The organism is Blautia ammoniilytica, from assembly GCF_025566965.1.
Classification (GTDB): Bacteria; Bacillota; Clostridia; order Lachnospirales; family Lachnospiraceae; genus Blautia_A; species Blautia_A ammoniilytica.
Genome location: NZ_JAOQJL010000010.1, coordinates 1 through 57,671, shown reverse-complemented (window position 1 = coordinate 57,671; position 57,671 = coordinate 1). Strand labels below are relative to the sequence as shown.

Annotated in this window: 48 protein-coding genes (1 of these 48 running past the window's edge); 44 read left to right on the top strand and 4 right to left on the bottom strand. The window is 44.9% G+C overall.

The window, feature by feature from the left end:
* From OCV61_RS06695 to OCV61_RS06635, 13 genes are all read left to right on the top strand, one after another.
* On the top strand, positions 1-434 hold the 3' portion of the coding sequence (locus OCV61_RS06695; RefSeq protein WP_244093023.1) for an ATP synthase subunit I. It extends 112 nt beyond the left edge of the window; the window shows 434 of its 546 coding nt (coding positions 113-546); its start codon lies off the left edge, out of view; it ends in the stop codon at positions 432-434.
* A 92-nt stretch (positions 435-526) separates the two neighbouring features.
* A complete protein-coding gene (locus OCV61_RS06690) occupies positions 527-1,288 on the top strand; it encodes a F0F1 ATP synthase subunit A (RefSeq protein ID WP_158421172.1) in 762 nt (253 codons plus the stop codon).
* Between the two features lie 82 nt (positions 1,289-1,370).
* Complete coding sequence (atpE, locus tag OCV61_RS06685; protein ID WP_158421171.1) at positions 1,371-1,652, top strand: ATP synthase F0 subunit C; 282 nt, start codon at positions 1,371-1,373, stop codon at positions 1,650-1,652.
* Between the two features lie 36 nt (positions 1,653-1,688).
* The gene (gene atpF, locus OCV61_RS06680; protein ID WP_158421170.1) at positions 1,689-2,192 is read left to right on the top strand and encodes a F0F1 ATP synthase subunit B; all 504 of its coding nucleotides are present in this window, start codon (positions 1,689-1,691) and stop codon (positions 2,190-2,192) included.
* A complete protein-coding gene (gene atpH, locus OCV61_RS06675) occupies positions 2,189-2,728 on the top strand; it encodes an ATP synthase F1 subunit delta (protein ID WP_158421169.1) in 540 nt (179 codons plus the stop codon). The genes atpF and atpH overlap by 4 nt, the downstream gene beginning before the upstream one ends.
* Before the next feature lie 49 nt (positions 2,729-2,777).
* Positions 2,778-4,313 (top strand): F0F1 ATP synthase subunit alpha, encoded by a 1,536-nt coding sequence (gene atpA / locus OCV61_RS06670; RefSeq protein WP_158421168.1) that lies wholly within the window; start codon positions 2,778-2,780, stop codon positions 4,311-4,313.
* Positions 4,314-4,328: 15 nt separating this feature from the next.
* A complete protein-coding gene (gene atpG, locus OCV61_RS06665) occupies positions 4,329-5,186 on the top strand; it encodes an ATP synthase F1 subunit gamma (RefSeq protein ID WP_158421167.1) in 858 nt (285 codons plus the stop codon).
* A gap of 18 nt (positions 5,187-5,204) precedes the next feature.
* Entirely contained in the window at positions 5,205-6,605 is a 1,401-nt protein-coding gene (atpD, locus tag OCV61_RS06660; RefSeq protein ID WP_158421166.1) for a F0F1 ATP synthase subunit beta, read from the top strand.
* Between the two features lie 12 nt (positions 6,606-6,617).
* Positions 6,618-7,019: an ATP synthase F1 subunit epsilon gene (gene atpC / locus OCV61_RS06655; protein WP_158421165.1), complete on the top strand. Its 402-nt coding sequence runs from the start codon at positions 6,618-6,620 to the stop codon at positions 7,017-7,019.
* Positions 7,020-7,107: 88 nt separating this feature from the next.
* The gene (gene iorA, locus OCV61_RS06650) at positions 7,108-8,886 is read left to right on the top strand and encodes an indolepyruvate ferredoxin oxidoreductase subunit alpha (RefSeq protein ID WP_158421164.1); all 1,779 of its coding nucleotides are present in this window, start codon (positions 7,108-7,110) and stop codon (positions 8,884-8,886) included.
* A 2-nt stretch (positions 8,887-8,888) separates the two neighbouring features.
* Positions 8,889-9,464, top strand: a complete 576-nt coding sequence (locus OCV61_RS06645; protein WP_158421163.1) for an indolepyruvate oxidoreductase subunit beta — start codon at positions 8,889-8,891, stop codon at positions 9,462-9,464.
* Positions 9,465-9,466: 2 nt separating this feature from the next.
* Positions 9,467-10,657 (top strand): pyridoxal phosphate-dependent aminotransferase, encoded by a 1,191-nt coding sequence (locus OCV61_RS06640; RefSeq protein WP_158421162.1) that lies wholly within the window; start codon positions 9,467-9,469, stop codon positions 10,655-10,657.
* Positions 10,650-12,047 carry an MATE family efflux transporter gene (locus OCV61_RS06635; RefSeq protein WP_262582718.1) on the top strand — a complete coding sequence of 466 codons (1,398 nt, stop codon included), beginning with the start codon at positions 10,650-10,652 and terminating at the stop codon, positions 12,045-12,047. The genes OCV61_RS06640 and OCV61_RS06635 overlap by 8 nt, the downstream gene beginning before the upstream one ends.
* A 118-nt stretch (positions 12,048-12,165) precedes the next feature.
* On the opposite strand, the gene typA is transcribed toward OCV61_RS06635, so the two are convergent.
* The gene (typA, locus tag OCV61_RS06630; RefSeq protein WP_158421161.1) at positions 12,166-13,998 is read right to left on the bottom strand and encodes a translational GTPase TypA; all 1,833 of its coding nucleotides are present in this window, start codon (positions 13,996-13,998) and stop codon (positions 12,166-12,168) included.
* 225 nt (positions 13,999-14,223) lie between these two features.
* On the opposite strand from typA, the gene OCV61_RS06625 reads away from it, so the two are divergent.
* The 15 genes from OCV61_RS06625 (at position 14,224) to hpf (ending at position 29,191) form a co-directional block, all read left to right on the top strand.
* Positions 14,224-14,850, top strand: coding sequence for a single-stranded DNA-binding protein (locus tag OCV61_RS06625; RefSeq protein WP_158421160.1), 627 nt, complete (start codon positions 14,224-14,226; stop codon positions 14,848-14,850).
* A 188-nt stretch (positions 14,851-15,038) separates the two neighbouring features.
* The gene (locus tag OCV61_RS06620; RefSeq protein ID WP_158421159.1) at positions 15,039-15,530 is read left to right on the top strand and encodes a cob(I)yrinic acid a,c-diamide adenosyltransferase; all 492 of its coding nucleotides are present in this window, start codon (positions 15,039-15,041) and stop codon (positions 15,528-15,530) included.
* A gap of 159 nt (positions 15,531-15,689) precedes the next feature.
* On the top strand, positions 15,690-16,583 hold the full coding sequence (gene dapA / locus OCV61_RS06615; protein WP_158421158.1) for a 4-hydroxy-tetrahydrodipicolinate synthase: 894 nt from the start codon (positions 15,690-15,692) through the stop codon (positions 16,581-16,583).
* Between the two features lie 18 nt (positions 16,584-16,601).
* The gene (gene dapB / locus OCV61_RS06610; protein ID WP_158421157.1) at positions 16,602-17,357 is read left to right on the top strand and encodes a 4-hydroxy-tetrahydrodipicolinate reductase; all 756 of its coding nucleotides are present in this window, start codon (positions 16,602-16,604) and stop codon (positions 17,355-17,357) included.
* Positions 17,358-17,660: 303 nt separating this feature from the next.
* Positions 17,661-18,656 (top strand): BMP family ABC transporter substrate-binding protein, encoded by a 996-nt coding sequence (locus tag OCV61_RS06605; RefSeq protein ID WP_158421156.1) that lies wholly within the window; start codon positions 17,661-17,663, stop codon positions 18,654-18,656.
* A gap of 242 nt (positions 18,657-18,898) precedes the next feature.
* Positions 18,899-20,425: an ABC transporter ATP-binding protein gene (locus OCV61_RS06600; RefSeq protein WP_158421155.1), complete on the top strand. Its 1,527-nt coding sequence runs from the start codon at positions 18,899-18,901 to the stop codon at positions 20,423-20,425.
* On the top strand, positions 20,422-21,492 hold the full coding sequence (locus tag OCV61_RS06595; protein WP_158421154.1) for an ABC transporter permease: 1,071 nt from the start codon (positions 20,422-20,424) through the stop codon (positions 21,490-21,492). Before OCV61_RS06600 ends, OCV61_RS06595 begins: the two co-directional genes overlap by 4 nt.
* Position 21,493: 1 nt before the next feature.
* On the top strand, positions 21,494-22,414 hold the full coding sequence (locus OCV61_RS06590) for an ABC transporter permease (protein WP_158421153.1): 921 nt from the start codon (positions 21,494-21,496) through the stop codon (positions 22,412-22,414).
* Positions 22,415-24,028: an N-acyl-D-amino-acid deacylase family protein gene (locus tag OCV61_RS06585; protein WP_158421152.1), complete on the top strand. Its 1,614-nt coding sequence runs from the start codon at positions 22,415-22,417 to the stop codon at positions 24,026-24,028.
* Positions 24,029-24,193: 165 nt separating this feature from the next.
* Positions 24,194-24,673: a hypothetical protein gene (locus tag OCV61_RS06580; RefSeq protein WP_158421151.1), complete on the top strand. Its 480-nt coding sequence runs from the start codon at positions 24,194-24,196 to the stop codon at positions 24,671-24,673.
* 410 nt (positions 24,674-25,083) lie between these two features.
* Complete coding sequence (locus OCV61_RS06575) at positions 25,084-25,299, top strand: helix-turn-helix domain-containing protein (protein ID WP_158421150.1); 216 nt, start codon at positions 25,084-25,086, stop codon at positions 25,297-25,299.
* A 1-nt stretch (position 25,300) separates the two neighbouring features.
* Entirely contained in the window at positions 25,301-25,759 is a 459-nt protein-coding gene (locus OCV61_RS06570) for a DEAD/DEAH box helicase family protein (protein ID WP_262582717.1), read from the top strand.
* A gap of 292 nt (positions 25,760-26,051) precedes the next feature.
* Positions 26,052-27,569: an RNA-binding domain-containing protein gene (locus OCV61_RS06565; RefSeq protein ID WP_158421149.1), complete on the top strand. Its 1,518-nt coding sequence runs from the start codon at positions 26,052-26,054 to the stop codon at positions 27,567-27,569.
* 215 nt (positions 27,570-27,784) lie between these two features.
* Positions 27,785-28,546, top strand: coding sequence for a phosphoribosylformimino-5-aminoimidazole carboxamide ribotide isomerase (gene hisA, locus OCV61_RS06560; protein ID WP_158421148.1), 762 nt, complete (start codon positions 27,785-27,787; stop codon positions 28,544-28,546).
* Between the two features lie 117 nt (positions 28,547-28,663).
* Positions 28,664-29,191: a ribosome hibernation-promoting factor, HPF/YfiA family gene (gene hpf, locus OCV61_RS06555; protein WP_158421147.1), complete on the top strand. Its 528-nt coding sequence runs from the start codon at positions 28,664-28,666 to the stop codon at positions 29,189-29,191.
* A gap of 78 nt (positions 29,192-29,269) precedes the next feature.
* Here hpf and OCV61_RS06550 read toward each other — a convergent pair whose 3' ends face one another.
* Positions 29,270-29,686: a PIN domain-containing protein gene (locus OCV61_RS06550; protein ID WP_158421146.1), complete on the bottom strand. Its 417-nt coding sequence runs from the start codon at positions 29,684-29,686 to the stop codon at positions 29,270-29,272.
* Positions 29,683-29,898 (bottom strand): type II toxin-antitoxin system Phd/YefM family antitoxin, encoded by a 216-nt coding sequence (locus OCV61_RS06545; protein ID WP_158421145.1) that lies wholly within the window; start codon positions 29,896-29,898, stop codon positions 29,683-29,685. Before OCV61_RS06545 ends, OCV61_RS06550 begins: the two co-directional genes overlap by 4 nt.
* A 416-nt stretch (positions 29,899-30,314) precedes the next feature.
* Between OCV61_RS06545 and secA the strand changes: the two genes are divergently transcribed.
* Complete coding sequence (secA, locus tag OCV61_RS06540; protein WP_158421144.1) at positions 30,315-32,891, top strand: preprotein translocase subunit SecA; 2,577 nt, start codon at positions 30,315-30,317, stop codon at positions 32,889-32,891.
* A 60-nt stretch (positions 32,892-32,951) separates the two neighbouring features.
* Here secA and OCV61_RS06535 read toward each other — a convergent pair whose 3' ends face one another.
* The gene (locus OCV61_RS06535) at positions 32,952-33,779 is read right to left on the bottom strand and encodes an AraC family transcriptional regulator (RefSeq protein ID WP_158421143.1); all 828 of its coding nucleotides are present in this window, start codon (positions 33,777-33,779) and stop codon (positions 32,952-32,954) included.
* 265 nt (positions 33,780-34,044) lie between these two features.
* Here OCV61_RS06535 and dapF point away from each other — a divergent pair, with 265 nt between their 5' ends.
* The 15 genes from dapF (at position 34,045) to OCV61_RS06460 (ending at position 57,469) form a co-directional block, all read left to right on the top strand.
* Positions 34,045-34,893 (top strand): diaminopimelate epimerase, encoded by an 849-nt coding sequence (dapF, locus tag OCV61_RS06530; protein WP_158421142.1) that lies wholly within the window; start codon positions 34,045-34,047, stop codon positions 34,891-34,893.
* 173 nt (positions 34,894-35,066) lie between these two features.
* Positions 35,067-36,290, top strand: coding sequence for a tRNA 2-thiouridine(34) synthase MnmA (mnmA, locus tag OCV61_RS06525; RefSeq protein ID WP_158421141.1), 1,224 nt, complete (start codon positions 35,067-35,069; stop codon positions 36,288-36,290).
* A 180-nt stretch (positions 36,291-36,470) separates the two neighbouring features.
* A protein-coding gene (prfB, locus tag OCV61_RS06520; protein ID WP_158421140.1) for a peptide chain release factor 2 occupies positions 36,471-37,581 on the top strand; the annotation gives its coding sequence in 2 pieces (ribosomal slippage) (positions 36,471-36,545 and positions 36,547-37,581; 1,110 coding nt in all).
* A 101-nt stretch (positions 37,582-37,682) separates the two neighbouring features.
* Entirely contained in the window at positions 37,683-38,135 is a 453-nt protein-coding gene (locus OCV61_RS06515; RefSeq protein ID WP_158421139.1) for an ACT domain-containing protein, read from the top strand.
* A gap of 4 nt (positions 38,136-38,139) precedes the next feature.
* Positions 38,140-39,354 (top strand): homoserine dehydrogenase, encoded by a 1,215-nt coding sequence (locus OCV61_RS06510; RefSeq protein WP_158421138.1) that lies wholly within the window; start codon positions 38,140-38,142, stop codon positions 39,352-39,354.
* 16 nt (positions 39,355-39,370) lie between these two features.
* The gene (locus OCV61_RS06505; protein ID WP_158421137.1) at positions 39,371-40,579 is read left to right on the top strand and encodes an aspartate kinase; all 1,209 of its coding nucleotides are present in this window, start codon (positions 39,371-39,373) and stop codon (positions 40,577-40,579) included.
* A 21-nt stretch (positions 40,580-40,600) separates the two neighbouring features.
* On the top strand, positions 40,601-41,863 hold the full coding sequence (locus OCV61_RS06500; protein ID WP_158421136.1) for a hypothetical protein: 1,263 nt from the start codon (positions 40,601-40,603) through the stop codon (positions 41,861-41,863).
* 42 nt (positions 41,864-41,905) lie between these two features.
* Positions 41,906-42,793 (top strand): DegV family protein, encoded by an 888-nt coding sequence (locus OCV61_RS06495; protein WP_158421135.1) that lies wholly within the window; start codon positions 41,906-41,908, stop codon positions 42,791-42,793.
* A gap of 36 nt (positions 42,794-42,829) precedes the next feature.
* Entirely contained in the window at positions 42,830-43,621 is a 792-nt protein-coding gene (locus OCV61_RS06490; RefSeq protein ID WP_158421134.1) for a DUF975 family protein, read from the top strand.
* A gap of 59 nt (positions 43,622-43,680) precedes the next feature.
* Positions 43,681-45,840: a Tex family protein gene (locus OCV61_RS06485; RefSeq protein ID WP_158421133.1), complete on the top strand. Its 2,160-nt coding sequence runs from the start codon at positions 43,681-43,683 to the stop codon at positions 45,838-45,840.
* A 40-nt stretch (positions 45,841-45,880) separates the two neighbouring features.
* Positions 45,881-46,735, top strand: a complete 855-nt coding sequence (locus OCV61_RS06480; protein WP_158421132.1) for a mechanosensitive ion channel family protein — start codon at positions 45,881-45,883, stop codon at positions 46,733-46,735.
* 165 nt (positions 46,736-46,900) lie between these two features.
* Entirely contained in the window at positions 46,901-47,758 is an 858-nt protein-coding gene (locus OCV61_RS06475; protein ID WP_158421131.1) for a class C sortase, read from the top strand.
* Positions 47,755-48,846 carry a SpaA isopeptide-forming pilin-related protein gene (locus tag OCV61_RS06470; protein WP_158421130.1) on the top strand — a complete coding sequence of 364 codons (1,092 nt, stop codon included), beginning with the start codon at positions 47,755-47,757 and terminating at the stop codon, positions 48,844-48,846. The genes OCV61_RS06475 and OCV61_RS06470 overlap by 4 nt, the downstream gene beginning before the upstream one ends.
* 231 nt (positions 48,847-49,077) lie before the next feature.
* Positions 49,078-50,604, top strand: a complete 1,527-nt coding sequence (locus OCV61_RS06465; protein WP_158421129.1) for a response regulator transcription factor — start codon at positions 49,078-49,080, stop codon at positions 50,602-50,604.
* A gap of 280 nt (positions 50,605-50,884) precedes the next feature.
* A complete protein-coding gene (locus tag OCV61_RS06460; protein WP_158421128.1) occupies positions 50,885-57,469 on the top strand; it encodes a fibro-slime domain-containing protein in 6,585 nt (2,194 codons plus the stop codon).
* Positions 57,470-57,671 lie beyond the last annotated feature (202 nt).

Below are 57,671 nucleotides of genomic sequence, written 5' to 3'. Positions count from 1 at the left end.
TGAGCAATGAAAGAGTAAAGATCCAGCCAGCAGTAAAAAAAGAGACTGAAAAAGTAGCAGCAGGTACCGCCATAGGAGTGATCCTGATGTGGGTGGTATTCGGGATCCTTCACGTGGCGATGCCTGAGAAGGTACCCTTTGATTATACTGTGATCCTGGGTGGATTATGCGGTGGTATTGTGGCAGTACTGAACTTTTTTACCATGGGGATTACCGTTCAGAGAATCGTGTCCCTGGAGAATCAGGACGCTGCCCAGAGAGTGATGCGTTCCAGCTACTCCAAGAGAATGTTTTTGCAGCTGGTATGGTGTATTGTAGCCATTACAACACCATATTTTCAGTTTGCAGCAGGACTTCTTCCTCTGCTTTTTCCAGGAGCAGCCATTAAGATCGCAGGCATTTTTGGAAAAAAGAAAGACAGCTCCGGTTTATGATATGTATGGATTGTTTCGTGCTATGCATGCTTAAAAAGAGCACATGCTTAAAAAGAGCACATTCTTAAAAAGACAGGAGGTGAGAGACGAAGATGGACATAGATATAACTGGCGGAAGGATATTTTACACCTTTCCCATTGATTTCCCTGTTCTTGGGAAATTCCAGATCACAGAAACACTGCTGGTAAGCTGGCTGGTGATGATCCTGATCACAGGTCTTTGCATCTGGCTCACCCATGACCTGAAAGTGGAGAAGATCTCCAAGCGTCAGGCGGTTGCAGAACTTCTGGTGGAGACTGCCAACAAGTTTGTAATCGGAAATATGGGAGAAAAGTTTAAGAAGATGATTCCTTTTGTAGCAGCGTTGTTTGTTACAAGTGTAGTGTTCAACCTGATCAGTCTGGTTGGCCTTAGAAGTCCGACTGCAGATCTTTCCACAGAAGCAGCCTGGGCAGTGGTTGTTTTTATCATGATCACATCCCAGAAGATCAAGACTAATGGTGTGGGCGGATATCTGAAAGGCTTTACAACACCGATCCCGGTGATGACACCTTTCAATGTATTATCGGAACTTGCAACACCTATCAGTATGGCCTGCCGTCATTTTGGCAACATTCTTTCAGGTGTGGTTATTAACGGACTTTTGTATGCAGCACTGGCAGTGGCAAGCTCCCGGTTGTTTGGATTGATCCCAGGGATCGTGGGACAGGTTTTATCAAAGATTCCTATTCTTGATGTAGGTGTGCCGGCGATCCTGTCTGTATATTTTGACTGGTTTTCCGGCTTTATGCAGGCATTTATCTTCTGTATGCTGACTGTTATGTATATTGCCAATGCAGCAGAAGAAGGTTAGAAATCAAACGGACATGCCGCATGCCAGCGGCATTGCCATAAATGAAGTCAACACAGGAAATAATAAAACTCAGGAGGATTGAATTATGGATTTTCAGATTTTAGCAAAAGGTATTGCGTTAGCAGGTTGTGCAATCGGTGCAGGTCTTGCGCTTATCGCAGGTATTGGACCTGGTATTGGAGAAGGTAATGCAGTTGCGAAGGCATTGGAGGCTATTGGTCGTCAGCCGGAGTGTAAAGGTGATGTTACAGGTACTATGCTTCTTGGATGTGCTATTGCAGAGACTACAGGTATTTACGGTTTCGTTACAGGATTGCTCCTGATCTTCGTTGCACCTGGAACCTTCATGAAATTCCTTGCATAAGGTACGAAAAAGCAACACCGGACAGGAGGTTATAAAATGCAGGTACAGGAACTTGTAGGAATTGTGCCTTGGACATTTGTGGCCCAGATCTGCAATCTTTTTATCCAAATGTATCTGATCAAGCGTTTTCTGTTCAAGCCAATCAATGAGATGCTTGAAAAAAGAAGAGCCATGGCAGATGCCCAGATTACCGATGCCCAGAAGGTCAAGGAAGAGGCAGATGCAATGAAGCAGGAATACGAGCAGAATATGCTGGATGCAAAGGACAAGGCAAATCAGATCGTAACAAGTGCACAGAAAACAGCTGCCATCCAGAGCGAGGAGATCCTGAAGGAGGCTGCAGACCAGGCAGCCGCCATTAAGGCAAAAGCTGAGAAGGACATTGCTCAGGAGAAACGGAAGGCAGTGAATGAAGTAAAGAATGAGATCGGCGGTATTGCTATGGAGATCGCCGGGAAAGTGATCCAGCGTGAGATCAGTGAAGAGGATCACGCAAAGCTTATTGATGAGTTTATATCGAATGTAGGAGAGGCATCATGACACAGACTGCCAGATTATATGGCAGCAGTTTGTATGAACTTGCTGCCGAAGAACAGCTTACAGACGTTTTGATGGAGCAGATGGAGGAAGTGCGTCAGCTTTTCAGAGAGAATCCGGAGTATGTGAAGCTGCTGGGAGAGCCTTCCATTCCAGGAGAAAAAAGAGAAGAGCTTCTTGAGCAGGCTTTCGGAGGCCAGGCGCAAAGGTATCTGGTGAATTTCCTGAAGCTGCTCTGCCAGCGCGATCTTATGCGGGAGTATTCCGGCTGCTGTCAGGAGTTCAGAAGGCGCTATAATGAGGATCACAATATAGCAGAAGCCCTTGTTACCAGTGCTGTGGTTCTTGATGAGACACAGATGGCAGCCCTGAAGACAAAGCTTGAGAAGATCAGCGGCAAGCAGGTGCTTCTCACCCAGAAAACAGATCCGAAAGTGGTAGCAGGTCTTCGTGTGGAGCTGGAAGGCAGACAGCTGGACGGAACGGTTCAGGGACGTTTGTCAGAAATGTCAAAGAAATTGAATGAAGTCATAGTCTAAATAAAATCATAGTTTAAATGAAGTCATAGTTTAAAGGATGGAAGGAAACATGCAGCTTAAACCTGAAGAAATAACCAAGGTCATCCGAAGCCAGATTAAATACTATGAAAATGCTATTCAGCAGAATGAAACAGGAACTGTCCTTATGGTAGGTGATGGGATCGCCAGAGCCAGCGGACTGGTGAACTGTATGGCAGGAGAGCTTCTTGAATTTGAGGACGGAAGCTATGGAATGGCACAGAATCTGGAAGAAAACAGCGTATCCATCGTATTGTTCGGCGATGATACAGGGATCGGAGAAGGCCAGACAGTAAAGCGTACAGGTAAGGTAGTGTCAGTACCGGCTGGAGATGCATTGATCGGACGAGTGGTCAATGCACTTGGTCAGCCCATTGACGGTGCCGGTCCTATAAAAGCAGAGGAGTACAGGGCGATCGAAAGTCCTGCACCAGGTATCTGCGAGAGAAAAAGTGTAAATCAGCCTCTTCAGACAGGGATCAAGGCCATTGATTCCATGGTGCCTATCGGAAGAGGACAAAGAGAGCTGATCATTGGTGACAGACAGACAGGCAAGACCACCATTGCCGCAGATACGATCATCAACCAGAAAGGTGAGGATGTGATCTGTATCTATGTTGCCATCGGACAGAAAAGATCTACGGTGGCTTCCCTTGTGGAAACATTGTCAAAGAATGGAGCCATGGATTACACCATTGTTGTTGCGGCTACTGCTTCAGAGGCAAGTCCTCTTCAGTATATCGCACCTTATTCCGGATGTGCCATGGGTGAGTATTTTATGTACAAAGGCAAGGATGTGCTGATCATTTATGATGACCTGAGCAAGCATGCAGTGGCATACCGTGCACTTTCCCTGCTGATCCGCAGACCACCAGGCCGTGAGGCATATCCTGGAGATGTATTCTACCTTCACTCCAGACTGCTGGAGCGTGCAGCGAAGCTGGATGATGCCCATGGAGGCGGTTCCATGACTGCACTTCCTATTATTGAGACACAGGCCGGGGATGTATCTGCATATATCCCTACCAATGTTATTTCCATTACAGATGGACAGATTTATCTGGAAACAGAGTTGTTCCATTCCGGTATCATGCCTGCAGTCAATCCGGGTATTTCTGTATCCAGGGTTGGGGGCAACGCACAGATCAAAGCCATGAAGAAGGTTGCCGGTACTCTGAAGCTTGTTTATTCCCAATACAGGGAACTGCAAAGCTTTGCACAGTTTGGGTCTGACCTGGATGCTGATACAAAAGCCCGTCTGGATCAGGGAGCACGTATTGTGGAGGTGCTGAAGCAGGGACGTAATGCACCGGTTCCTGTTGAGAAGCAGGTGGCTGTTCTTTATGCTGTAACAAAGGGTATTTTGTCCCGGGTTGCAGTGGAAGATGTAAAAGAATACGAGGCAGGACTTTTTACCAGTCTTGACAATGATGCAGAGGGAGTTGCAGTGATGCAAAAGATCCGTTCTTCCGGAAAGCTGGAGGGCGAGACGGAAGAGGAACTGAAAAAGGTTCTGGAACAGTATACAGAAAGCTTTCTGGATACAAAGCCGACAACTGGTAAATGATTAGGAGGATTTTAGATGGCTGCAAATATGAAAGCGGTAAAGCTGCGTATCAAAAGTGTGGAAAGCACCATGCAGATTACCAAGGCTATGGAGCTTGTAGCATCCTCCAAACTGCGTAAGGCAAAAGAACGTGCGGAAGTAAGCAGACCATATTTCCAGGCTCTTCATAAGACCCTGGAAGAGATCGCCAGAGGTAATACTGATTTTACATCCGTATATGCAGCCGGTTCCAAAAGCGGCAAATACTGTTATGTGGTAATTGCCGGAGACAGGGGACTGGCCGGCGGATATAATACAAATCTGTTTAAATGCCTGGAAGAAAAAAGCCATGGAAAGGAATATACAGTCCTTCCCATAGGGAAAAAGGCTGTTGAGCATTTCCAGAGAAAAGGGATCCCCTGTGTGACAGATGCATTTGGGGAGATCGCAGATATTTCAGTGGCAGACTGTTACGAGATTGCCAATATTCTCTGTGAAGAATTCAAAAAGGAAAGCTTTGGACATATAGATCTTTGCTATACCAGATTTATTTCCATGCTGGCCCAGAAACCGGATGCCATCCCGGCCATTCCTTTGACAGATCTTGTAGGAGACAGTGGGGAAAGAGAGCCTGTCCGCAATCTGATTCTGTATGAGCCGGATGCAGCACAGGTATTTGATGCCATTGTGCCTGAATATCTGGCAGGCCTGATCTACGGGGCTGTGTGTGATAGTCTGGCCAGTGAACTGGCTGCCAGACGAAATGCCATGGAATCAGCCACCAGTAATGCCCAGGACATGATCGAAAGCCTAAATCTGCATTACAACAGAGCCCGTCAGGCAAGCATTACCCAGGAGATCACAGAGATCGTAGGCGGTGCGGAAGGCGTATAATTTGGAGGTAAATATAGGATGAATGATAAACACATTGGCGAGGTAGTGCAGGTGATCGGGCCGGTACTGGACATACGTTTTGCTCATGACCAGTTGCCGGCACTGCTGAATGCCATTGAGATTGATAATCATGGAGTGAAGCTGACTGCGGAAGTGGCACAGCAGATCGGTGATGATACCGTGCGCTGCATTGCCATGAATTCCACAGATGGAATGGTAAGAGGGACAAAAGCTGTGGATACTGGCAGTCCCATTAAAGTTCCGGTTGGCGAAGAATGTCTGGGCAGGGTATTTAACCTGCTTGGTGATCCGGTAGACAATCTGCCGGCACCGGAAACAAAAGAAAAATGGGCGATCCATCGTCCTGCGCCTGCTTATGAAGAGCAGGTACCGGCAACAGAGATCCTGGAGACAGGTATCAAGGTAGTTGACCTGATCTGCCCTTATGCAAAGGGTGGTAAGATCGGTCTGTTTGGAGGCGCAGGTGTGGGGAAGACTGTGCTGATCATGGAATTGATCCATAATGTTGCTACTGCTCATGGCGGACTGTCTGTGTTTACAGGCGTAGGAGAGCGTACCCGTGAGGGGAATGACCTTTATAATGAGATGAAGGAAAGCGGCGTTATTGACAAGACTGCCCTGGTGTATGGGCAGATGAATGAACCGCCGGGAGCACGTATGAGAGTAGGTCTTTCCGGACTTACCATGGCAGAATACTTCCGTGATGTTAAGAATCAGGATGTGCTTCTGTTTATTGACAATATTTTCAGATTTACACAGGCAGGCTCCGAGGTATCTGCGCTTCTGGGACGTATGCCTTCTGCAGTAGGATACCAGCCTACACTGGCAACTGAGATGGGTACTCTTCAGGAACGTATCACATCTACAAGAAAGGGCTCTATCACATCTGTACAGGCAGTTTATGTACCGGCAGATGACCTGACAGACCCGGCTCCTGCTACCACATTTACCCATCTGGATGCAACTACCGTACTTTCCAGGGATATTGCCAGTCAGGGTATTTATCCTGCAGTGGATCCACTGGATTCCACCAGCCGTATCCTTTCCCCTGAGGTAGTAGGCAGCGAGCATTATGAGATCGCACGTGCAGTGCAAAGAGTGCTGCAAAGATATAAAGAACTGCAGGATATCATTGCCATCATGGGCATGGATGAACTGTCAGAGGAGGATAAGCTGACTGTAAGCCGTGCACGTAAGGTGCAGAGATTCCTGTCCCAAAGCTTTTCAGTGGCAGAGCAGTTTACAGGTATGAAGGGACAGTATGTTCCGCTGAAAGAAACATTACGAGGCTTTAAGATGATTCTTGACGGGGAATGTGACCAGATCCCTGAAAGCTGTTTCCTGTTTGCCGGAACCATTGATGATGTAATGGAAAAGGCAAAGAGCCAGAATCAGTAAAGGAGGCTGCCTATGAGTACATTTCCTTTAAGGATCGGTACACCGGACGGACTTCTGTTTGAAGGAGAGGCAGAACGTGTGATCTGCCGCAGTATTACCGGAGATCTTGCCATTCTTGCCAGACACTGTAATTTCTGCACTGCCCTTGGCATGGGAGAAGCCAGTGTGGTGATGGCAGATGGCAGCAGAAGGACTGCCGCATGTATCGGCGGTATGATCTCTGTGATGAACGGCAGCTGCAGTCTTCTGGCAACCACCTGGGAATGGAAGGAGGACATAGACGTCCACCGAGCAGATGTTGCGAAGCAAAAAGCAGAAGAAAAGCTTGCCGAAAACGGTTTGACTGATCAGGAATACAAACTTGCACAAGCAAAACTTCACCGTGCACTGGTACGGCTGAGTGTAAAAAAGTGATAGGGAAACCTGTCACTTTTTTGCGTTGACACGATAAGGTGTCAAGGTATACAATCATGTATTAAGAGAACCATTTAGGAGGTAGCAAATGAAGAAATTAATGACCGGCGATGAGGCCATTGCCAGGGGAGCATATGAGGCAGGTGTTTCTTATGCATCTGCATATCCGGGAACACCAAGTACAGAGATCCTGGAGAACCTGTCTACATACAAAGAGATTTATGCAGAGTGGGCACCCAATGAAAAGGTAGCCATGGAATCTGCTATTGGAGCATCTGTTGCAGGACTGAGAAGTATTGTATCTATGAAGCATGTGGGCATGAATGTGGCAGCAGACCCTATGTTTACCTGGGCTTACATGGGGGTAAACGGCGGCAATGTGATCGTAACTGCAGATGAGCCTGGGATGTTTTCTTCCCAGAATGAGCAGGATAACCGCAATTATGCCAAAGCAGCCAAGATTGCCATGATGGAGCCTTCCGACAGCCAGGAATGTATTGATATGGTGAAAGCAGCCTATGACCTGGGCGAAGAATTTGATACCCCATTTATCATCCGTATGACTACCCGTGTCTGTCATTCCAAATCTATTGTTGAGCTGACAGACAGGGCAGAGCAGCAGCCTAAGACATGGGAGAAGAATCCAGCCAAATACGTTTGCCTTCCAGCTATTGCAAGGAAGCTGCGTGTAAATCTGGAAAAAAGAATGGAGAAGCTTGCTGCTTACAGTGAGACAACACCATTTAACCGGATGGAGATGGGGGATACCCGTGTAGGTGTGATCGCTTCCGGTATCTGCTATTACTATGCAAAGGAAGTATTCGGAGAGGAAGCCTCTTATCTGAAACTTGGCTTTACCAATCCTCTGCCTGCAGGTCTGATCAAAGATTTCTGTTCTAAGGTAGATAAGGTTTATATTCTGGAAGAGAATGATCCCTATATTGAAGAATTCGTAAAGCAGCAGGGCTGTGCCTGCATCGGTAAAGAGCTTTTTCCATCATATGGAGAGCTGACACCAGATGTGATCCGTGCCTGCATTACAGGAAAAGAAAATCAGGTAATGGATTTTGACCACAGCAAGCTGATCGGCAGGGCGCCTTCTTTCTGTGCAGGCTGTCCTCACAGAGGTCTTTTCTACCGGCTTGGAAAGCATAAGGACATTATGATCAGCGGCGATATCGGATGCTATACACTGGCAGCTGCAAAGCCCTATAGTGCAATGGATTCCACAGTATGTATGGGAGCCAGCATCAGCCTTGGACATGGGGCACAAAGAGCCTTCAATATGGAAGGCGTGAACAGAAGAGTCGTTACCGTACTTGGTGATTCCACATTTTTCCATACAGGTATCAATTCACTGATCAACACAGTGTACAATAAGAGCAATACAGTGAATATCATCCTGGACAACAGGATCACAGGAATGACAGGACATCAGAATAATCCGGGAACCGGTTATACAGCCAAAGGTGAGGAGACTACTCTGATCCGTATTGAGAATCTGGTGCGTGCTATCGGCATGAAGCATGTATATGTGATCAATCCTAACAATCTTCAGGAGGTAGATGATACACTGGATAAATGCCTGGCACTGGATGAGCCGTCCGTGATCATTACCCGCTGGCCATGTGCATTAAAGAAATTTTCCAAAGAGGATAAAGCAGAATTTGACAGTCTGTTTGTTACAAAGAACAAAGTGGATGAAGAGAAGTGCGTAGGCTGCCGTCTTTGCCTGAAGGCAGGCTGCCCGGCTATGTCCTATGACAGAAAATCAAAGAAAGTCCATATCAATAAAGCACAGTGTGTAGGCTGTGATGTTTGTACCCAGGTATGCCCTAAGGCTGCCATTGTAAAGGAGGAGGCGTGACCATGACAAAAAGCATTTTATTAGTAGGTGTAGGTGGTCAGGGAACTATCCTTGCCAGCAAGATTCTCACAACAGGTCTGATGGAGGCCGGATATGATGTAAAAATGAGCGAGATCCACGGCATGTCCCAGAGAGGTGGAAGCGTTTCTTCGCAGGTACGTTATGGAGAAAAGGTAATGTCTCCGGTTATCGAAAAAGGAAAGGCTGATATTATCGTTTCCTTCGAGAAGATGGAAGCACTGCGTGCGCTAGATTATCTGAAACCAGATGGAGTACTTGTAGTAAATAACGAAGAGATTCCATCCATGTCTGTGATCACAGGAGAAGAGGAATATCCGGAGGATGTACTGGAAGAAATCCAGAAGCATGTAAAGGCAAAGGTGATCGATGCTACCCGCCTTGCAGGAGAGCTTGGTAATGAAAAGGCTGCCAATATGATCCTTCTGGGAACCATCATCCGTGCAATGGGGCTGGAGCATATCCACTGGGAGCAGATCCTGGAGGCCAATATTAAGCCGCAGTTCCTGGAATTAAATAAAAAAGCATTGAAAAAAGGAATTTCACTGATAGGAGATTAACCATGATTGCAGAAAAAATGAAACCTTACGTTAAAAACAATTCTGCCATCCGTATGATGTTTGAAGAAGGAAACCGTTTGAGAGGGATTTACGGTGCAGAGAATGTTTTTGATTTCAGCCTTGGCAATCCAAGCGTACCGGCACCGGACTGTGTACGCCAGGCCATCATTGAACTGGTAAATGATACAGAGCCTACTGTACTTCACGGCTATATGAGCAATGCAGGCTTTGAGGATGTGCGTCAGGCAATTGCAGATTCCCTGAACCGCCGTTTTGGTACAGCTTTTGCCGCAAAGAATCTGATCATGACAGTTGGCGCTGCCAGCGGTCTGAATGTAGCCCTTAAGACTATTCTGAACCCTGGAGAAGAAGTGATCGTATTTGCACCGTATTTCCTGGAATATGGTGCATATGTAAAGAACTACGACGGAAAGCTGGTGGAAATCTCACCGGATACTGCTACCTTCCAGCCTAATCTTCAGGAATTTGAAGAGAAGATCACTCCCAACACCAGGGCGGTGATCGTAAATACTCCACATAATCCTACGGGTGTTGTTTATTCTGAGGAGACCATCAAGAAGCTGGCTGCCATCATGGAAGCAAAGCAGAAGGAATATGGGACAGTGATCTATCTTATTTCTGATGAGCCATACAGAGAACTGGCTTATGATGGAGTACAGGTTCCGTATCTGACCAAATACTATGATAATACTATTGTAGGATATTCCTACAGCAAGTCACTTTCCCTTCCAGGAGAGCGTATTGGCTATCTGGTGATTCCGGATGAAGCGGACGGAAGCCAGGAGATGATCACTGCAGCAGCCATTGCCAACCGTACCATCGGCAGTGTGAATGCACCATCCCTGATCCAGAAGGTGATCGCCAAATGTGTGGATGCAGAGGTAGATGTGGCTGCTTATGACAAGAACAGACTGGCTCTTTATAATGGGCTGAAGGATCTGGGCTTTGAGTGCATCAAACCTGAAGGTGCTTTTTATCTCTTTGTAAAGTCACCGGTTGCAGATGAGAAGGAGTTTTGTGAAGCCGGTAAGAAATACAATATCCTGATGGTTCCAGGCAGCTCTTTTGCCTGCCCAGGATATGTACGTCTGGCATACTGTGTATCTTATGATACCATTATCAATTCCCTGCCTCAGTTTGCAAAGCTGGCGAAGGAGTTTGAAATTGCCTGATACCATGATCACCAAAAAGAAAAAGAAGGCACATATAAACGATCTTGGTAAAGATCCTGTGCCTGAACTGGTGCTGCGCCTGGCTCTTCCCACTATGCTTGCCCAGCTGGTAAGCGTGCTTTATTCCGTTGTAGACCGTATGTACATTGGAATGGGTGTGGGCAGCCTGGCCCTGGCCGGAGCAGGTGTGTGCGCTCCGATCGTTACATTATTGTCCTCCTTTGGCACCCTTGTGGGCCTGGGAGGATCTCCTTTAATGGCTATGCGTATGGGAGAGGGGAATACAAAAGAAGCAAAAAAGATCATGAATAATGGATTCATGATGCTTACTGCACTGTCAGCAATTCTTACCATCGTCTTTCTTCTATCAAAGGAAAAGCTGATCCTTTGGTTTGGAGCCAGCAATGCCACTTTTCAATATGCGGATACCTACCTGACCATTTACACGGCGGGTACTTTTTTTGCCCTGATGGCCTGTGGCATGAACAGCTATCTGATCGGACAGGGGTTCTCCGGCCTTGGGATGGGAACAGTGATCCTTGGTGCAATTCTGAATATTGCCCTGGATCCGGTGTTCATCTTTGTATTCCACATGGGTGTGGCAGGGGCTGCGACTGCTACCGTGATCTCCCAGATGGCATCCTGCGTGGCTGTACTTCTTTTCCTGCACAGCAAAAAGATGCCGGTACGTCTTGGCTGGGGAGGATTTTCCTGGAAAACCGTGAAAAGGATCCTTGCTTTCGGGATGTCCCCATTTTTGATCATTGCTTTTGACAGCGTGATCCTGATCGTATTAAATACAGTGCTTCAGCGTTATGGAGGGGGAAAAGAAGGGGATATTCTTGTAACCTGTGCCACCATCGTACAAAGCTATATGCTTCTGATCACCATGCCTCTGGGCGGAATTACTCTTGGGTGCCAGCCTGTGATCAGCTATAATTACGGAAGCGGGGATGGAGAGCGGGTAAAGAAGGCAATGAAGTGTATTGTTGGGCTGTGTCTGCTTTTTTGCGGACTGATGACGATTGTAACCTTTACTGTATCCCCGCTATATGTTTCACTTTTTACCAGAGATGAAATGCTCCTGAACAGATCTGTACGATACATCCGGATTTTTACAGCCATGATCATACCGTTGGCTGTACAGTATCCTTTGGTAGATGAATCTACAGCTTTGGGGCAGGTGCGGCTTGCACTGTTCTGCTCTATGTTCCGTAAAACTTTATTCTTAGGTGTGCTTCTGATCTTTCCGGCGGTGATCGCTGCAGATGCAGCTTTCCTTTCAGAGCCGCTGGCAGATGTGATCAGTGCCACAGTGACTACCTGTCTGTTTCTTCATTTCTTTCCAAGGATCCTTGCGCGGCGAAGAGAAGAACTGGAAAAAGAATAAGTAAAAAATACCCTGTACCTTCCGTGAAAGATCATGCGGAAAGCACAGGGTATTTTATATTCAAGAATGCCTCGGCATTCTTGTTGCGAGGTGCGCGGCAGGCCTTGGGGATGTAAAATCAGTTTTTCTTAAAGGCAGCTCTTTTACGATCCCTTGCATCAAGGATCCTTTTGCGGATACGAAGGCTTTTTGGTGTTACCTCCAGAAGCTCATCCGTATCAATAAATTCAATTGCCTGCTCCAGACTGAGTATCTTAGGTGGAGTCAGCTTTAATGCTTCGTCAGCGGAAGAGGAACGTGTGTTGGTAAGATGCTTTGTCTTACATACATTCAGTTCAATATCCTCTGCCTTACCATTTTGTCCGATGACCATACCGCTGTAAACCTTCTGGCCAGGTCCGATAAATAAGGTACCACGCTCCTGGGCAGCGAAAAGACCGTAAGTCACAGATTCTCCAGCTTCAAATGCGATCAGGGAACCCTGTTTTCTGTATGGGAAATCTCCCTTGTAAGGCGCATAACCATCAAACTCCGTATTGATCACACCGGTTCCCTTGGTAGATGTGAGGAAATCACCACGGAAGCCGATCATACCTCTGGAAGGGATATGGAACTCAAGACGGACAGAGCCATCACTGGCAGTACTCATGCCCTGCAGTTCTCCTTTACGCTCGCTTAACTTCTGGATCACAGTTCCGGAAAACTCCTCAGGAACATCTACATATGCGATCTCCATTGGCTCCAATTTCTTGCCGCGCTCATCATAGTGATACAGAACCTCCGGCTTGCTCACTGCAAACTCAAAACCTTCACGACGCATATTCTCGATCAGTACAGAAAGGTGAAGCTCACCACGGCCGGAAACCTTGAAACACTCTGTGGTTTCAGTATCCTCTACACGCAGGCTCACATCTGTATTCAGCTCTTTGTAAAGGCGGTCACGAAGATGTCTGGAAGTAATATATTTTCCTTCCTGTCCGGCTAAAGGACTGTCATTTACCAGGAAATTCATGGCAATGGTAGGCTCAGAAATCTTCTGGAAGGGGATTGCTTCCGGATTCTCACCACCGCACAGGGTATCACCGATATGAATCTGTGCAATACCGGAGATAGCAACAATAGAACCAATGGAAGCTTCTTTTACTTCCACCTTATTCAGACCGTCAAATTCATACAGCTTGCTGATTTTTACCTTCTGGCGCTTGTCAGGATCATGGTGGTTCAAAAGAGTAAGCTCCTGATTTACGGCGATGGAGCCATTTTCAACCTTACCTACGCCGATACGGCCTACATATTCATTGTAGTCAATAGTGCTGATCAGTACCTGGGTGTCTGCATCCGGATCACCTTCCGGTGCAGGGATGTATTTCAGAATAGCTTCAAATAAAGGCTCCATGTTTTCCGGTGTGTCCTTCAGATCCAAAACTGCATGACCTGTCTTGGCTGAAGCATAAAGGAACGGGCAGTCCAACTGCTCATCAGAAGCACCCAGATCCATGAGCAGTTCCAGTACCTCATCAACAACTTCATCCGGTCTTGCTTCTGGTCTGTCGATCTTGTTGATGCAGACGATCACGTGCAGATCCAGTTCCAGAGCTTTTCTTAAAACAAATTTGGTCTGGGGCATAGCACCCTCAAAGGCATCAACCAGGAGGATGACGCCGTCTACCATCTTAAGCACACGTTCTACTTCACCTCCGAAATCAGCATGTCCAGGTGTGTCAATGATATTAATCTTAACACCTTTGTAATGAACAGCAGTATTCTTAGAGAGGATAGTGATACCACGTTCTCTTTCAATATCATTGGAGTCCATGACACGCTCCTGAACTTCCTGATTTGCACGGAAAACGCCGCTTTGTTTCAAAAGCTGGTCCACAAGTGTGGTTTTCCCATGGTCAACGTGGGCAATAATGGCTACATTGCGTACATCTTCGCGTTTGGTCTTCATAAAATCGAATTCCTTTCTTTCTATTCTTTCTATATTAATGTGTTTCATTCTCATAAGTTGTCCGATTTTTCAGTTTACCACATTTTTCGCAGATTACAAGGTGTTGGAATGATTTTTTTGATTTTCCTGATTTTTTGGTTCTAAAAAAGATCTTATCTACATACATAATATAGACCCGCCCAAGAGGGCAGCAACACGCAAAGTGAAGGGAAGGAGAGCTACATTATGGCAGATAAAATTATTGAAAACAATCAGGTGTGGATCATTGGGAAGATCGCAACAGGTTTTACCTTCAGTCACCAGGTTTTCGGAGAAGGTTTTTATACCATGGAGCTGCTAGTGAAAAGATTGAGTAATTCAGAGGACAGGATTCCGGTAATGATTTCGGAAAGACTGGTGGATGTAACCCAGGACTATGTGGGGGAATACATAGAGATCCATGGACAGTTCCGGTCCTATAACCGACACGAAGAAAAACATAATCGGCTGGTATTGTCTGTTTTTGTAAGAGAACTGAGATTTGTGGAGGAAGATGATGAGGCTGATCCGGTCAATCAGATATTTCTGGACGGCTATATCTGTAAGCCGCCTGTTTATAGAAAAACCCCTCTTGGAAGGGAAATTGCAGATATTTTACTGGCTGTAAACAGACCTTATGGTAAATCAGATTATATCCCCTGTATTTGCTGGGGAAGAAATGCAAGATACGCTTCTGCCTTTGAAGTGGGCGGTCATGTACTGATCTGGGGCAGGATACAGAGCAGGGAATATATGAAGCGCATCGGGGAAAACGAAACAGAAAAGCGGACTGCCTATGAAATATCTGTAAGCAAGCTAGAGTACATAGAATGATATGCTGCCTAAGTAAAATGATCATCGGTCATGCTGGGCTTGCAATTCTGGCGAAACTGAGGTAATATAAGGATATTATTTGAAAATGGCGTAGTTTGCGCCTGTATTTTACAGCAGCAAAATGTCACTGACCGGCAGCTTTTTCTGACAGGGAAATCCAGCTGGACGCAGCGTCGAGAGGAAATATTATGGAAAGAGAATTAACAGAGGTTTACTGTGGAAGTGGCCGGGGAAAGACTACTCTGGCAATGGGACAGAGCCTGCGGGCATCCACTCAGGGCAAAAGTGTGATCATCATACAGTTCCTGAAGGGAAATGAACGCCGGGAACTGGATTTTCTGGAAGAACTGGATGAACTGGATATTAAGATTTTTCGCTTCGAGAAAATGGAAACCTGCTATGAGGAGCTGACAGAACAGGAGAAGTCAGAGGAGAAACGCAATATTCTGAATGGACTGAATTTCTCCAGGAAGGTAGTTGCCACCCAGGAATGTGATTTCCTTGTACTGGATGAGATCCTGGGGCTTCTGGACAATGGAATCGCTACATTGGATATGATCACAGACATTCTCAAACTGAAGAATGAATCTATGCATGTAGTGCTGACCGGAAGGATGATGCCGGATTCATTAAGACCCTATGTGGACAGTGTAACCACTCTGACAACAGAAATGATCTGACGGAGGGAAGAGCTGCATGAATGCAGGATTCCCTGATTTACGCGAGCAACGAGCCAAAGTCCGTGCTTGCACGAGACCTTGGCGACTGCCGCGATAACTTGAGAAACTCGCGGAGCGTGTTTCTCATAGTTTATACAAAGAAGATAAGGAGGAAGATTAATGGCAATTTTTAAGGGTGCTGGTGTTGCAATTGTAACTCCAATGTATGAGGATGGAAAGGTAAACTATGATAAGCTGGAAGAACTTTTAGAACAGCAGATCGCAGGCGGCACAGATGCAGTGATCATCTGTGGGACAACAGGTGAGTCTTCCACCATGACACATGGAGAGCACTTAAAGACCATCAAGTTTGCTATCGACAAAGTGGCAGGACGTATTCCGGTGATCGCAGGTACTGGTTCCAACTGTACAGAGACTGCCATTATGCTGTCCAAGGAGGCTGCTTCCTATGGAGCTGACGGACTTCTGCTTGTAACACCTTATTACAATAAGGCTACACAGAAAGGGCTGATCAGGCATTATACAGCCATTGCCAATGAAGTGCCGGATACACCGATCATTCTTTATAATGTACCAAGCCGTACAGGATGTAATCTTGCACCGGCTACTGTTGTTTCTCTTGCAAAGAATGTTAAGAATATTGTTGGTATCAAGGCTGCCAGCGGAGATCTGTCCCAGATTGCCAAGATGATGTCAATGGCAGATGGATGTATTGACCTTTATTCAGGCAATGATGACCAGGTACTTCCGATCCTTTCACTTGGCGGAGTGGGTGTGATCTCTGTGTTATCCAATGTAGCACCAAGGCAGACTCATGATATGGTTGCTAAGTTCCTTGAAGGAGATGTAAAAGGAGCTGCTAAGATCCAGTTGGATGCTATACCGCTGATCAATGCGCTGTTCTGTGAGGTGAATCCTATCCCTGTCAAGACAGCACTGAATCTTATGGGCATGCAGGTAGGACCTACTCGTATGCCATTATGCGAAATGGAGCCTGAAAATGAGGCACGTCTTGCAAAAGCAATGAAGGATTTTGGGATTAAGCTTGCATAAGACAGAAAGGGATTACAGATGGTAAAGATTATTATGCATGGCTGCAATGGACATATGGGACAGGTAATTTCCTCTTTAGTAGAGAAGGATCCTAATGCACAGATCGTTGCAGGCATTGATATTGCAGATAATGGGAATAACAGTTATCCGGTTTTTACAGATATGGAAGCATGTGATACACCGGCGGATGTATTGATCGATTTCTCCTCTCCAAAGGCAGCAGATCAGCTGATGGACTACTGTGTACGCCGCAGTCTGCCACTGGTACTTTGCACCACAGGCCTTAGTGAAGCACAGCTTGCAAAGGTGGAAGAAACATCGGGCAGGATCCCGGTTCTTCGTTCTGCCAACATGTCTCTTGGGATCAATACCCTGCTGAAGCTGATCCAGGATGCAGCTAAGATCCTTGCAACTGCAGGTTTTGATATGGAGATCGTAGAGAGGCATCACAATCTGAAGCTTGATGCGCCCAGTGGTACTGCTCTTGCTCTTGCGGACAGTCTGAATGAGGCCATGGACGGAGAGTATCATTATGTATACGACCGCAGCCAGCGCAGAGAGTTAAGGGATCCAAAGGAGATCGGCATCTCCGCTGTACGCGGCGGTACCATTGTAGGAGATCATGAAGTGATCTTTGCAGGACCGGACGAAGTGATCGAGTTTAAGCACACTGCATATTCCAAGGCTGTATTCGGTAAGGGTGCTGTAGAAGCAGCCAAATTCCTTGCAAGCAAGCCGGCTGGGAAGTATGATATGAGTGATGTGATCGGATAATTCAAAATAGGATTTACAATCCTAAACAAACCTGCTATAATGTGCAGGAAGATAGCAAAGGAGCGAGTCCACAGAGGGCTTGTTCCTTTTTTTTCTTTAGAAGACGCTTTTTATTTGAGAAAATTATACGATTTAACAACAAAAGACATGTAGAAATCAAACATGCCTGGTAAAATGCTGAAAAAAATTGTATAAACCAAAAAAAAATTATTTATTTTACATAAATAACATTGTATTCACAGTTTGAATGTGCTATACTGAAGCTAACAAATGAACAACAGTCAGAAAAAGGAGGAATTTAACATGAAGAAGTCATTCGTTGCAGCATTATTATGTGGAGCACTGACAGTTGCTGCTGTGCCGGCAGTACCGGTTATGGCTGATGAGCCGGATTACGCATCTATGAAGATCGTACTGATCCTTCCGGGAAGCATTGATGACCAGAGCTGGAATGCCAGCAATAATGCAGGAGCAAAGGCCTGCGATGAACAGCTGGGCACATCCATCGAAGTTGTAGAGTCTGTTCCGGTAGAAGAGTTTGAATCCACCTTTACTGAGTATGGTGAGAAAGGATACGATCTGATCCTGTCTGCAGGAAGCCAGTTTGACGAGGCTTGTGCAGCAGTTGCACCACAGTATCCGGACTCCATATATACAGTGATCAACGGCCAGATCAGTGATACAGACAATATGGTTCCTGTATTCCCCAAGGAGTATGAGGGATCTTATCTTGCAGGTATTATGGCAGGCTACGCTACAGAGAACGGAAACTTTGCAGTCATGGGCGGCGAGTCCAATGCTCCTATGGTGAAGCTGATGGATACTTATGATGCAGCAGCCAAGTCTGTATGTGAGGAGAGAGGCCTTGATTTTACCACTGCACGTTCTTTCGTAAACAGCTGGACAGATGTTTCCGCAACAAAGGACATGGCAGCACAGATGATGGACAATGGCGCTGACACCGTATTCTGCTATTCTAATGAGGGTGCTTCCGGTGCTGTTCAGGCAGCAGAAGAAAAAGTAGGCAAGTTTGTTGCTTTTGCAGCAGATAAGAATGATGAGAGCAGCTGCGTATACGGTTCTGTTCCGATGAACTGGGCAAATGTATATCCGTGGATCATCCAGGGTGTTGCAAAGGGTGAACTGAAGGGTGCACAGGAAGTTGGCGTTGCTGAAGGCGTATTTGAAGCGAAATATTCAGATGCATGCTCTGATAAGTGCAAAGCTGCTGTTGATCAGGCAATCAAAGATATCACAGACGGAAAGATCGATTTCACACAGTATTTTTCCGAGAAATAAGTAAAAGATCGTAATGATTCAGCAGGTAGTATCCTGCGGGAACAGTTACAAAAGATCTTCCGAAGGGGCTGTTGCGTGGGATTGTGCAGCAGTCCCTTTTGGTACATCAGCTGGGAGTCAATCCCCCAGCTGATATAGCCTCCGGCAGGATTGCAGAGGTGCGCAGGAGAAGTATGTCATGCAATTGCATGACGCGCACCTCGCAGCAAGAATGCCGAGGCATTCTTGAACAGGAGGCAGATATGAGTGAAGCGGTTATTGAGTTAAAACACATAACGAAACGGTTTGCCAAGGTACTGGCAAATGATGACGTTTCCATTACAGTCCATAAAGGAGAAGTGGTGGCTCTTCTTGGGGAGAACGGGGCAGGTAAAAGTACGATCATGAAAATCCTCTACGGCCTTTATCATGCTACCTCCGGTGAGATATGGATCGATGGAAAGGAACGCAAAATAGCATCCCCCAAAGAAGCAATGGCACTGGGGATCTCCATGATCCAGCAGCATTTTTCACTGGTGCCGGCACATACGGTAACAGAAAATATCATTCTTGGCAATTGCAAAGGCAGGGTGGATATCAAGGCCAAAGAAAAGGAGATAGAGGCACTGGCAAAGCAGTACGGGTTTGATGTGCCTGCCGGAGAATATATCAAGAATCTTTCAGTAGGCACCCAGCAGAAGGTAGAGATCCTGAAAGCTCTTTATCTGAATGCAAGGATCCTGATCATGGATGAGCCTACTGCAGTTCTTACTCCACAGGAGATTGATACATTGATGACCTTTGTGAAAAATTATGTGTCAAAAGGCAATTCTGTTGTCTTTATCACACATAAGATGAAAGAAGTCATGCAGGTGTCAGACACCATTGTGGTTATGCGAAACGGTAAGATCTGCGGAACCGTAAAAAGAGAAGATACCAATGAAAAAGAACTGGCACATATGATGATCGGTCATGATCTGGAAACCTTGCAGGCACCGGGAGGAGATGATCTGGAAAAGAAAAAGAAACGGCTGATCGTGGAAGATCTGACCATTCAGAAAAAGGATAGTGCACCAGTGCTGGATCATATTAACCTTACAGTCCATGAAGGAGAGATTCTTGGGATTGCCGGTGTTTCCGATAATGGGCAGCAGGAGCTGTGTGAAGCACTTTATGGCGCAGAGACCCCTACCCAAGGTAAGATCCTTCTGGACGGCAGGGACATTACAGCCACCAGCGTTAAGGACAGGATCACCATGGGGATGGGATATACAGCATCAGACCGTTACCGTTACGGTATGGTGGCGGAGATGTCCCTGGCAGAGAATATGCTTCTGAAAGCCAGTTATCTGAAAAACTGGGTAAGCCATGGGATCATTAACTGGAAAAAACTGCGCCAGTATACAGAACGTCAGATCAAAGAATACAAGATTAAGGCTCCTGACTGCAATGTAACTGTAGGCAGTCTTTCCGGCGGTAATCAGCAGAAGGTAGTTGTGGCCAGAGAAGCAGATATGGGGAAAAGCCTGGTGATCTTTGACCAGCCAACCAGAGGCCTTGATCTGGGCGCCATCAATTATGTACATAAAACTATTCTGGGAGAGAAAAACAGCGGCAAGTCCGTGATCCTTGTTTCTACAGAACTGTCTGAGATATTTGCACTGTCTGACAGGATCGCAGTTATGTATAAGGGCAGGATCATGGGCATTTACAAAAATGGTGAGCTTACCACAGAGAAGATCGGTCTTCTGATGGCAGGTTATCAGCCGGATAAGGAGGAAGAGGCATGAAACAGAACGGAAAAATAAAGGATTTCCTTTTATGGACGGTGCTGGCCATTGTACTTGGACTGATCGTCAGCTTTGCATTCCTTCCCCTTTTAGGCGTGGATCCTGTGGATTCCCTGAAGATAATGCTTACAGAAACCTTTTCAGATAAGTTTACCATGGGAAATATCCTGATCAAGACTACACCGCTGATCCTTACCAGCCTTGCTTTTGCATTCACCTACAAAGCCAATCTTTATAATATTGGTGCACAGGGGCAGTTTTATGTGGGATGTATTTGTGCAGTGGCAACTACCCTGGCACTGCAGACAAAGCTTCCGGGAGTAGTGGTACTGCTTCTGGCATTTGCGGCAAGTATTCTGGGCGGTGGACTGACTGGGCTTCTCATTGGATTTCTGAAAGCAAAATTTAATGCCAATGAATTTCTGGTAAGTATGATGTCCACGTATGTGGTACAGTACGTGATGCAGCTTCTTCTCCGTACTGCCCTGCAGGAGCCGAAGCATGAATATCTGAAGACTGCATATATTGACAATTCTGCATGGCTTCCTAAGATCATTCCTGGAACTTCAGTTTCACTTGGGATTGTGATCGCTCTTGCAGCAGCCATTTTCATCTGGTTTATCCTGTATCATACATCTCTTGGATACAGAGTTCGTGTAACAGGACTGAATCAGGATGCAGCCAGGATGTCGGGTATCAGTCCTAAGAAAATGTGTATGACCGCATTTTTTATCAGTGGTGCCATTGCAGGGCTTGCAGGCTTTACAGAGATCAACGGAATGCAGCATATGCTTCTTACAGGATTTGAGTCAGATATTGGATCTTATGGTATTGGTATCGCCATTATGGCAAGTGCAAACCCCATCGGTGTTATTTTTGCGGCGCTTCTTTTCGGAACTCTTCAGGTAGGCGGTACAGCACTGGGGCATTCCACAGATGCTCCGGCCAGCGTTATTGACGTTATGCTTGGCTTTGTTATGTTGTTTGTGCTGATGTCCTTCTTTGTAAGAAGAAAGCTGGAGATCCGGAAACTGAAACATCAGAAGCTGCAGAAAGGAGAGGCATGATATGCAGGTATTTATTAATTTGATCACCAGAGCATTTTTCATGAGTACACCTTTGATCCTTGGAGCACTGGGAGAAGTTCTGGCAGAGCGTACAGGTATGATGGTTACTGCTGTTGAAGGTATTTTCCTTATTGGTGCATGGGGCGGCTTTATTGGCGCTTATCTTAGCGGAAGCATGCTGGCAGGCTTTCTTCTTGCTATGATTTGTGGTCTTCTTGTGGCGGCTTTATATGGAGTGACTACTGTGTATATGCATCAGCATCAGATCGTTATGGGAACAGCCATCGCCATTTTGATCACCGGGTTCTGTACCTTCTTCTATCGTGTGATTTTTGGCATTCAGACAGTACCTCTTAAGGTAACACCTTTATCAGTGATCAGGATTCCTCTTTTGTCCAGGATTCCTGTGATTGGACAGGTACTGTTTTCACAGAATATTGTTACATATATTACCTATCTTCTGGTTCCTATCGTATTTTTTGTGATCTATAGAACCTCTCTTGGACTTTCCATGAGATCCTGCGGTGAGAATCCAGAGGCTGCAGATGCTGCCGGTATTAATGTTACAAGGACCAGATTCCTGGCCGTGCTTGTAGCCGGATGCATGGGCGGTGTGGCAGGTGCTTACTATTCTCTTTGTAATGTGGGAATGTATACATCAGAGATCATTGGAGGAAGAGGCTGGATCGCATTTGGTATCTGTTTTCTTGGTAACTGGAATCCGGTTGGGGCTTTGATCTTTGGCATTGTTTTTGGTATTTCCGACGCTTTGGGAACTTATGTAAAAGCTCTTGGCAATGCAGCCATTCCCAGTGAGCTGTTCAGCGCACTTCCATACATCCTTGTGATCGTACTTACAGTATGCAGGAAACAGTTTAACGTGCCGGCAAAGCTTGGTGCTAATTATGTAAAAGAGGACTAAATGACAGAATATATTATCAAAAACGGTTTTATTGTAAATGGTAAAATGGAAAAGCCTTTCCTGGGAACCGTTGTGGTAAAAGATGGAATCATCCTGGAGATTGCTCCTTTTGTGGAGATCCCTTCAGATTTTCCAAAAGACCAGATTCTGGATGCTGCCGGGGGCTATATTACCCCCGGCTTTATTGATATCCACAGACACGGTGACTGGGAAGCCCTTGTAAACGGGGATGACAGGCTTTTGAACAGGCAGGGACTGACTACAGTTGTAAATGGAAACTGCGGCCTTTCTGTAGCACCTGCAGGACAAAGATATGCAAAAGATATCAGCAGCTTTTTAAGCAGTGTTACCGGAGAGCCAACCGCAGATGTGAAGAGCATGCCGGATATGGCTTCTTATATGAAAGCCCTTAAAAAGACAAAAAGAAGTGTGAATACCGGGATGTTATCTGGCAACGGGACCATCCGGGCTGGAGTGAAGGGCTATGCCCCAGGCCGGCTTACAAATGAGGAACTTCATCAGGTGTGGGCAGTGCTGGAAGAATGCCTGGCTGCAGGCGTACTGGGGGTAAGCATGGGACTTGCCTATGCTCCGGAGTTTGAATACGATCAAAAGGGAGCCGTGCAGGCGCTTTCACCCTTAAAAGGAACACAGATCCCTATTGTTACCCATATCAGAAATGAGGGAGATGGCATCCTTCCGGCTTTGGAAGAGGTGATCTGTATTGCAGAAGAACTTCAGATCCCTCTTCATGTAAGCCATATGAAATGTATTGGTAAGAAGAACTGGGGAGAGACTCCGGTAAAGATCCTGAAGCTTCTGGATCAGGCAGAGCGAAGGGGTGTGAAAGTGGATTTTGACCTGTACCCTTATCTTACAGGTTCTACCCAGCTGGTTCACCTTCTGCCTCCCCAAAGCCAGAAAGGCGGAACTGAGGCGATCATCCGCAGGCTGTCAGATCCGGATTACCGAAAAGAACTGACCCATGTGCTGAAGACTCCTTCTATGGAGTTTGAAAATATTGTGGAGCTGGCTGGCTTTGAAAGGATTTATGCAAGCAGCCTTCATACACCGGAATATGCACCTTATGCCGGTCAGTCTATTGCCAGGATCGGGCAGCAGCTGGGGAAGGATCCTTACGATACCTTGTATGATATCCTGATTGCAGAAAAATGTGAGGTAACTATGCTGGATACCATTGCTTCTGAAGAGGATATGCTTTTATTTTTAAAGGACAGGCGTGCCAATCTGATCTCTGATGCCATTTATCCGGCAGGAGGGAAAAGGCATCCAAGAGTATGTGCTGCATTTCCAAAGCTGCTGACGGATTATGTGCGTGATAAAAAGATATTTACCATTGAGGAAGCAATCTATAAGATGACAGCCAGACCTGCGCAGGTTTATCACATGGACCGTGGGACCCTTCAGGTGGGAATGCCGGCAGATTTATGTGTGTTCCACCTGGAAAATCTGGATACTGCAGCAGATTTTGACAATCCGGACCGGCTGTGCACAGGCTTTGATTATGTGCTTACAGGCGGACAGATCGTTGTCAGGAAGGATCAGTGGAACAATCCTGGCAGCGGAGAAGTGATCGTAAGAGCTGCAAGATAGTATCCGGAATAGTACCTGATTTCATATTCCTTATTTTTCCAGTATAGGATTTGTAAAAATATACAAAATAACATTACAGTAACGATTCAGCAGGCAGTATCCCGCCAGGGCACTGAAGAGTTACACAGTACAAGTTAAATCCCAAGGAAAAAGGAGATCAGTGGAATGAAAAAAGCTAAAATGATTCTGATGAGTATACTGCTTGTTTTTACATTTTCTATGCTGGCAGGATGTGGCACAAAGAACGGACGTAAGGCAGCAGATGAGACGAAAAAGAGTACGGATGACAAAGCTGCCGAAGATAATGCCACAGAGGATAATGCCGCAGATAAAAAAGATAAGGATAAAAAAACGGAAGATGATGGAAATAGGGACAAAATAGATGACGCAAAGGATAACAAAGAGGAGAATGTGAGGGAGAATAAAGAAGACAATGCACCAGATAATGCACCGGATGATGTAACGGATAATGGACCGGATCAGACAACAGAGGGTCAGCAGGATGGAAATATTGATCAGAATAACAATGGGGACGGCACGGTATCCGGTGAACTTGGGAATGCAGTAAAGGACATCGGAAATGGTGTTGGAGATGCTGTGGAGGATACCGGGGATGCGGTTGGGAATGCAGTGGAAGGCCGGTAGGAGGATTATGTAAAGAGATTCCTGGCACGGCCGGTTGGTATGAAGAACTGTATAGGCGGCAAAAATTATCCTGTTTCTATAGCTGCGAAAGCCTTGCAATGCTATAGAAACAGGATATTTTTTGCCCTTTTGCAGGGTTCACATGCAGGCCGTGCCAGCTACAGAACATGCAGAAGTGAGCGTAGAGTAACAGAAAAAGAATATTAAAGAGCGATTGGAAGAGAACAGGCAGGAAGTGAAAAAACAAGAAAAACAACAGAAAGTTAAAAAATCAATCCAGAGGCATGGAACTATAAGAAAAACAGATGTAGGTGTCGATGAAAATCGCAAGTTCTTGCGAAAAATATGATGTGATGATATACTTGTTATTAACAGCGTATAAAGCATTAAACAGATGTCAGGAGGCAATCATGGCTGTATCATATGAGCGTTTATGGAAATTGTTAATTGACAGGAAAATAAGTAAAGCAAACTTAAGAAAAGCCTCAGGAATCGCACCTAATACAATGACAAAGCTTCGTCGAAATGAAGAAGTAACACTTACTGTTTTAGGTAAAATATGCAACGTTCTGGAGGTCGATTATGGCGATATCATAGAGTATGTAGATAAGGGAGATGAAGAATGATATGACACCGGAAGAAAAAGCGCGTTGCGTAATCGATAATAATCTCCGCCAGTCAGGACGTTATGCAAAGAGTTCTTTCAAATATTTTCTACCTTTAGATGTAAAGGGATTTCGAAAATGTCAGATTAATGCAATCAATAATCTGGAAAAATCGTTTGCAGATAATCGTCCGAAGGCATTAGTACAGATGGCAACAGGAGCGGGAAAGACATTCACAGCAATTACGGCGTCATATCGTTTGCTCAAATATGGGAACATGAAACGCATCTTATTTTTAGTAGATACGAAAGGGCTAGGTGAGCAGGCAGAAAGAGAGTTTCTTGCGTATACACCGAACGATGATCCACGCTCATTTTCACAGATATATGGAGTACGTAGATTAAAATCCTCTTATATACCGAATGAGGAAGCAATTGTGGATGATAGATGCAGATCTTGCAGATTTTGTAAAATGCTATAATCCAGATTTCAGAAAAAAAGGATTTATTTTACCAATCCGATAGAATGGAAAAAATCATCTACAGGGGATAAAAGCGAAAATTATTTGGAAGATTGGTATACTGACAGGAATAATATCTTAAAGGCATATTAGCTTATAAAACAGCATTGTATGGAAGTGCAAAAACAGTATTGCATAACACAATATATCATGACAGTATATAGTCATTTGTCCAAGTTGAAGAAATTGATTTTGATAAAGTGTGCGCGCCTCAGGCCAGTGTTTAAAAAAGATATAGGAAGGAAGTGACCATATGGCAATACCAACAAGTATTAAAACTCTCTTGTCCGGAGATGTAGTTGAATGGGCGAGAATTGAATTTAAGGAAACCTGGGATGCAGCGGCATCTTTGAAATCTATATGTGCATTTGCAAATGATCTTGACAACTGGGGCGGTGGATATATTGTTATCGGTGTACAGGAAAATAATGGCAGGCCTGTTTTTCCATTAAAGGGAGTTCCGACAGAAAAGCTGGATTCTTATCAGAAAAATATATTTGCAAAATGCAAACTCCTTAGACCGGCTTATACACCGATTATTGGTGTTGAAACATATCAAGACAAGCATTTTATTGTTATATGGTGTCCTGGTGGAGATAACAGACCGTATTCATCACCAAAGACAATGGAAAAAGATAACAAAGAGAGAATACATTATATTCGTAAAGCTTCCAATACTGTAGAACCTTCAGATGATGAAGAAAAAGATTTATTCAATCTGGCAAATAGAGTTCCATTTGATGATAGAGTGAATCATCAGGCAGAATTAGAAGATTTGAATATTACGTTAATTCAGAATTATCTTAAAGAGATAGGTAGTTCGCTGTATGAAAAATCAAAATTGGGAGATTTCACTGAATTATGTAGGGACATGAATATTATCAGTACACTTCCAGAGTATATAAAACCAAAAAACGTAGGATTAATGTTCTTTTGCATGGAACCAGATAAATTTTTTCCGTGTACACAGATTGATATTGTACAATTCCCGGATGGGTTAGGCGGAGACAATATTATCGAAAATACTTTTAAAGGACCGATTCATCAACAACTAAGAGAGGCATTACAGTTTATAAAGAATTCCATCGTAACGAAAAAAATTGTAAAGAGTGCGGATAAGGCAGAGGCAGATTGGGTGTATAATTATCCGTATGCTGCTTTAGAAGAGGCTCTTGCCAATGCTGTTTATCATCGAGGCTACGATATCAGAGAGCCGATAGAGGTAAGAATTGAAAAGGATATGATTGAAATCGTAAGTTTTCCGGGACCAGATCGTTCAGTGACGCAAGAAGGACTAAAACGATATAAGGTTTCTAATCGGAGATATAGAAATCGTCGTATTGGAGATATCCTTAAGGAGTTGCATTTGACAGAGGGTAGGAATACTGGATTTGGCAAGATACTGAGAGCCCTTGAAGCAAATGGGTCTCCGAAACCAGAGTTTGAAACAGATGAGGATCATAGCTATTTTATTTCAAGATTATTTGTTCACGAAGCATTTTTGAAAGATGAAGACTCAGAACGTAATCAGAAGGGAGCCGAAAAGGAGCCGAAAAGGAGCCAAAAAAAGGAGCCGAAAAAAGGAGCCGAAAGAAAGCTGGATATATTGCAGAAGTTGGAAGAAAATCCAGAGATAACTCAGGTTAAACTTATGGAAGAGTTTGATTTATCGAGAAAGCAGATTCAGAAGATTATAAAGGATTTGAGAGAGGAAGGACTAGTCGAAAGACAGGGATCTAATAGGAGTGGAAAATGGATTGTAAAGAAATAATAGGTAACCTGCGGATATTTTTCTCTACGGCTGGCAGCTTGTGGATGGGCAGGGAGTTGTGTATAATGGGAAAGTGATGGATGCAGGAAAATCAGATAAGGGTTATGGGAAATATATGAGATTCAGGAGAAACAGATAAGGGTTATGGGAAATATATGAGATTCAGGAGAAACAGATAAGGGTTATGGGAAATATATGGGATTCAGGAGGAATATATGAGATTCAGACCTTGTATTGATATACATAATGGGAAAGTTAAGCAGATCGTAGGGGGAAGCCTTCGGGATGTGCAGGATCAGGCGGAAGAGAACTTTGTTTCTGGACAGGATGCTGCTTTTTACGCAGAATTGTACAAAGAAAAAGGACTGAAGGGAGGCCATGTGATACTTCTGAATAGTGGGGATTCTCCGTATTTTCCAGCTACAAAGGAGCAGGCACTGCTTGCACTTAAGGCATATCCGGGAGGACTGCAGATCGGTGGCGGCGTGAACCCTGATAATGCCCAGGAATATCTGCAGGCCGGGGCCAGCCATGTGATCGTAACTTCGTATGTTTTTAAGGATGGAAAGATTTCCTGGGAAAACCTGGAAAAAATTGAAAAAGCTGCAGGCAGGGAGCATTTGGTCATTGATCTTAGCTGCCGGAAAAAGGCAGATGCATATTATGTGGTAACAGATCGGTGGCAGAAGTTTACCCAGGTTCCTGTGACGCTGGAACTGATGGAGCGGCTTGGATCTTATTGTGACGAATTTCTTGTACATGCAGTGGATGTGGAAGGCAAGGCAAGTGGGATCGAAACAGAACTTGCTGCTCTTTTGGGAGAATTTCACATGAGACCGGTTACTTATGCAGGAGGGATCGGTTCCCAACAGGATCTGGATTTATTGGATAAGGCCGGGAAAGGAAATCTGGATTTTACCATTGGCAGTGCATTGGATCTTTTTGGAGGAAGCATTCCTTTTGAAAGATTACTGTGAACGGAATGGACAAGTAACGTAAAACTTGTAAAAAATTCTGAAATTTTAAGAAAAAGATGTTAAAAATGAAAACAATGTGCTATAATATACCCATCAAACAGCAAAGGGGATGGAAGTATGAAATTCATCATCAGCGGTAAAAATATCACAATCACAGAAGGGCTTAGGACTGCAGTTGAGGATAAGCTTGGAAAACTGGAAAGGTATTTCACTCCTGACACCGAAGTTGTCGTAACTTTAAGTGTTGAAAAAGAAAGACAGAAGATCGAAGTCACGATTCCTGTAAAGGGAAGCATCATTCGTTCCGAGCAGGTCAGCAATGATATGTATGTATCCATTGACCTTGTGGAAGAAGTGATCGAGCGTCAGCTTCGGAAATACAAGAATAAAATAGCAGACAAGAAACAGGCAGCAGACAGCTTCCAGAAAGCATACCTTGATAAAGAGTATGAAGAGGATGAGGAAGTTAAGATCATTCGTACCAAGAAGTTTGATATCAAGCCTATGTATCCTGAGGATGCATGTGTGCAGATGGAGCTTCTGGGACATAATTTCTTTGTATTCTGTAATGCAGAGACCGATCAGGTAAATGTAGTCTACAAGCGTAAAGGCAACACTTATGGCCTGATTGAACCAGAGGATTAAACCATAATAGATTCTGAAAAAGCACCCGGGTGAGTTTTCCTTCCCCGGGTGCTTAATTGTTCTTATTCTCTGCCATTGCTATTGGCTTGTTATACTACAAAATTCTTCTGGAGAATATACAGTAAACTTTGCCTTTTTATAGTCTTTAAGATTTCGAGTCACAATACAATCCATTTTTTCTCTGATTCCAGTTTCTATCATTACAGCATCTTCATAATCAGAAATTGTTGATGATAATGCCAAACAGATATCATTAGATGTTGTATCTAAAATTTCGACGATAGAAAAAAGTTTTTCTAATGTTTCTCTTGTTACTGAATCACTATGAGTTATACGATGAATTAAGTAATAAATATCGGTAACAGATTTTGCAGTAATATATCCATTAATCTCCCCAGACCCAGCGAGCATAAAGACTTTTAAAGCACTTTCGGCAAAAGGCTGCCGTTGTTCACGGAAATCCACAACTACACAAGTATCAATTAGGACTTTCATAAATTTTTGAGCCTTTCTTTTTGGGCATCTTCTAAAGTGACTGTATTGGGAATGCTGCCATAAAGCTCTTTCACAATATCTAATTTGTTTTTATATGGAGACGTAATTTTTGCAATGATTTTGCCGTTTTTGGAGATATAAATATCTTCGGTTGCAGCTTGATCAAGGTATTTCCCTAAATTCGATTTAAGTTCAGTAGCTGTAATTGACATATGCAAGCCTCCTTTTCATTTTCTGTGTCAATCATAGCATATTCGCATGATTCAATCAATGTTATCGTACGATTTTATCAATGTTTTTGCCAATACTGCTTTGTACGATACGGCTATATGCTTTTGACTGCTCTGCCGGACGCAAGAACTGTTTTATATTGCTGTAGTTTACAAAAAAATGAGCCATCTGATTGCAAAAAAATAGTATGGCTGTAATTAATGAATTGTTAATGAATAATTTATGTAGCTGTAGTTTATGAAAAATTTATTGTTTTCTGTACAGGAAAGTGTTAAAATAGATAAGTGTATCATTCGCCTGTTTATAGAAATAGGGACAGGATACATATGAAAGGCAATAACAAAACGAAAATAATAATCAGGAGCATCTATTTGCACCTGTCAAGAGGAGTAGATTCATGAGCATGTTTTCAAAAATATTCGGGACGCACAGCCAGCGAGAGGTAAAACGTATTCTTCCACTGGTGGACAAGATCGACAGCCTGCGCCCGGAGATGCAGAAATTAACAGATGAAGAACTGCGTGACAAAACAAGAGAATATAAGAAACGCCTGGAAGAGGGAGCCACACTGGATGATCTTCTGCCGGAGGCTTTTGCCACTGTACGTGAAGCTGCCAAGCGTGTACTGGGTATGGAGCATTACAGGGTACAGCTGATCGGTGGTATTATCCTGCATCAGGGACGTATTGCTGAGATGAAGACAGGTGAAGGTAAGACATTGGTATCCACACTGCCGGCATATCTGAATGCCCTGGAAGGCAAGGGCGTGCACATCGTTACAGTCAATGACTATCTGGCAAAGCGTGATGCTGAGTGGATGGGCAAAGTACATGAGTTCCTGGGGCTGACCGTAGGTGTTGTACTGAATGACATGAAGCCGGAAGAGCGCCGTGCTGCATATGGCTCTGACATCACTTATGTAACCAATAATGAACTTGGATTTGATTATCTTCGTGACAACATGGTTATCTATAAAGAGCAGCTTGTGCAGAGAGATCTTCATTACTGTATTATTGATGAGGTGGACTCTGTATTGATCGATGAGGCACGTACACCTTTGATCATTTCCGGCCAGAGCGGTAAGTCTACCAAGCTTTACGAGGTCTGTGATATTCTGGCACAGCAGCTGGAGCGTGGTGAAGCCAGCCATGAGATGACCAAGATGGCAGCCATCATGGGCGAGGAAGTTATCGAGACAGGTGACTTTGTAGTAAATGAGAAGGATAAGATCGTCAACCTGACAGAACAGGGTGTTAAGAAGGTTGAGAAGTTCTTTAATATTGAGAACCTTGCTGATCCGGAGAATCTGGAGATCCAGCACAACATTATCCTTGCACTTCGTGCCCACAATCTGATGCACAGGGATCAGGACTATGTGGTTAAGGATGATGAGGTTCTGATCGTTGATGAGTTTACCGGACGTATCATGCCGGGACGCCGTTATTCCGATGGTCTGCATCAGGCGATCGAGGCTAAGGAGCATGTAAAGGTTAAGAGAGAGAGCAAGACACTTGCTACTATCACATTCCAGAACTTCTTTAATAAATATGATAAGAAGGGCGGTATGACCGGTACAGCCCTTACCGAAGAAAAAGAGTTCCGTGATATTTACGCAATGGACGTTGTAGAGATCCCTACTAACCGTCCGGTACAGCGTAAGGATCTGGATGATGCTGTGTACATGACCAAGAAAGAGAAGTTTAACGCAGTTGTGGAAGCAGTCAAAGAAGCACATGCAAAGCAGCAGCCGGTACTGGTTGGTACGATCACTATTGAGACTTCCGAGCTGATCAGCCGTATGCTCCGCAGGGAAGGCATCCAGCACAATGTTCTGAATGCCAAGTTCCATGAGCTGGAGGCTGAGATCGTAGCACAGGCCGGACAGGCAGGTGCAGTTACCATTGCTACCAACATGGCAGGTCGTGGTACAGATATTAAGCTTGATGATGTGGCAAGAGAGGCCGGCGGACTGAAGATCATCGGTACAGAGCGACATGAGTCCAGACGTATCGATAATCAGCTTCGTGGACGTTCCGGACGTCAGGGAGATCCGGGAGAATCCCGTTTCTACATTTCCCTGGAAGATGACCTGATGCGTCTCTTCGGTTCCGAACGTTTGATGAAAGTATTCACATCTCTTGGTGTGGCTGAGAATGAACAGATCGAACACAAGATGCTTTCCAATGCCATTGAGAAGGCACAGGAGAAGATCGAGTTCAATAACTTTGGTATCCGTAAGAATCTTCTTGATTATGATGCTGTTAATAATGAACAGCGTGAGATCATTTACAAAGAGCGCCGTCAGGTTCTGGATGGTGAGAATATGCGTGATGCCATCTATAAGATGATCACAGACATTGTAGACAATACAGTGGATATGTGCTTTACAGATGATGTGGACTCAGAAGAGTGGGATCTGGAAGAGTTTAATTCTGTTCTTCTTCAGATCATTCCTATTGAGCCTCTTACCAAAGAGGTGATCAAAGGCAAGAGAAAGAATGAGATCAAGCACTTTGTAAAGGAAGAAGCTGTAAAGCTTTATGAAGAAAAAGAGGCTGAGTTCCCGGAGCCGGAGCAGCTGCGTGAGCTGGAGCGAGTGATCCTTCTTAAGAGCATTGACAGCAAATGGATGGATCACATTGATGATATGGAGATCCTTCGCCAGGGTATCGGACTGACAGCCTATGGCCAGAGAGATCCGGTTGTTGAGTACAAGATGGCTGCGTTTGACATGTTCAATAACATGATCACATCCATTCAGGAAGATACTGTACGGATGCTGTATCATGTACATGTAGAGCAGAAGATCGAGCGTGAGCAGGTTGCAAAGGTAACTGGCACCAACAAAGACGATACCAGTGTGAGAAAGCCTGTACAGCGTAAGGAGATCAAGGTATATCCTAACGATCCGTGTCCATGTGGAAGCGGAAAGAAATACAAACAGTGCTGTGGAAGAAAAGCAGCCAACGTGTAATCATGATTGTGGTGTTTTGACACCAAAATCATAATATGTGATGCAAATGCCCCTCAGGCTCTAAAGAGCTGAGGGGCATTTATTAAACATTTTTTTATAGGCTCTGGAGAAGGTGGTGTAATCGGAAAAACCGCTTTGTGCGGCTGCTTTGATCACAGGCATGCCTTCACTGATCAGATCACGGGCCAGAAGAAGACGTTTGCTGTTAATATAACTGTGCAGAGTATAGCCTGTTTCAGATTTGAATTTTCGCATCATATGGTATTTGCTAAGGTAGTACTTTTCTGCAAGCACATCCACTGAAAGATCAGCAGTCAGATTGTGGTTGATATATTGAAGCAGCTCCTGGATCTGCTGGTCGCAGGTATAGGATTTTTGATCAAAAATATATTGCTTTTCCAGAAAGATCCGGTTCAGGTACACCATAAACTGGGAAAAAAGAGCATCGCTTAATATGTCATTGCCGAATTGAGTACTTTTCATGGAGGCCTCCAGTTCAAAAAGAATTTCTTTCAGCTTTTCCTGCATCCTGCTTTTTAAACGAATCAGGTTAAAACTTCGGTCACTGGCCTTCTGGAAACATTGGGTCAGTGATTCTTTTTCCAGGTCATCCCTGATCCACAGCACAAAACGTTCATATGGAAGAGAAGGCAGGATTTCCGGCTTGTGGATCGCATGCTGATTAACCAGAAGGATATCCCAGGGCTTCAGATGATAGGCTTTTCCCTCAATATGATAGGTAACTTTTCCGGATAAAAGAATCACTACTTTGTGGAAGTCATGATAATGAAAGGGAAAGATCCGGTCTTGCTGGTCCCGGATATGGAAAAGCCGGAATGACTGGTCCAGATATCCTGTTTTTTCTGTTGGCTCCTGGTCATAAAACATAAATACACCTCCGTATGTCAAGCCTATTTGGTATCCTAAAGACATTTGCTCACAACATTATCCTCACAACATTATTTTATACATTGAAAGCATTTTTTGCAATATGTATGGCATTATATTCTATATACAATGCGAAAATAAACAAATATACTATAGGTACCAGGATTGCAGAGGTGCGCAGTAGAAGTATGTCATGCAATTGCATGACGCGCACCTCGCAGCAAGAATGCCGAGGCATTCTTGAATGGGGAAAAGGAGCAGGCTTATGACAGACAGTATTGTTATGACAAAATATCAGGGACTTGGTAACGATTATCTTGTTTTGGACGCAAAAAAGAATAAAGTGCAGCTTCAGGGAAAAAAGATCGCTGTCTTATGTCAGAGAGGCTTTGGCCTGGGGGCAGACGGGATCCTGTACGGTCCTGTAGAAATTAACGGGAAAATGGGTGTGAGGATCTTTAACTCAGACGGCAGTGAATCTGCCATCAGCGGTAATGGCGTAAGGATCTTTGCAAAATATCTGATGGATCAGGGCTATGTGCATGGAAATAAATTTTCCATAGAAACAGAGGCCGGAACAATGGAAGTAGAGTGCCTGAATGCCAGGGCAACAGAATTTCGGGTAAAAATGGGGAAAGCTTCTTTCATATCCAGGGAAATCCCTGTAACCGGAGAAATCCGGGAAGTGATCAATGAGCCCTTTGTATTTCATGGTCAGGAATACAAGGCTACCTGCCTGACCGTGGGGAATCCTCATTGTATCATCTTTACAGATCAGATCAGCCGGGAAAAGGTGGAAAAGCTGGGACCCTATGTGGAAAATGCAGATGAATTTCCGGAAAGGATCAATCTGCAGATCTGCAGGCAGATCGACAAAGGAAATCTGGAAATAGAGATCTGGGAGAGAGGCTGTGGATATACAAAGGCTTCCGGTACTGGCAGCTGTGCAGCAGCTATGGCAGCTTACCGTTTGGGGATGATGGAACGTCGGATCAATGTGAACCAGCCAGGAGGAATGATCCAGATCGATATCGGAAAGGATGACACCATCTACATGACCGGAACGGTAGGGTATATTGCAGACATCCGCGTGGCAGAAAGCTTTTTCTCCTGAACTTCCTTTGAACTACCTCCTTTACGGGACGTTGACAAAATCAGCGTTATGACGTATTCTTTTCAGAAAGAATGATCAATTACGTTGCAGTGATATTCAGCAAGGATGATCATGCGGCAGTGAGTGGTTACTGCCGGCATCCGAATAGATAAGGATCCATAAAGGAGGAGTAAATGTCATCTACAGACACAGGTAAGGCCAGTGAATGGCAGACAGAAGAAATACAAAAAGAGATTCATAATACAGATTATCATAAGCTTTATAATACAGGCAGCAACGAAGAAGAACAGAATCCAGACGAAGATCATAAGGGGGTGCCCGCCGGGCATGCCCTTATTGCAATGAGCGGAGGTGTGGACAGCTCAGTGGCAGCCATGCTGATGTGCAAGGCAGGCTATGAGTGCATTGGCGTAACCATGAAATTATACGATAATGAAGACGTGGGACTGTCCAAGAATCACACCTGCTGTACACTGGATGATGTGGAAGATGCCAGAATAGTAGCACATCAGCTGGGAATGCGTTTTTACGTAATGAATTTTAAAGAAGACTTTTCCCATCAGGTGATCGACCGCTTTGTGGATGCCTATGAGCGTGGGGATACGCCTAACCCATGTATTGACTGCAACCGGTACATGAAGTTTGCAAAGCTTTATGACCGGGCAAAGGCAGTGGGCTTTGGTACCATTGTGACCGGACATTATGCACGGGTGGAATATGATGAGGAAAAAGGCCGGTGGCTTTTGAAAAAAGCAAGGAATCTGGCAAAGGACCAGTCCTATGTGCTTTATTTTATGACCCAGGATCAGCTGGCCCATACTAGGTTCCCACTGGGAGAATATGCAGACAAAGAGAAAGTCCGGGAACTGGCAGAAGAATATCATTTTGTAAATGCCAGAAAGCATGACAGCCAGGATATCTGCTTTGTGCCAGATGGGAATTACGGAGATTTTATTGAAAGACGCACAGGGAAAAAGTATGAAAGCGGAGACTTTGTAGACCAGCAGGGACATGTGCTGGGACAGCATAAAGGTCTTCTCCGTTATACCATCGGCCAGAGAAAGGGCTTAGGGCTTGCTCTTCCGGCTCCCTTATATGTGCGCAGGAAAGATATGGCCAAAAATCAGGTGATACTGTCCCCGGAAAAGGATCTTTATACAAAAGAGCTTTTGGCTAAGGACTTTAACTGGATCTCCTGCGAGCCGCCAAAGGAACCAATCAAGGTAACAGCCAAGACACGTTACCGTGCAAAGGAAGCACCGGCTATGGCCCAGGCACTGCCGGACGGCACGGTAAAGGTAGTATTTGAAGAGCCGGTACGTGCAGTGACAGGAGGTCAGGCAGTTGTACTTTATGACGAAGATGTTGTAGTAGGCGGTGGCACGATCCTTGGATAGAACCTGTAAAATAATTATAAAATTTGCCAAATGATATTTTACTTTATCTGTCTATGCGAACTACAAAATGCAATTCCAATGCAGTTGTTTTTTTGCCGGGGATATGCTAAAGTATAAGACAGCCTGGAAACAAAGGCAGTAAGCCTGTTTCCACACAAATATAAGAAAGAAGGTGAAGCTGTGGTTGAATTAGACCAGTTCAAGAGCATTCTTGCAACGTATACAGAACCATTAGTGGAAGTGAGGGATTCACTTTGACCTGGCTAACAAAGAGCAGAAGGTCGAAGAATTAGAAAGGGAGATGGAAGCTCCCGACTTCTGGGATGACGCAGAGAAGTCCCAGCAGAAAATGAAAGAATTAAAAAGCATGAAGGATGACATGGAGACATATCAGCACCTGGTATCCCAGATGGAAGATATGGAGACCATGATCGAGATGGGTTATGAGGAGAATGATCCGGCGATCATTCCGGAGATTCAGGAGATGCTGGATGAGTTCCGCACAGATTTTGACAATATCCGTATCAAAACACTGCTTTCCGGCGAATATGACAGCGAGAATGCCATTATCAAGCTGAATGCAGGAGCCGGTGGCACAGAAGCCTGTGACTGGTGCAGCATGCTGTACCGTATGTATACCCGATGGGCAGACAGGAAAGGATTTTCTGTGGAAGTACTGGATTATCTTGACGGAGATGAAGCCGGTATCAAGTCTGTTACTTTCCAGGTCAATGGGGAGAATGCATACGGACTTCTGAAATCCGAAAAGGGCGTGCACCGTCTGGTACGTATTTCTCCGTTTAATGCTGCAGGCAAACGACAGACATCCTTTGTATCCTGTGATGTTATGCCGGATATAGAGAAGGATCTGGATGTGGAGATCAACGATGAGGATATCCGTATTGATACCTACCGAAGCAGCGGCGCCGGTGGACAGCATATCAACAAGACTTCCTCTGCGATCCGTATCACCCACTTCCCTACCGGGATCGTGGTACAGTGCCAGAACGAGCGTTCCCAGCACATGAATAAAGACAAGGCTATGCAGATGCTGAAGGCCAAGCTTTATCTGCTGAAGCAGCAGGAAGCAGAAGCCAAGCTTTCCGGTATCCGTGGAGAAGTAACCGATATTGGATGGGGCAATCAGATCCGTTCCTATGTTATGCAGCCATATACCATGGTCAAGGATCACCGTACCAACGAAGAAACCGGTAATGTGGATGCAGTGATGGATGGCGGCATTGATATTTTCATCAATGCATACCTGAAATGGATCGCCCTTTCAAAATAACCTGAAAATACAAGAACCCTCTTGCGGCAGCCCCTGAGGCTGTGGTAATATATCCATTGTTAGAAAACAAATGTTTTTGTAATACGGACAGAGGGACATGCATGGATAGAACAAACGAGAAAAAGAAATATTATGTAGTGACAGAGCGGGCTGTTCCGGAGGTGCTTCAGAAAGTTGTGGAAGCAAAGAAACTTCTGGATTCAGGCCGCGTACTCACTGTACAGGAAGCTGCAGAGCAGACAGGGATCAGCCGCAGCTCTTTTTACAAATATAAAGATGATATTTTTCCTTTCCATGAACAGGCCAAAGGAAAGACAATTACCTTTATCATACAGATGGATGATGAACCTGGGATATTGTCAAATGTACTGAAGTCCGTTGCAGAGTTTCATGGGAACATACTGACCATTCATCAGAGTATTCCCATCAGTGGCGTGGCTACGTTGACCCTAAGCGTAGATATCCTTCCGGGGGCCGGTGATGCTGAGGCCATGGTAGAGAATATTGAACAGACGGAAGGGATTCATTATCTTAAAATATTAGGCAGGGAGTAAACAAATGATCAACATAGCAGTTTTAGGATACGGCACTGTAGGCAGCGGAGTAGTAGAGGTGATCAATACCAACCAGGACAGTATCAACAGGCGTGCAGGAGATGCGATCCGGATCAAATACGTGTTGGATCTTCGTGATTTTCCGGGGGATCCGGTACAGAAAGTGCTTGTACACGATTATGAGACCATTGTAAATGATCCGGAAGTAGACATTGTAGTAGAAGTGATGGGTGGCCTGGAGCCGGCACATACCTTTGTGAAAAGAGCATTAGAGGCAGGGAAAAGCGTGGCTACCTCCAATAAAGCATTGGTAGCAAAGTTTGGTCCTGAGCTGATGGACATCGCCAGGAATAAGAACATTAATTTCCTGTTTGAGGCAAGCTGCGGAGGCGGTATTCCCATTATCCGCGCACTGAACCAGTCTCTTACAGCAGACCAGATCGACGAAGTGACAGGTATCCTGAATGGCACCACCAATTATATGCTGACCAAGATGGATATGGAAGGCAGCCGTTTTGAAAGTGTTCTGAAGGAAGCTCAGGAAAAAGGATATGCAGAGGCTGATCCTACCGCAGACGTGGAAGGATATGACGCATGCAGGAAGATCGCGATCCTGTCTTCCCTTGCATACGGGAAGTTTCTGAATTATGAAAAAATCCATACAGAAGGGATCACCAGGATCACTCCGGAAGATATGGAGTATGCCAGGGTTATGGGTATGTCCATTAAGCTTCTGGCTACAAGCAGGAAGCTGTCAGAGGATTCCTATTATGCAGTGGTTGCCCCCTTCCTTGTTGGTAAAAATAATCCGCTGTACAGTGTAAATGATGTGTACAACGGTATTTTTGTCCATGGAAATGTACTGGGAGATGCCATGTTCTACGGCAGCGGGGCAGGCAAGCTGCCTACCGCCAGTGCAGTAGTGGCAGATGTGGTGGATGAAGCCAAGCATCTTCATGAGAACATGCCAAATGAATGGAACGATCAGCCACTTCCCCTTGCAGATCCTGATCAGGTATCCGGACGGTTCTTTGTACGTGTGCAGACAACCGATCTTTCGCTGATCCGGAGTGTATTTGGGACTATAGAGCAGATACAGGTACCAAAGGCAGAAGGAGAGACAGGCTTTGTCACTGCACAGATGACACTTGGACAGTACAAAGCAAAAGCAGCAGAGATCAAAGCGGAGATCCTTTCCATGATCCGCATCAAGGACTGAGTGACCGGAGGCATATATGTTAATAGTTAAAAAGTTTGGCGGTACATCTGTGGCAAATAAAGAACGGATCTTTCATGTGGCAGACCGGTGTATAGCAGAATACCAGAAAGGCAACGATGTAGTGGTTGTGCTTTCTGCAATGGGAAAATATACAGATGAGCTGATCAAAATGGCAAAGGACATCAATGAAAAGCCACCGAAAAGAGAATTGGATATGCTGCTGACCATTGGAGAGCAGATGTCTGTGGCGCTGATGGCCATGGCCATGAACCAGAGAAGGGTGCCGGCAGTATCCCTGAATGCATTTCAGGTGACTATGCATACCACCAGTGATCACGGCAATGCAAGACTGAAAAGGATCGATACCGAGCGGATCCGCAGGGAGCTGGAAAACCGCAGGATCGTCATCGTCACCGGATTTCAGGGCGTGAACAAATATGATGATTATACTACCCTTGGCAGAGGCGGCTCTGACACTACAGCAGTTGCACTGGCAGCAGCTCTTCATGCAGATGCCTGCGAGATCTATACAGATGTGGACGGAGTTTATACAGCAGACCCAAGGAAGGTGCCTGGAGCCCGCAAGCTGAAAGAGATCACCTATGATGAGATGCTGGATCTGGCTACCTTAGGAGCAGGTGTACTTCACAACCGTTCTGTGGAAATGGCCAAGAAATACGGCGTGCCCCTTGTGGTGCGCTCCAGCCTGAACGACAGTGAGGGTACAGTAGTAAAGGAGGTAACAACCGTGGAGAGAATGCTGATCAGTGGTGTAGCCCTGGATACAGATGCAGTAAGGATCGCAGTGATCGGGATCAAGGATATGCCGGGTATGGCATTTAAGGTTTTTGATACACTTGCCAAAAAGAAGATCAATGTGGATGTGATCCTGCAGTCCATCGGACGGGCAGGCACCAAAGATATTTCCTTTACAGTAAATAAGGATGATCTTGAGGATGCAGTTGCCACTCTGGAAGAGAACCAGGCAAGACTGGGCTATAAAGAACTGCATTCAGAGAGAAACATTGCCAAGCTTTCCATTGTAGGGGCCGGCATGATGAGTAATCCGGGTGTGGCTGCTAAGATGTTTGAAAGTCTTTACAACGAAGGCGTTAATATCAATATGATCTCTACATCAGAGATCAGGGTAACGGTCCTGATCAATGAAAAGGATGGGATCCGTGCAATGAATGCAGTACACGATGCGTTTGGGCTTACCGACTAAAAGCCTGGAAGGGAGAAAACGATGAAAAGAAAAATGATGATTGCATTATTGATGGCAGCCAGCTTATGTACAGTATCTGTAGTATCTGTTCCTGTTATTGCACAGGAGACCGCAGGAACACAGGAAGCAGCGCAGACAGAGGAAACTGCTGAAGCACAGGAGACTGCAGTGACAGAAAACACAGAAGAAGCACAGCCTGCAGACCCGCATGCTTCCACTACTTTATCGGACAACATTTATGATTTCCAGCTGAAAATGGGAGAAGATATCTGCCAGTTCCCTATGACCTATGAGGCTTTTACAGCTCTTGGCTGGCAGCTTTCCGGCGTGGAAGAGGACGAAAGCGTACCCTCTAATTCCTACTATATGATTGATTTTGAAAAAGAAGGACTGCGGATCGGAGCAGAGGCTATCAACCTGGGGATCAACCAGGCACCTGTAAGCCAGTGCCTGATCGGTTCTGTAACTGTGGATGCAAGCAGCAGCTACGGAGTGGATCTTTCCAAAATGCCGGTAGAGCTTGCAGGCGGGATCCAGATGGGTACCTCCACAGTGGATGATATTAAGGCAGCTTATGGAGATCCTTCTGATGTATATGAAGGAGATTATTATACACAGATGACATACTCCAAGGATACTTATGAACGTGTGGAGCTGTATGTATATAAGGACGACAACACACTGAAAAAAGTAGACGTGCGTAATTTCTCAGAGCCGGAAGATTTTGAAAAGGGAGAAGTAGATACCTCCACACCGGATGTTGTATCTGATTATCAGGCACCACAGGAGCTAGGCAGTGATATGCTGGATCCGGTAGTTGAGTACTGTGGTGATCTTTATCAGCTTCCTGCACCTGTAAGCGCATTTGAGGCAAATGGCTGGGTGATCCAGGATGCAGCTGAGGACGCATATGTAGAAGGCGGCGGTCTGGAATTTATTGATATGATGAAGAACAACCAGAGCGTAAGTTTTTCTATCTATAACAAAACATCCAATGCAGTTACATTGTCCAATTGCTTTGTAACAGAACTGGAGGTTGGCAATTATGACAGCGACAGTCTGAGTCTGAAGCTTTCCGGTGGATTTACTTTAGGCGCATCCAAAAGCGATCTGATGGCAGCAGCACAGGAAAAAGGCTATCTTTACGATGAAGAGAATGGTTATCTGACCATTTATGAGAGCGAGGATACCAAGATCGACACAAGAGCACAGTTCTGGTTCAATGAGGATGAGGATCCGGACACAGCTGCTGCAGTTACCTATAAGAATTATAACCTTCAGTAACACAAAAGGCAGCATGCCTGTGTCACTGAACCGGAGGAAAAGATGAGTGATTATATTCTGAGCTGCTGTTCAACAGCAGACCTTACCAAGGAACATTTTGAAAAACGTGGAATATCTTACATCTGTTTTCACTATCAGATGGATGGAAAACAGTATACAGATGATTTGGGACAGAGTATGCCTTTTGAGAAGTTTTATCAGGCAATGGCAGATGGGGCAGAAACAAAAACTTCCCAGGTAAATGCAGAAGAGTATCAGGCATATTTTGAAACATTCCTGAAGCAGGGAAAGGATGTGCTTCATGTGTGCCTGTCCTCCGGGATTTCCGGAGCGATCAATTCTGCTATGATCGCCAAAGAAGAACTGTCTCAGAAGTACCCTCAAAGGCAGGTCCTGATAGTAGATTCTCTTGGAGCATCTTCCGGATACGGGCTTTTGATGGACCAGCTGGCAGATCTTCGGGATCAGGGACAAAGCCTTCAGCAGGTTTATGACTGGGCCGAGCAGCATAAGCTGGAACTGAATCACTGGTTTTTCTCCACAGATCTTACCTTTTATATCAAGGGCGGCAGGATTTCCAAAACTGCCGGCTTTATTGGCGGCGTGCTGAATATCTGCCCGCTTCTGAATATGGATGACCAGGGCAGGCTGATCCCCAGATTTAAGATCCGCACCAAGAAAAAGGTGATCCGTACCATTGTAGACAAGATGGAAGAATATGCCAGAGACGGCAAAGATTATTCCGGGAAGTGCTATATTTCCCAGTCCGGCTGTTATGAGGATGCCAGGGCTGTGGCAGACCTGGTAGAGGCCAGATTTCCACACCTAAACGGAAAAGTCCTGATCAATTATGTAGGTACTACCATTGGAAGCCATACAGGTCCCGGTACTGTGGCCCTTTTCTTCTGGGGGAAAAAACGTACAGAGTAAGAAGCTGTTGCCGAATCGAAGGAGATTTGATAATCTATGAAGAGAAGTTCAAAAGAACTGAAAAGATACGCAAAGCTGGCTTTAGAGGGTAGATATGGGATCGCTATCATGGGGGTGCTGGCAGCATTTGGCATCAACCTTTTGGGGAATCTTCTGGCAGGGAATCTTTTTACAGGCGAATTCCTGCCAACTATGATCATGAGCCAGATTTTTCTATTTATCCTGTCCCTTGTTACAGGGATCCTGTCTGCAGGATTGTATTACATGTTTCTGAATATGGCCAGAGACAGGGAGTTTGGTCTTGGTGATCTGCTGTACTTTTTCAGAAATCATCCGGATCGGGTGATCGTAGCCGGCTTTGTGCTGGCGCTGATCGATCTGGTGGTATCCATTCCCTACTACTGGTACAGCTATACTGTGATCCCTGGGAATACTCTGGAAGCACAGGTGGAGTGGATGGGCCGCTCTATGGAGCTGATGCTGTTATCCATTGTACTTAATGTGATCGTTACGCTGCCTTTTGTTATGACCTACTTTCTGATGGCAGATCACCTGGATATGGGCGGCATAGAGGCTTTAAAGGCCAGTGCAGCTATGATGAAAGGGCATAAAGGCAGATATCTGTTGATGCAGATCAGCTTTATCCCTTTACTGTTTCTTTCTATATTTACATTATATATAGCTCTTCTTTGGATCGTTCCCTATATGCAGATGACTGTGACTATGTTTTACAGGGATCTGTTAGGCGAACTGGATCAGGACATTTATGAGGATCACAGGGAAAATAAATCTGCCTGGGATCAGGATGACTTTAATTCCGAGGCATAAAATGTTATGTGCGGAACATAAGACTTTAATTCCCGGGCATAAGGAGATGATAGATTAACATGGATATTATACAGGTGATCACCCAGGAACTGGGTGTAAAAAAAGAACAGGTAGAAGCAGCGGTAAAGCTGATCGATGAAGGCAATACCATTCCGTTTATTTCCAGATATCGTAAGGAAGCAACCGGTGCCCTTAATGATGAACAGCTGCGTAATCTTTATGAGCGGCTGAATTACCTGCGTAACCTTGAAGATAAGAAGAAACAGGTGCTTGCCAGCATTGAAGAGCAGGGCAAGCTAAACGCTGAGCTGAAGAAACAGATCCTTGAAGCACAGACTCTGGTGGTGGTAGAGGATCTGTACCGTCCTTACAGGCCAAAACGCCGTACAAGGGCAACCATTGCCAAAGAAAAAGGACTGGAGCCCCTGGCAAATATTATCAGCCTTCAGATGACCAAAAAACCATTGGAAGAAGAAGCACAGGCTTTTCTTTCCGAAGAGAAGGAAGTGACTTCCGTGGAGCAGGCCATTGCAGGAGCAAAGGATATTCTGGCAGAACGGATTTCCGATGAGGCGGATTACCGTATCCGTATCAGGGATCTGACCACAAAGAAAGGAACTATCAGTTCTGTGGCAAAGGATCCAAAGGCTCAGTCTGTTTATGAAATGTATTATGAGTTTGAGGAGCCTATCAAGAAGCTGGCAGGTCATAGGATCCTGGCACTGAACAGAGGGGAAAAAGAGAAATTCCTCACTGTTAAAGTGAATGCACCGGAAGAAGAAATCCTCCGTTACCTGGAACATCAGGTGATCACAAAGGAGAATCCTGTTACCTCTCCTGTCTTAAAAGAAGTGGTGGATGACTGCTACAAACGACTGATTGCGCCTGCCATTGAAAGGGAGATCCGCAGCAATCTTACCGATCAGGCAGAAGATGGCGCCATCAAGGTATTTGGAAAGAATCTGGAGCAGCTTCTTATGCAGCCTCCCATTGCAGGGAAGGTTGTGCTTGGATGGGATCCGGCATTCCGTACCGGATGTAAGCTGGCAGTGGTAGATGCCACAGGAAAGGTGCTGGATACCACAGTGGTTTATCCTACTGCACCTACCAATGAGACTAAGATCCGTGCAGCCAAGGATACTGTGGAGAAAATGATCCGAAAGTACAAGGTATCCCTGATCTCTGTTGGAAATGGTACTGCTTCCAGAGAGTCAGAGCAGGTGATCGTGGACATGCTGAAGGAGATCCCGGAGGCAGGCGTACAGTACGTGATCACCAATGAAGCTGGTGCTTCTGTATATTCTGCAAGCAAGCTGGCCACAGAAGAGTTCCCTAACTTTGATGTAGGACAGAGAAGCGCAGCTTCCATTGCAAGGCGTGTACAGGATCCGCTGGCAGAGCTGGTAAAGATCGATCCTAAGTCCATTGGTGTTGGTCAGTATCAGCATGATATGAACCAGAAAAAGCTGGGAGAAGCTTTGTCCGGAGTGGTTGAGGACTGTGTGAACAAGGTAGGTGTGGATCTGAATACTGCATCTGCCTCCCTGCTGGAATATATTTCAGGCATCAGTAAAGCCATTGCAAAAAACATTGTGACCTACAGAGAAGAAAATGGCCGTTTTACCAACAGGAAAGGTCTTCTGAAGGTGGCAAAGCTGGGTCCTAAGGCTTTTGAACAGTGTGCCGGATTTATGCGTATCACAGGAGGTGATGATCCATTGGATGCTACAAGCGTGCATCCGGAAAGCTATGAGGCAGCAAATGCCCTTCTTAAAAAGCTGGGACACACACCAAAAGATATTACATCCGGAGGTCTGGGCAGGATCTCTTCCCAGATCCATGACTACAAAAAGCTGGCCAAGGAACTGGAGATAGGCGAGATCACATTGAAAGACATTGTAAAGGAGCTGGAGAAACCGGCAAGAGATCCAAGGGATGAAATGCCCCGTCCGATCCTTCGCACAGATGTACTGAATATGGAGGACCTGAAAGAAGGGATGATCCTGAAAGGAACTGTGCGGAATGTGATCGATTTCGGAGCATTTGTGGATATCGGGGTTCATCAGGATGGTCTGGTACATATCTCCCAGATGAGTGAGAAGTTTATCAAACATCCCCTGGAAGCAGTCAGTGTAGGGGATGTTGTGGATGTACAGGTGATCGGCGTGGATCTTAAGAAGAAACGGATCAGCCTTTCCATGAAAGGATTTCAGAAATAACAAAAAAGTATTGTGATCCGGCGGGGAGGTGCAGGATTTTATGGAAGAAACCGCACAGGAGCTTACTGATCATGTAAGCCAGTTTCAGAAATATCTGGATGAACACACGCCCGAGCTGATCAGCTTTGGGATCAAAGTGGTTCTGTCCATTGTGGTTCTGTATATTGGAAGCCGCCTGATCCGGTGGGTGCTTGGTCTTGTGAGACGCTCCCTGGGACGGACCGGGATGGATAAAGGGGCGGTACAGTTTTTGTGTTCATTCCTGAAAGCCCTTTTATATATTCTGCTGATCTTCGGGATCGGGATGAATTTCGGTATCAAAGAATCGTCCGTAGCCGCCCTTTTAGGTACTGCAGGCGTTACCATCGGTCTTGCATTACAAGGTGGACTGTCCAACCTGGCAGGAGGGGTAATGCTTCTGATCTTCAAGCCCTTCCAGGTAGGAGACTACATTATTGTAGATAAGGCCAATGGCTGGGAAGGGACTGTGTATAAGATCGAGATCTGTTATACTACCCTGCTATCTGTGGATTACAGGCATATTGTGATCCCGAATGGCACCCTGTCCGGGAATACAGTGGTCAATCTGACAGCAAGGGATATGAGGAAGCTGGAGCTGAAGATCGGGATTTCCTATGATTCAGATATGCACAAGGCAAAGCAGATACTGGAACAGATCATAAAAGATGATAAGGGCACCCGGGAAGATCAGGGAATGCTGGTATACGTAGATGAATTGGCAGAAAGTGCAGTGACCCTGGGGCTTCGTGTATGGGTACCTACAGAAGATTACTGGACGGTGCGATGGCGTTTGAACGAAACCATCAAAGATGAATTTGACCGTCAGGGTATCCGGATTCCATATCGTCAGTTGGATGTACATTTAATTTCCTAAATATGTTATATTTATCTTAGAATTTTTATATTTTCCAAAGACGTGTACTTGATTATACTATAATTAAAGTACCTGATAAAGCCAACCGGGTGCTTTGGAAGGAAAACGCCGGAGCAGAGGCGTATGAAAAAGTTACAATAAACTGACAGGGGAAAACCGGAGATTATGAATGAGAAAAAAAGACGGCTTTTTCTGCTGATTGGTGTGCTGTTGGTGCTGGCAGGAGTGGCTGTAAGAGCATATCCGACCGTAAGTAACTGGTATCGTGAATATACGGCCAGGTATGAAATCAAAGATTATTGCGATATTGTAGATGTAGAGAATAAGGATAGCCTTACCAAGATGAAGAACATGGCCACAAAGTATAATCAGGAGCTGGAGGAAGAAGGCGGGGACGTATCCGCTGTCAGCTATGATGACCTGCTTGCAGTAACAGATGCCATTGGTTTTCTGGAGATCCCGAAGCTGCAGGTTTATCTGCCTATTTATCACGGGGCGGGAGAGGATGTGCTTGAAAAAGGAATCGGACATATGCCCGGCACCTCCCTTCCTGTAGGCGGAGCTTCCACACATTGTGTGCTGTCAGGGCACACCGGGCTTCCATCAGCCAAGATGTTTACCCATCTGGATGATCTGGAAGAGGGGGACATGTTTTACATTCATGTATTGGACGAAGTATTGGCTTATCAGGTAGACCAGAAGAAGGTAGTCCTTCCTGATGAGACGGAAGATATAGAGATTATAGACGGCAAGGATTATGTCACACTTCTTACCTGTTTCCCTTACGGGGTGAACAGCCACAGGCTTCTGGTAAGAGGTGAGCGTACATCAAATGTTCCATCAGAGCTGTCCGTTCAGATGCCTGTGGAGCAAAATAACCAGGAGATGATGGCACCACGTACCGTGCTGATCATAGCAGGAGTATGCGTGGGGCTCTTCTGCATTTTCCTGATCTGGCTTGTGTGTCGGATCACCAGGGGAAAGAAGAAGGATGAGGACGTACGGGAGGAAGAGGAAAAGTGAAAAAAGGAAGAGTAAAGGCAGCAGTTATCTGTCTTGCGATTTGCTGCAGCATGCTGCTTGGCACAGTAAGTGCCAAAGCGGAACAAAAAGGCAGTATTACACTCAGGCTTGCACAGACAGCGGCTGGCATTGAAGTGACTCTCTATCAGATAGCAGGGTATGAGAATGATGGATTTGTGTACAAGGATTCTTTTGCAGGAAGCGGCATTAATGTATCCGGTCTGAAAACAGCCTCTGAATACGAAAAGGCAGCCGAAGGTTTGGCAGCTTTTGCCAAATCCAAGAAGCTTACAGGTACTGTGGCGCAGGCTGGTACAGATGGCACTGTTTCTTATAAGAATGTAGAGAACGGGATTTATCTGGCTGCCCAGACCGGCGGTGAGGATATTATGGTAATGCAGCCGGTGATCATACCGGTTCCTTACAGTGAGAACAGTACAGAGAAGTACGATCCGGTACTGAATCCTAAGACCACCTTCCCAGGCGGTGCAGTGATCCTGAATAAGACAGATCCAGATGGGAAAACACTGGAAAAAGCAGTATTTGCTTTATGGCAGAAGGTCTACCCGGAGGCAGGCGAGACGATCCCCCAGGGAGCAGTTTCCGGATCTGATGAAGGAGGAAACTTCTACTGGAAAGAGTTTAAGACTCAGCTTACAACAGACAGGAACGGACAGATCGTAGTTACCGATCTTCCTCTTGGTTCTTACCAGTTTACCGAGGAGAAAGCTCCTGACGGATTTGTAAAGCTTTCCCAGCCTGTAGCATTCAAGATCACACGGGCAGGACAGACAGCAGTGGTAAATGGAGTATATGTACAGGCTTCCGGAAATGTGCAGGTTTTAAGTGTGGTGAATCAGCCGGAAGAAGTGACACCTACACCGGAGATTACCAATACACCAGCTCCGGAACCAACAGCTACACCTGTACCTGATACACCATCAGACAACACACCGCCATCCAGCGGCACAACCAATGTAAAGACCGGGGATAACACACCGATCCTTCCTATGATCGCAGTGCTTGTACTGGCAGTGATCGTTGCAGCTGTTGTGGTGATCCTTAAGAAGAAAAAGCATGATAAATAACTCTTTATATAAAAAAGCATGATAAATACCTTCTTATATAATGAAGCAAAAAGAAGTCCGCAAGGGCTTCTTTTTGCATGTAAAAGAGAAAAAAATAACATTTTCTTAAATAATCCGCAGAGAAAAAAATAACATTTTTTTTAAATAATCTACGAAAAGCTTGTCATAAGAGAAAAAAATAAATATAATAAAAAGGTACACTTATTGTTCTAAATACAGGGGGAGTAGAAATTGCGAAAGATCTTGATCGCAGATGATGAGAGAATCGAAAGACAAGGGATCAGAAGCCTTCTCGAAAGAAAAGACTATAACCTGGAGATCCTGGAAGCAAGCAATGGCAAAGAGGCGTTGGAGATTGCCAGGAGCCAGAAGCCGGATATTTTATTAAGTGATATAAAGATGCCATTTATGACCGGACTGGAGCTGATGGAGAAAGTGCGTCAGTTTGATTCTGAGATGGCCATCATTATTTTCAGCGGATACAGTGATTTTGAATATGCCAGACTGGCGATCAAGTACGGAGTGTTGGGCTATGTGCTGAAGCCGGTGAATCCGTCAGAATTTTATAATGTGATCGACAAGACGCTTATTGCCATTGATGAGAAGAAGCAGACAGAAGTACTGATGCAGAAGAATCAGGATTTTATGGAGCAGTTTTATCTCCAGAAATATTTGAATACAGGCAGACAGGATATTAAGGCGGAAGCTATGGCTACGCTGGATGTTTCCTGGTGGGAGCAGGTCCGTCAGATGATCCTGATAGAGACTGCCACAGACTTTTTTGAAGAGCATGCAGAGGATTTTGAGACGGAACTGGCCGCTGAACTGAAGCTTCCATTCCATTATCTGAATTTGAGTGCCACCAGTTCTCTTCTCTTTTTTGATGACAAGGTAAAGGTGGATTATTCTGTGCTGGGACAGCATATCCATGGATTTATGAAAGATACTATGAATGCAGAATGCTATGTGGCTGTTTCCAGTACGATTACATCCGATTTCAATATGGCAGATGCCTATCAGGAAGTAGAAATACTTATGGAGAACCGCTTTTACAGGTCGGATATGTGGGTTTATATGCCGGATATCAACTGGGAAGGCAAGGATAATTACGATGTGGTGGTTGATCTGCTGGAAAAGATGGAGAATGATGTGCGGCTTCGGGACCTGACCCATTTGTGGGAGCATTTCCGTAAGTTTGCCGGACAGAAGCAGCAGGGAGGGAAGTTTTCTCATATTTTTGTGAAGTTTTCCTGCTCGAATATTGTAAAGGAAATGTATAAGGATATGAATTTCTCTTCGGACAAATGTGCAGATGCCATTGAGAAGCTGTATCAGTGCACTACAGTTCAGGAGATCATCGATATCCTGGAGCAGAATATCCAGCTTTATGAGGATACCATGTTTTCTAATCAGAGTGGTGCCAGAAGCGATGTAGAAAAGGTTAAGAGCTATGTGTATGAGCATTATGCAGATGAGCTTAGTGTGGAGATCCTGGGGAAGGGCGTGTATCTTTCACCTGGGTATATGAGTTACATATTTAAGAAGGAGACAGGGGAAGGCCTGACTCATTTTATCAGGGAATTTCGTCTGGAGAAAGCCAAAGAGCTTCTTTGTACCACTAATAAGAAGATCGTACAGATCTGCAAGGAGACCGGCTTTACCAATGCCTCCTATTTCTGCAAAAGCTTTCGTGAATATTATGGATGCAGCCCTGAGAAGTTCCGCAAAACATCCGGAAATGGGGAGGATATAGGGTAGCATATTTTGATATTTTGTGCTATTCATTTGTATAGGCATACTTACGTTAAATATTGACATGAATAAAAATGCTGCTTATTTTGGGCTGATTCCTGGAAAAGCAGCTTTTTTTACCAAAAACAAGCCTATTCTTTATAATAGCTTTTTATATTTTACAAAAAGTTATACGTTTCTGGGAAATGTAATATTCCATTGCTGTAATTCTACAGCTATAATTAACAATAGAAGTCAGTGTGAATGCCGTCCGGCTTAGGACAGCGATTTTGGAAGGGTGAGGAACATGAAAAAGCGAACATGGCAGAAAGCAGCAGCGCTGATCGCTTGCGCTGCGATGATCATAACAACACCTGATATTTCAAATCTGGTAAATGTCAGCGGTTCATCCTATGAGGATGAGACCACAGGAGTTGAGTTCATCAGTAATGAGGCAGAGGATGTGGAAGCTGTTTCTGAGGATGAAGACGGATTCTCCGGTACTGAGATTTCGGATGAGAACCAAACTACGGATACTGATTTTTCTGCATTTGATGCAGATACTGATACAGCCGAATTTGTTTCTGATTTTTCATCCGGTACGGATGAGGGAACAGATTCAGCAATGATTACTGACACAGAGACTGAAGTCCAGCCAGCTGCAGCGGTTATCCTTGAAAGTGCAGATGCCCCCCAAGCGTCAGCAGCAGTTCAGGGACAGCCAAGATGGGTACATATTACTTCCAACGCATCCAGTACCCGGCAGGGCAAAGCGAGAATCCGTCTGTATATGACGGATGATCAGGACGACAGTCCGGCCTATATATTGTATACATCCCTCTTTTCGCAGTGGCAGGAGACCGTTCCGGAACAAGAACCCTCATCCGGGGCGGTGACCCTTCCACCCACAAAGCTTGAAGGAGCTTTGAATGGAACGGATGTACTTAGCGTTTCCCGGGTACAGGAGTACCTGAAGGATGATAATGGGGAATACGTATTAGACGCTAATGGAAATCTGATCACTACCGCATGTTATCTGGAGTATGAGCTTGCTTCAGGCAGCAGTGCGGATTTTTATGCAGCTTTTGTTTATAAGACACAGGACGAAAGCTATTCTTACAAAGCTGATCTGAAGGCCAGTGTTACTTGGGAAGAGGAAGAACAGTCCCAGGATGTGACCCTTCCAGATGATACAGGGAAGATCACGCTTACCTGGGACAGCAGTGCAGAAGCATCCGGGGATACCATCAGTGCAGATCCGGAAGTGGCGGACAACCAGGAGGACGAAACATCAGGGGAAGAAAGCCAGGAGCAGCCATCCCTGGTGCGTATTTCTATGACCAAAACTCTGGAGGCCGGGTGTCAGGATGTGGCAGAGGACGCTTCTGATACAGAGGTAGAGGATGTTTCAGATGAAAATACAGATTCAGCAGATGAGAATACAGAGAATACTTCTGCAGAGTCAGAGATCGCTTTATCCGGTCAGCTTTATGGTGTACATGTGACAGCACAGGATCTTCATACGGATGCTACAGCAGACAGTACCATTAAGCTGGATCTGAAAGACATGGGATCCGGACTTCCGGTTTCCGGCCTTTTCGTTTCTATGGGAAAGACAGAAGAGGAAGCATTAAGCGGCGAAGCCTGTGACAGCAGCGTGATCCCCAATGGACTGACAGATGGAGATCTGACAGTGACACGAGTGCAGAATGATTCAGAGGATTATCTTACCTTCCAGCTGCCGGCTGGGGATACCGCTGATTTTTATGTAGGTATTTCCTACCATGCACTGGAAGAAACATATCATAAGACTATTGGCATAGAGCCGGAGGCACTGCAGGAAACCAGTCTTCAGGACGTAGATGCACAGCAGCAAGCTGATCCCCAGAACATAGAAGAACAGCAGTCAGCAACAAATGCGGAGCTGGATGTGCTGTCTGCGCTTCCGGGAGCCATTCCTGTGGAAAGCGAGACTGCAGATGTCCAGGATGAAACTTCTCAGGATCCGGAGTCCCAGGTTGACACAGAAGGGGATGCTGGAGAAGATGCAGGGAAGCAGCTGATCAGCGTGCTGGAGAGCGGAGCCGCAGCCATTACATTGGCCTGGGCAGATAACACAACACCATCCACCGGGATGGTATACTTTGCTGCACCAGCAGACTGGATCAGTAATGGGTACACGGTGAAGGTTTGGACACAGGCAAATCAGAGTGATACCAATGGTACACTTACAGTGATGACGGATACAAAAGCATCCTATGATGGGATGAAGGTATATGCACTTGAAGTGACCAGTGCAATAAAACCATATGCAGGTCTTTACACCCTGCTTTTTCAGTCATTTAATGCTGAGGATAAATATAATACCGAGCTTGAACCCTTTAGAAAGCAATGGACGGATGAGAGTGTATTTCTGAATAAGCTGTATAATTCCGCAACTAAGACATGGGTGGCTTATACACCATTTGATCCGAATGATCACACTTCCTTTAAAGGGAAGACCATGTACTTTGAAAATAAGACAGAGCAGGCCCTGGACAAGGTGAAGGCAGTCTTTTATGAGAAAAACAATGGAGAACTTCAGCAGGTAGATTCTGTTGAAATGACAGGAAATGCAGGGAATAAAGCAAACGGCTATTCTGTTACCATTCCAGATGCTCCGTGCTCTTATGTACGGTTTATAGATGCTTCTTCCGGGAATGTACTGGGCGACCCCTATTCCAACTTCTATGGACAGGGTGTAGGAGAAGATGGTGTAGAAAGCGTACTGTTTGCAGAAGGTTCTACAGATTGCTACAAATATGCAGGCACAGCCGAGGATTCCACCTGGGGTGTACTGGGAAGCAGAACAGTTTATTTTGACGCTACATATTCCAAACTGTCATATAAGGGAAGTGACGGTGTGGCATCGGCATACAGCATACCTGCAGAGGACGGAACTTTTAAATACTATATCTCTGGAGATGGCAAAGAAGCTATTGAAGGGGATATGACCCTTGTATCCTCTCATTCTGAAAATGGACATACCTGGAAGGACGTGTACAGAGCAGAATTACCGGAAGGGTATACAAACATTGCATTTTTTGGATTTGATCCCAGTGGTGCAACGAATTTCGGCGAGCATGGCGAGAGTACGAACACACTGACCATTCCAACAGATCTGGTGAACCCATGCTTTTATGCTGATGCAGGAGATACAGTAGTATATGACAGTGGCCAGCGAGACGGTTACTGGGATGAAGTTTATACCATCCGAAATGCAGAAGCAAAGAAATCTGACAAAGATGTAGTAGATGTTGCAAAGGATACATTTACCAGAGCATCAGATACCCTGTATGTAAATTCTACATTTTATGATTATTATACAGACTATGAATTAAATGGAAATAACCGTGACAATTATCCTGGAGTAAATGGTACAAGTTATAGGAACTGGGTAACATACCGTGAGTTTGACCAGGCGTTGAGTGATTACTATCAGGCAAATACCTCGTCAATTCCCATTTATGTTGGACATTTCCAGCCAAGCTATTCAGACTGGGGATATCGATTTAGTGGCATTGCATCCACACTGAATCTGTATGGATATGATGATAATTACAATAATTTCTTTTCGACAAACAACTCAGCACTTGATATTAACGGAACTAATAATAACGATTATGCAAGAATAGCCAAGGGACTTGTAAAGGATACATTGGCAGATGGAAATCTGGTAGCAACAAAAGAAGGATCAATTCTTCCATTATTTAATGAAGTTTTTCTATTGGGAAATAACAGTAAAAACGCTGTGATCGGAGATGTTTACCATAATGTAGCATTCCCGTTCAAGCAGGAAGACCTGGATAATAATGGAGTGAAATACTGGGTATTTGACAGTAGCAAAACTACGTTGTTGATGAGACAGGATTCTGCTACAGGAGAATACCACCTGCAGGATCCAGGAAAATTGTATGAGAATTGCACGAACCTGAATAGCTCCAGTGCACCACAGGATAAGCATGGCTTCTTCCCATTCAATGAAGGCTCTGCTTCTAAAAGTGCTAATACATATAATTATGGTTTTGGAGCCAAGCTGGAATTCAATTTCAGGCTGACTGAGGACGGAAAGGTTACAGACAAAAATGGCAACAAAGTACCTATTGAGTTTAACTTCTCCGGTGATGATGATGTGTGGGTATTTATTGACGGAAAGCTTGCACTGGATGTGGGGGGCGCCCACAGTCCTGCAACAGGAAAACTTGATTTTTCCACATTAACGGCCACCGTCAGTGATGTAAAGGCAAGTGCAGGAGATGGAAGTCCAACCAAAGAGACAAAGTTTGAGCTAAATGGAAAGAAAACAGCCGAACATACCTTGACCATGTTCTATATGGAGCGTGGTATGTGGGAATCCAACATGAAGGTTACTTTCAACTTCCCAGATGAGAATCAGCTGCAGGTGGAGAAACAGGTAGACACTACTGGTGTAAACAGCCTGTTCAGTGATCTTTTTAAAGACACTTCTATCTTTAATTTCTCCATCAAGAATCTGGCAACCCATTATGGAGAAAGGAAAGTGACTTCAGACGCTGCAAAGCCCTTGAGAATTGCAGAGCAAAGTTACAATGTTGCACCAATTCATAAAGATAATATATTTGCGAAGGTTGACAGTGGTGACAGCAATCTTACAGGAAGTGTTCATTGGTATGCAAAAGAGGATGATGCGGACAGCAGTTATAGAGATCAGCGATATGGAGAATTGACACTGAATAGTACGGTGGACATTTCAAAGATGGCTTATCTGGAGATTAAGTTCTATTATGATTACATGGATACTCCATCCCTGTCCAACATGTATCTGCAGTTTGTAGACAGCAGCGGAAAAATAGGCGGCAATCTTGGCACGGATACACTCTCCGGTCGTACCTATGGGGCGGTTTCCATGAAAAGTAAAGAATGGGTAACAGTAAAGCTGGATCTTAGCAAGATGTCCTGGAGTGGCTTTGACAAGACGAAGCTTAGCCAGATTCGGTTCGGATATAACTATCCAAGAAATTTCTACCTGAAAGACTTTGTGTTCAGGCCTACGGTTGAGATTTCTGAGCCTACCGGATTTGTTACCAAACAGTATGAGATCCCGGATTATGACTCTGCCAGAAGCGGAAAACTGGAGATCCCGGAGGGAGCTACCTATACCTCTACATCAACTAAGCGTGATGCCCGTGTGATCGGTGATGATGGAGAGTTTGTATTGGAGGATCATGAAACCATTACTTTCAAAGATCAGTTCCGAAGGGGAAGCTACATATCCCTGAAGGAGGAAGTTGATTCCGACTTGTTTGATACCACCTGGACCATGTATGAGAATGGACAGGCAGTTGCCGGAATGGGAACCGGAACTACTGTTACCAATGCAAGTTCTATACCAAGCATGACAAACCATACTGGCACAGCCATTGATGATGGACGAACAGAGGCAAAACTTACCGGAAATGATGCAGATGGACAGAAGCAGGATAATGCATATAATGGTACAAAGCCAACTGAAAGTACTTTTGTATTCCGCTCTTATGCAGATCCTGACAATACAACAACAGCAACAAAACTGAAAGCAGTCTTTTACAATAAAGTAAAGACCGGTACCCTGAAGATCATCAAAACAGCGGCTTATGGCGAACAACTGTCAGGCGAGTATAAATTCCGTGTTACCTTTTCCAATGTGGGTGACCTGGGATTGGAAGATAAGCCTATTACACAGGAGTATACCATTAAGCTGAATGGTGATGGACAACCGGGCTCATGTGAAATTACCGGGATTCCGGTAGGAACCTTCTTAAAAGTAGAAGAGATTTCCACAGATGATGGTTCTACTCTGGACAGCATTATGATAGATGGAATCGAACAGCCTAAGGGAACTACAGCAGCAAAGGGATATATCAAATCTTCCGGAACTACTGTAGAGACTACTTTCCGAAATACAAAGAAACCAGTTGTAAACATTTCTGTAGAGAAGCTTTGGAAGAATGCAGACAGAAGTGATTATAAAGGGAATCTTCCTGAGAAGATTTATGTACAGCTTCAGAGAAGACCGTCTGGTACTGATACCTGGGCACCAGCAGATAGAAATGCAAATGCCTATACAGAGCTTGTAGGCAATATGTACACCGGAAAATGGCTGACTTCCTTTACAGGATTGGATAAATATGTGGACTATAAACAAGAACCCAAAATAGATTGGCAGTACCGGGTAGTAGAAGTCAGTGTGGGTAAAGATGGTGCAGTTACACCTATTAAAAGCGGAAATACGATACAGTTTTCAGAAGGCCGGTTTGCGGTAACCTATAAAAATGAGGAAAGGATCAATTTTACTGATAAAAATGCAGGAGAAGAGATCATTACCAATACATATCAGCTTCCAAAGACAAGAATACAGATTCTGAAGATTCAGGCTGGTACATCAGGAAGCGATGTGGTGAAGCTGGCAGAAGCAGTATTCCGTCTGGAGAAGATGACAGCAGACGGCAGCAACGTTGACAGCAACTTTGTAGCGCGTAAGGCCACAACCTCTGATGAGCCGAACCTTGGACTGGCAGCATTTGATAATCTGGAGGATGGAATTTACCAGATCACAGAAATTCAGGCTCCAGAAGAGTACAGCCTTCTGGCTTCCCCAATCAAAGTAGTACTTAACCGAAAGGGTAATTCGATTCTTGTAGACAACCAGGAAGTTTCTGACATGCTGCATGATGATACCATTACCATTCAGGTTGCGGATCAGAAGAAATTCAACCTTCCTGCAACAGGAAGCTGGAGCAGACTGATCCTTGGATTTTCCGGTGGGATTCTCATCGGACTGGCTGTAATCATTTATCTGTTACAAAAGCGGAGAAAGGAGGGCAAAGCTTCCTGACCGCAGAGAAGCAGACAGATGGTGCAACAATAAATGTGTGAGAGATATAAAAACAGCGAATGTTTATAACAAAAATTACAGGAAAACAGAAACGCTGTATAAAAAGAAAAATAGGTAATTGCGAAACTCAAATTTGAAATATGAGAGCAGTTATCCACAATAAATGGAGATGATAAATGCAGAAACGTTAAATGACGAAATA

Bases quoted from the DNA above. Each gene is read 5' to 3' on its own strand.
- OCV61_RS06690 (WP_158421172.1), top strand. From the start codon at position 527: ATGGACATAGATATAACTGGCGGAAGGATATTTTACACCTTTCCCATT.
- OCV61_RS06645 (WP_158421163.1), top strand. From the start codon at position 8,889: ATGACAAAAAGCATTTTATTAGTAGGTGTAGGTGGTCAGGGAACTATC.
- OCV61_RS06535 (WP_158421143.1), bottom strand. From the start codon at position 33,779: ATGTTTTATGACCAGGAGCCAACAGAAAAAACAGGATATCTGGACCAG.
- OCV61_RS06485 (WP_158421133.1), top strand. From the start codon at position 43,681: ATGGATATTATACAGGTGATCACCCAGGAACTGGGTGTAAAAAAAGAA.
- OCV61_RS06590 (WP_158421153.1), top strand. From the start codon at position 21,494: ATGCAGGTATTTATTAATTTGATCACCAGAGCATTTTTCATGAGTACA.
- OCV61_RS06575 (WP_158421150.1), top strand. From the start codon at position 25,084: ATGGCTGTATCATATGAGCGTTTATGGAAATTGTTAATTGACAGGAAA.
- OCV61_RS06570 (WP_262582717.1), top strand. From the start codon at position 25,301: ATGACACCGGAAGAAAAAGCGCGTTGCGTAATCGATAATAATCTCCGC.
- OCV61_RS06565 (WP_158421149.1), top strand. From the start codon at position 26,052: ATGGCAATACCAACAAGTATTAAAACTCTCTTGTCCGGAGATGTAGTT.
- atpC (WP_158421165.1), top strand. From the start codon at position 6,618: ATGAGTACATTTCCTTTAAGGATCGGTACACCGGACGGACTTCTGTTT.
- hpf (WP_158421147.1), top strand. From the start codon at position 28,664: ATGAAATTCATCATCAGCGGTAAAAATATCACAATCACAGAAGGGCTT.
- dapF (WP_158421142.1), top strand. From the start codon at position 34,045: ATGACAGACAGTATTGTTATGACAAAATATCAGGGACTTGGTAACGAT.
- atpG (WP_158421167.1), top strand. From the start codon at position 4,329: ATGGCTGCAAATATGAAAGCGGTAAAGCTGCGTATCAAAAGTGTGGAA.
- OCV61_RS06580 (WP_158421151.1), top strand. From the start codon at position 24,194: ATGAAAAAAGCTAAAATGATTCTGATGAGTATACTGCTTGTTTTTACA.
- OCV61_RS06625 (WP_158421160.1), top strand. From the start codon at position 14,224: ATGGCAGATAAAATTATTGAAAACAATCAGGTGTGGATCATTGGGAAG.
- secA (WP_158421144.1), top strand. From the start codon at position 30,315: ATGAGCATGTTTTCAAAAATATTCGGGACGCACAGCCAGCGAGAGGTA.
- OCV61_RS06550 (WP_158421146.1), bottom strand. From the start codon at position 29,686: ATGAAAGTCCTAATTGATACTTGTGTAGTTGTGGATTTCCGTGAACAA.
- hisA (WP_158421148.1), top strand. From the start codon at position 27,785: ATGAGATTCAGACCTTGTATTGATATACATAATGGGAAAGTTAAGCAG.
- OCV61_RS06490 (WP_158421134.1), top strand. From the start codon at position 42,830: ATGAAGAGAAGTTCAAAAGAACTGAAAAGATACGCAAAGCTGGCTTTA.
- mnmA (WP_158421141.1), top strand. From the start codon at position 35,067: ATGTCATCTACAGACACAGGTAAGGCCAGTGAATGGCAGACAGAAGAA.
- OCV61_RS06640 (WP_158421162.1), top strand. From the start codon at position 9,467: ATGATTGCAGAAAAAATGAAACCTTACGTTAAAAACAATTCTGCCATC.
- OCV61_RS06545 (WP_158421145.1), bottom strand. From the start codon at position 29,898: ATGTCAATTACAGCTACTGAACTTAAATCGAATTTAGGGAAATACCTT.
- OCV61_RS06460 (WP_158421128.1), top strand. From the start codon at position 50,885: ATGAAAAAGCGAACATGGCAGAAAGCAGCAGCGCTGATCGCTTGCGCT.
- atpD (WP_158421166.1), top strand. From the start codon at position 5,205: ATGAATGATAAACACATTGGCGAGGTAGTGCAGGTGATCGGGCCGGTA.
- OCV61_RS06510 (WP_158421138.1), top strand. From the start codon at position 38,140: ATGATCAACATAGCAGTTTTAGGATACGGCACTGTAGGCAGCGGAGTA.
- atpA (WP_158421168.1), top strand. From the start codon at position 2,778: ATGCAGCTTAAACCTGAAGAAATAACCAAGGTCATCCGAAGCCAGATT.
- dapB (WP_158421157.1), top strand. From the start codon at position 16,602: ATGGTAAAGATTATTATGCATGGCTGCAATGGACATATGGGACAGGTA.
- OCV61_RS06620 (WP_158421159.1), top strand. From the start codon at position 15,039: ATGGAAAGAGAATTAACAGAGGTTTACTGTGGAAGTGGCCGGGGAAAG.
- iorA (WP_158421164.1), top strand. From the start codon at position 7,108: ATGAAGAAATTAATGACCGGCGATGAGGCCATTGCCAGGGGAGCATAT.
- typA (WP_158421161.1), bottom strand. From the start codon at position 13,998: ATGAAGACCAAACGCGAAGATGTACGCAATGTAGCCATTATTGCCCAC.
- OCV61_RS06600 (WP_158421155.1), top strand. From the start codon at position 18,899: ATGAGTGAAGCGGTTATTGAGTTAAAACACATAACGAAACGGTTTGCC.
- OCV61_RS06480 (WP_158421132.1), top strand. From the start codon at position 45,881: ATGGAAGAAACCGCACAGGAGCTTACTGATCATGTAAGCCAGTTTCAG.
- OCV61_RS06515 (WP_158421139.1), top strand. From the start codon at position 37,683: ATGGATAGAACAAACGAGAAAAAGAAATATTATGTAGTGACAGAGCGG.
- dapA (WP_158421158.1), top strand. From the start codon at position 15,690: ATGGCAATTTTTAAGGGTGCTGGTGTTGCAATTGTAACTCCAATGTAT.
- atpF (WP_158421170.1), top strand. From the start codon at position 1,689: ATGCAGGTACAGGAACTTGTAGGAATTGTGCCTTGGACATTTGTGGCC.
- OCV61_RS06595 (WP_158421154.1), top strand. From the start codon at position 20,422: ATGAAACAGAACGGAAAAATAAAGGATTTCCTTTTATGGACGGTGCTG.
- OCV61_RS06505 (WP_158421137.1), top strand. From the start codon at position 39,371: ATGTTAATAGTTAAAAAGTTTGGCGGTACATCTGTGGCAAATAAAGAA.
- OCV61_RS06500 (WP_158421136.1), top strand. From the start codon at position 40,601: ATGAAAAGAAAAATGATGATTGCATTATTGATGGCAGCCAGCTTATGT.
- atpH (WP_158421169.1), top strand. From the start codon at position 2,189: ATGACACAGACTGCCAGATTATATGGCAGCAGTTTGTATGAACTTGCT.
- OCV61_RS06495 (WP_158421135.1), top strand. From the start codon at position 41,906: ATGAGTGATTATATTCTGAGCTGCTGTTCAACAGCAGACCTTACCAAG.
- OCV61_RS06605 (WP_158421156.1), top strand. From the start codon at position 17,661: ATGAAGAAGTCATTCGTTGCAGCATTATTATGTGGAGCACTGACAGTT.
- OCV61_RS06475 (WP_158421131.1), top strand. From the start codon at position 46,901: ATGAATGAGAAAAAAAGACGGCTTTTTCTGCTGATTGGTGTGCTGTTG.
- OCV61_RS06585 (WP_158421152.1), top strand. From the start codon at position 22,415: ATGACAGAATATATTATCAAAAACGGTTTTATTGTAAATGGTAAAATG.